We start from the raw sequence: 57,671 nt of genomic DNA, 5'->3' as shown, positions 1-57,671 counted from the left end.
TCAACGAGGCCGCGGCCCGGGAGACGGCGAGCCTGGCCGGCGAGGGCGTGATCGGCCTGGCCTGCGACATCGCCAACGCCGACGCGGTCAAGGCGGTGATGGAGGAGGTCGTCGAGCGCTACGGCCGCCTCGACGCCCTGGTCAACAATGCCGGCATGGGCTCGGTGGACGCCTTTCTGGAGACCCCTGACGAGACCTGGGAGAAGGTCATCGGCGTCAACCTGACCGGCACCTTCCTGTGCTGCCGGGAGGGCGCGCGGCTGATGCAGAAGGGCGGCCGCGGCGGGGCGATCGTCAACGTCTCGAGCTCCGCGGTGCTCTCCGGCGAGGGGCCGAGCCACTACTGCGCCTCCAAGGCCGGCATCATGGGCCTGACCCGCAGCATCGCCCGCGAGCTGGCGCCCGACGGCATCCGCGTCAACACCCTGGTGCCGGGGCCCACCAAGACCCCGATGATGGCCGACATTCCCGAGGAGTGGACACAGGCGATGATCAACGCCATCCCCCTGGGGCGCATGGGCGAGCCCGACGAGGTGGCCCGGGTGGCCTCCTTCCTGGCCAGCGACGACGCCAGCTTCATGACCGGCCAGAACGTCGGCGTCAACGGCGGCATGGTGTTCCTGTAGGGGGGGGTCGAACATGGCGAACGAGACTATCGAGGCTCGCCTGGCGAGGCTCGAGGCGATCGACGAGATCCGCCAGCTGGCGGCCAAGTATGCGCTGTCGCTGGACATGCGCGACCTGGACGCCCACGTCGGGCTGTTCGCGCCCGACATCCGCGTCGGCCGCGAGCGCCAGGGCAGGGCGCACCTCAAGGCCTGGGTCGATGACACCCTGCGCCACCAGTTCACCGGCACCTCGCACCACCTGGGTCAGCACATCATCGAGATGGTCGATGCCGACCACGCGGTGGGGGTCGTCTACTCCAAGAACGAGCACGAGACCGGCGCCGAGTGGGTCACCATGCAGATGCTCTACTGGGACGACTACGAACGCATCGACGGCCGCTGGTGCTTTCGTCGCCGGCTGCCCTGCTACTGGTACGCCAGCGACCTCAATCGGCCGCCGATCGGCGACATGAAGATGCGCTGGCCCGGTCGCGAGCCCTACCCCGGCACCTTCCACGACCTCTTTCCCAGCTGGAAGGAGTTCTGGGCCGAGCGGCCCGACAAGGAGACGCTGCCCGAGGTGGCCAGCCCCGCGCCCCTCGAGCGTTTCCTCATCACCATGCGCCGGGACGCCCCGGCGCCACGGATCCGGGTGCGCTGAGGCGCCGCCCGGGATGGCACGAGCAGGGCAAGGGAGACTGACAGGATGAACAACAATCAAACGGCGGCCCTGGAGCGCCCCCTCGGTCAGCAGGCACCCGCCGCGGTCCCGATGGAGGAGACCCAGGCCAAGATGGACCGACGGGCGCGGGCGGCGCTGATCCGCCCCGATGAGGCCTACACCCTCGCCGACCGGCTGGAGGAGCAGGCGGCGCGCTTCGCCGACCGCCCGCTTCTGATGTATGGAAAGCGGCGACTGAGCTACGCGGAGGTCGATGCCCGGGCCAACCAGGTGGCGAGGGTGCTCGCCGCCCGCGGTCTCACCCGCGGCGACGTCTGCGCCCTGGCGATGGAGAACCGTCCGGAGTTCTTCTGCGTCTGGTTCGGCATGGTCAAGCTCGGCGTGGTGGTCGCCTTCATCAATACCCAGATCAGCGGCGCGCCGCTGGCCCATGCGCTGGCCACCACCGAAGCCAAGGCGGCGGTGGTGGGCCAGGAGTGCCTGGACAACTTCCTGGACCGTGACGGCGGCGGCGGCGACGGCGACGATGAGCGGACCGCGCTGCCGCTGTGGCTGCTCGAGGACCCCGAGCTGGCGCCGCCGGCGAGCCTGCCCGAGGGCGTCGAGGCGATGCTCGGCGACGAGCTCCAGGCCGCTTCCAGCGAGGCCGTGCCCGCCAGCTGGCGAGAGGGCATCACCGCCGAGACGCCGACGCTGCTGATCTTCACTTCCGGCACCACCGGCCTGCCCAAGGCCGCCATCTACAGCCACATGCGCTGGCTGTCGTCGGGGGACGTGATGGTCGAGACCATCGGCGCCGCGCCGGAGGACGTCTTCTACTGCTGCCTGCCGCTCTATCACGGCGCCGCCGCCACCTCGGTGACCTCCACGGCGCTCAAGGCCGGCGCGGCGATCGCCGTGCGCCGCCGCTTCAGCGTGCGCGAATTCTGGCCCGACCTGCGTCGCTACGGGGTCACGGTCTGCCAGTACATCGGCGAGATCTGCCGCTACCTGCTCAACCACCAGGCCGAGGCCGGGGATCATCGCCTGCGCTGCATGATGGGCGCCGGGCTGACCGCCGAGTCCTGGCAGCGCTGGGTGGCCCGCTTCGGCCACATGGACATCTTCGAGGGCTGGGGGTCCACCGAGGCCAACACCAACCTGATCAACCTCGACAACCGCATCGGCGCCTGCGGCCGGGTGCCGGACTGGGACAAGACCAACTTCCGCTTGATCCGCTTCGACATCGAATCGGAGACCCACGTGCTCGACGAGGAGGGCTTCTGCATCCCCTGCGAGGTGGACGAGGTGGGCGAGGGCGTCGGCATGATCCTCGACCAGGCGCGCTTCGAGGGGTATACCTCCCCCGAGGCCACCGAGCAGAAGATCCTGCGCAACGTCTTCCGCGACGGCGATGCCTACTGGCGCTCCGGGGACCTGCTGCGCTACGACGAGGACCGCTACTTCTACTTCGTCGACCGCATCGGCGATACCTTCCGCTGGAAGAGCGAGAACGTCTCGACCCAGGAGGTGGCGGCGGCCCTGGACGACTTCGCCGGCGCCGAGCTGATCAACATCTACGGCGTGCAGGTGCCCGAGCACGAGGGGCGAGCCGGCATGGCCGCCATCGTCATGCAGCCGGGCCAGGCGTTCGACCCCGAGGCGTTCTACGCGCTCACCGAGCGGCGCCTGCCGCGCTACGCCGCGCCGCTGTTCGTGCGGGTGGCCTCGGATGCGGACATGACCACCACCTTCAAGCTGCGCAAGGTGGACCTGCAGCGCCAGGGCTACGACCCCGAGCGCTGCGGCGATCCACTCTACCTGCGCGATGATCGGGAGGGCAGCTATCGGCCCTATTCCCGCGAGCTGCTCGACGCCCTGGGCCTGCCGCCGTTTCGTGGCTGAGGCGAATCCAACAAGAAGGAAGGACACATGACGGGATTGAGAGGCAACGCCGCCATCGTCGGGGCGGCCCAGTACAAGCCGGAGAAGTACCAGACCGCGCCACAGATGTTCCATCTGGAGCAGGTCGCCGACCTGGCCGGCCAGGCGCTTGCGGATGCGGGCCTCGAGGCCTCCGACCTCGACGGCCTGGTGATCAACGGCCCGCACTTTCACGAGGCCTCGGTGTTCGTGCCGGCCATGGCCGCCGAGTACCTGGGCATCAACGTCAACTTCGCCGAGGTCGTCGACCTGGGCGGCTGCACGCCGGTGGGCATGGTGTGGCGCGCCGCCGCCGCCATCGAGATGGGGCTGTGCGAGGCGGTGCTCTGCGTGCTGCCGGCGCGCATGGCGCCGTTCGGGCCCGACGAGGACCCGGCCTGGATGGCTCAGGCGATGCGCTACGGCGGCCACAGCACCGCCTTCGGCGCGCCCGAGGCGGAGTTCGACCTGCCCTACGGCCACATGGGCCAGAACACCGGCTACGCGATGATCGCCCAGCGCTATGCGGCGCGCTACGGCTACGATCCCCGGGCCATGGCCAAGATCGCCGCCGATCAGCGCACCAACGCCCTGGCCAACCCCCAGGCGATCTTCCACGGCCAGCCGCTCAGCATCGACGACGTGCTGGCCAGCAAGCTGGTCGCCGACCCGCTGCGGGTGCTGGAGATCGTCATGCCGGTGGCCGGCGGCGCCGCGGTGATCGTCACCTCCAAGGAGGTGGCGGCGCGCACTCGCCATCGCCCGGCCTTCCTCAAGGGCTTCGGCGAGCACCTGGCCTTCAAGTCGCCCTCCCATGCGCCGGAGATGACCGACACCCCGATCGGCGTGGCGGCGCGCAAGGCCTTCTCGATGGCCGGCGTGAAGTCCTCGGACATGGACGCCGCCCAGATCTACGACTGCTACACCATCACCGTGCTGCTGACCCTGGAGGACGCCGGCTTCTGTCCCAAGGGCGAGGGCATGCCCTTCGTGCGCGAGCACGACCTGACCTGGCGGGGCAATTTCCCGCTCAATACCCACGGCGGCCAGCTCAGCTTCGGCCAGGCCGCGGCGGCCGGCGGCATGTCCCAGGTCATCGAGGCCTTCACCCAGATCGCCGGACGCGCCGAGGATCGCCAGCTCAAGCGCTGCGACCAGGTATTCGTCAGCGGCACCGGTGGAGTGATGAGTGAACAGGGCGCACTGATTCTGCAAGGGAGCTAAGACATGGCGATGCAAAAACCGCTGCCGGTGGCCACCGAGATCAGCCGCCCGTTCTGGGACGGCCTCAAGCAGGGGCAGGTGATGCTGCCGCGCTGCGACGACTGCCAGACCTGGATCTTCTATCCGCGCCGCCATTGCACGAGCTGCTTCTCCCAGCGGCTGAGCTGGCAGGCGGTGAGCGGCCAGGGCCGGCTCTACAGCTACACCCTGGCGCGGATCCCGACCCTGCCGGAGTTCGCCGACGAGTCGCCCCAGGCGCTGGCGGTGGTGGAGCTCGACGAGGGCGTGCGCATGAACGCCACCCTGGTGGGCCTCGCCGAGGACGAGATCGAGATTGGCATGGCGCTGGCGCCGGTGTTCGCCCGGGTCAACGCCCGCGGCGACACCCTGCTGCGCTTCACCGTCCCGGGCCGCGAGGGACACCGCGACGAGACGCCGATCCTGGCGGTGGGCGATGACGGCAAGCGGCAGGTGCCCTTCGACGACGGCGCGGCGCTGGCGAGCCTGGTGACCGGCGAGTTCGGCGGCTGGAGCAACGAGCTCACCGTCGACCAGGCGCTGGTCAACCGCTTCGCCGACCTCTCCGGCGATGACTACTGGCTGCACACCGATCCCGAACGCGCCGAGCGGGAGAGCCCCTATGGCACCACCATCGCCCACGGCGCCCTGGTCCAGGTGCTGCAGTCGCGGCTGAGCATCCCGCTGGACTTCGAGCTCACCGGGTACTCCACCATGGTCAACTACGGCTCGGATCGCCTACGCTTCCCGGCGCCGGTGCCGGTGGGCTCGCGGGTCCACGCTCGCGCCCGGGTCAAGGACGCCGAGCCGACCCGCAAGGGCACCCAGCTGACCCTCGAGGTGCACACCCACGTAGTGGGCGAGGAGCGCCCCTCGGTGATCAACGACCTGGTGATCCTGTATCGCTGACCACAGGCTCCCATGTCTGCCAATCGCTGGGTTCCGGGGAATGGCGTAGCGAAGGTCTTTTGCCATGGATGGCAAAAGTAGCTCCCAGGGGGGGTACAGCGCCTTCGCGGAGATATTTCCCGGAACATGCTTCTCTGTCGATGGGAATCTCGAGCGGGGGTAGAGGTAGGTATGCAAGACATCGCCAGGCGCCTGCAAGGCAAGATCTGCGTGGTCACCGGGGCGAGTCGCGGCGTGGGCCGCGGCATCGCCCTGTCGCTGGGTGCGGCGGGCGCCACCGTCTACGTCACCGGCCGCACTCGCCAGGAGGGCGAGGCGCCGCTGCCCGGCACGGTGGGCGCCACCGCCGCCGAGGTAACCCGGCGTGGCGGCCACGGCATCGCCGTGGCCTGCGATCACGCCGACGATGCCCAGGTCGAGGCGCTGTTCGCTCAGGTCGGCCGCGAACAGGGTCGCCTCGACCTGCTGGTCAACAACGCCCTGACCGTGCCCGAGGCGCTGGTGGCGCCCGGTCCCTTCTGGGACAAGCCGCTGGCCATGAGCGCGCTGCTCGACGTCGGCCTGCGCTCCTCCTACGTCAGCAGCTACTTCGCCGCGCCGCTGATGCTCGCGGGCGGCGGGCTGATCGCCTTCACCTCGGCGCCGGGCGCGCGCTGCTACATGCACGGCCCGGCCTACGGCGCCGGCAAGGCCGGGATCGACAAGATGGCCTTCGATATGGCCCACGACCTGCGCCCCCACGGGGTGGCGACCGTCTCGCTTTGGCTCGGCGTGGTGGCCACCGAGCGCACCGCGGCGGTGCTCGCCGCCGAACCGCGCAAGTACGGCCGCGTGGTGCCCGAGTCCGCCGAGTTCCCCGGCCGGGTGCTGGCCGCGTTCTACGCCGACCCCGAGCGCCAGGCCCGCTCCGGCGGGGTCTACTACGCTGCCGAGCTAGCCCGAGAGCTCGGCGTGGTCGACCTCGACGGCCGCCAGCCGCCGTCCTACCGCGCCGCCCTCGGCGGGCCGTTGCCCTTCAGCGACGCCGTGGTGGAATAGCCGGCGCCGGCAACCGGCGCCTTGACTCAGGGAGGGATGACGATGGCCGCGACCTACGATGTGATCGTGGTGGGGGCCGGTTCGGCGGGCTGTGCGGCCGCCTATCGGCTCGCCGTCCGGGGCGCCCGGGTTCTGCTGCTGGAGGCCGGCGGGCGCGATCGCCACCTCGCCATGCGCGTGCCCATCGGCTTCGCCTCGCTGCTCGGCGAGGGCCCGACCAACTGGGGCTATGTGAGCGAACCGGAACCGCATCTCGACGGCCTGCGCGTGCCGCTGCCCCGGGGCAAGGTGCTCGGCGGCTGCAGCAGCATCAACGGCATGGTCTACGTTCGCGGCCAGCGCGAGGACTACGACGCCTGGGCGGCGGCCGGCAATCCCGGCTGGTCCCATGATGAGCTGCTGCCGCTCTTTCGCCGCTCGGTGCGCCACTGGGCCGGGGCGAGCGAGCATCACGGCGGTGACGGACCGCTCGCCGTCAGCCCGGTGGCACGACGGCTGCCGGTGGGCGAGGCCTTCATCGCCGCCGCCGAGCAGGCCGGCATCCCCCGCAACGCCGACTTCAACGGCGCCACCCAGGAGGGCGTGGGCTACTTCGAGGCCACCATCGAGCGCGGTCGCCGCCACAGCAGCGCCCGCGCCTTTCTCGGGCGACCGAGGCCCGCCGGCCTCGAGGTGGTGAGCGGCTTTCATGTCACCCGGTTGGTGATCGAGGGTGGGCGCGCGGTGGCGGTGGAGGGGCGGCGCCGCGGCAAGGGCGCGATCGAGCGCCTCACTGCCGACGAGATCGTGCTCAGCGCCGGCGCCTTCAACTCGCCCCAGCTGCTCGAGCTCTCCGGTATCGGCCAGGCCCGCCGCCTCGAGGCGCTTGATATCCCGGTGCGGGCGGACCTGCCCGGCGTGGGCGAGCATCTCCAGGATCACGCCAACAGCTATCTCTACTTCGCGACCCGCGACTGCGAGACCTACTACGAGCAGGTCCGCGGCCGGCGCCTGCCGCGGACCCTGTTCGACTACCTGGCCCGCCGCGGCGGAATCTTCGCCAACCCGGCCGCCCAGATCGGCGCCTTCCTGCGCCTCGATCCCGAGGCCTCGCGACCGGACGCCCAGATCCACTTCGCGGCGGCCGCCGCCCGGGCCGACGACACCGGCCGGCTCACGCCGATCCCCGGCGTGTGCGCGAGCATCTGCCAGCTGCGACCGGGCAGCCGCGGCAGCGTGCATCTCCGAAGCGCCCGGCCCACGGACGCCCCGGTGATCCGGCTCAACTACCTGAGTCACGAGGATGATCGGCGCTTCCAGCTGGCCGCCGTGCGACGCCTGCGCGAGATCTTCGCCCAGCCGTCGCTGGCGGGGCTGCTCGACGGCGAGCTGGCTCCACTCGCCGGCCTCGATGACGACGCGGCCCTGCTCGCGGGCATCCGCCGGAACCTGGAATCGGTGCACCATCCCGCCGGCAGCTGCCGCATGGGCACCGGGCCCGACGCGGTGGTCGACTCCGCCCTCAGGGTCCACGGCATCGACGGCTTGCGCGTCGCCGACGCTTCGATCATGCCGCGGTTGATCTCTGGCAACACCCACGCGGCCTCGGTGATGATCGGCGAGAAGGTGGCCGACCTGATTGAGCAATAGGTCGCAGGAGCGTTTTCATGGCGGGATTTCCAGCATGGTCTGAACGGACGATGTGATGTTCCACGCCGTTCTAGACGATGCCATAACAAGAAAAACGACTGGAGAGTGTCTGTGATATCCGAACCAAAGGTCACCTGGCGAACCCATTACGCACTCGGCGTTTTGGCCATCATTTATATTTTCAATTATATCGATCGGCTGGTGGTCTCGATCCTGATTGAACCCATCAAGCTCGAATTCGGCGTGTCCGATACGATGATTGGACTGCTTTCCGGTGTCGCCTTCGCGCTTTTCTATACGGTATTTGGGTTGCCCGTCGGGCGCCTTTCCGATCGAATCGGGCGCAAGCCGGTGATCGTCATCGCATGCATTGCCTGGAGCGGGATGACGATGCTTTGTGGGGTGGCGACGAGTTTCGCCATGCTGCTGCTGTTTCGTATCGGCGTGGCCGTCGGCGAGGCAGGAGGGTCGGCACCGTCTGTGGCCATGGTCTCTCAGCTATATCCTGCCCGGCTACGTTCGCGGGCGCTATCCGTGTTTCTGATGGGTCCTGCGATAGGCGCGGTAGTGGGGCTGGGCTTCGGCGGCTGGGTGGCCGAACTTTACGGGTGGCGATGGGCCTTTATCATCATCGGTGCTCCAGGCGTTCTCCTGGGGGGCATTCTCGCTTTGACGGTCAAGGAGCCGAAAGCTTTAGATGATGTCGAGGATAGTGAAAGTGAAACACATGAACCCTTTTTCAAGACAATACTTATATTGTTGAACACCCCCTCCTATGGCTTGATCGTGGCAGCGGGAAGCATAGCCGCGATCGCGGGCTATGCGATCGGTACCTGGAATCCCAGCTTTCTCATTCGCTCCCATGACCTGAGCCTTCAGGAGGCGGGCTTCTTGATGGGAGTGGGGGGCGGTCTGGTTTCTGCTGTCGGAACGCTATGCTGCGGTGCCATGACCGATCGAATGACGGCGAGCAACAGTGGCTGGCAGCTCGGGACGGCCCTGTTGGGAACAGCTCTCAGTATTCCCTTCGGTCTGCTGTTTTTCCTTTGGCCTGACGGTACGGCCTTTTTTTTGGGCAATATGCCGGTGCCCACGGCCTTTCTGTTTTATTTGGGGTTTGCCTTCTTTGGTATATGGTGGGCCGTCCCCTGTTTTGGTGCAATGAGCTGCTTGATACCGGCCAAGCGACTGGCCCAGGCGACCGCCCTGTTCTTCATGGGGACAACCTTGATAGGCGTCGGCCTTGGCCCCTTGATCGTCGGTGTGCTGAGCGATTACTTCAGGGTCACGATCGGTGACGAGGCGTTGCGCTATGCACTGTCCAGCTGTATCGCCCTGTTACTCCTTCCCTGTCTGTGTCTGGCGATCGCCATACCACGCTATCGTCGTGAAGTGGACGACAAAGCGACGGAGGCTCCGTTTAAACCTGCCACTGCCTGATGCTCGACATGTCACCGCCGCTAACAGAGCTGGTGGGCTGACTGACAAGGGGGGGCATGCGCTTCGTGGTATCAACGCAAGTATCGTATCGCCACGTCTAGTCCGATCAAACGATGCTTCTTGTCTCCAGGCTCTCTAGCTTGGAAGGGCGAGTCAGATGGATTTCATCGGGAGGAAGCGGTGATGGCAACGACAGGTATGGGCATCATTGGAGTGGTGGGTGGCACCGGAAATCTGGGTGCAGCGCTGGCTCGACGCTGGGCCAAGGCGGGACATCGAGTGCTGATCGGGTCTCGCGATGCCGAAAGGGCATTGGAAGCGGCTCAGCGGCTAAGTCAAGAGCTCGATATCGAAGTAGGCGGCAGCGATAATCTCAGTGTTGCCAAACAGGCCGAGCTGATCGTGATGGCCGTGCCGTTTGCCTCGCAGGAGGAAGCGCTCGACCAGATTGCCACGGTCGTCCAGGGCAAGGTTCTCGTCGACACCACGGTTCCTCTGGTACCGCCCAAGGTGATGCGCGTCCAGTTGCCCGAGGAAGGCAGTGCCGCCTTGCGAACCCAGCGCCGACTCGGTGACGGTGTGCGCGTCGTTTCGGCCTTCCATAATGTGGCGGCACATAAGCTTACCACCGATGCCGAAGTCGACTGCGACGTGCTGGTATTCGGTGATGACAAGGAGGCTCGCTCGACGGTGGTAGCCCTGGCCAACGATGCGGGGCTGCGCGGCCTTCATGCAGGTGCCCTGGGCAATTCCGCCGCGGCCGAGGCGATGACCTCGATCTTGATCTTCATGAACCGTCACTACCGCGTCGACGGAGCCGGCATCCGGATTACCGGGACGCTGGATCTGGGCGAAGGTAGCTGAGTGAGCGCCATGCTCAGTGGGGTGCATTTTCAGGCGCTACCAAACATCCCCGAGATCTCTCCCGGAGATGACCTGGCGGCCATCATCAGCCAAGCGTTAGAGGACGCGGATCTGATCCTGGAGGACACGAGTGTGCTGGTGGTGGCACAAAAGGTGGTCTCCAAGGCCGAGGGGCGTCTCGTCGATCTCGCCTGTGTGACGCCGACGCCGCGCGCCACGGAGCTGGCCAGGCTGACGGGCAAGGATTCGCGCCTGGTCGAGCTGGTGCTCGAGGAATCCAGCGATGTCTTGCGCGCTGTCCCCGGCGTCATGATTGTTCGCCACCGTCTGGGCTACGTGATGGCTAATGCCGGTATCGATCAATCCAACCTGCCCGACAACGCCTCGGGGCAGCGCGCGCTGCTGCTACCGCGCGATCCCGCTGCCTCGGCGCAGGCGCTTAGCGCTGGACTGGAGACGCGCCAGGGTACCCATCCGGGGATCATCATCAGTGACAGCTTCGGTCGCCCTTGGCGTAACGGCGTGGTCAACGTTGCCCTCGCCTCCGCCGGCGTTCCGGCGTTGATCGACCAGCGCAGCGGCACCGACCGTCACGGGCGAACCCTCCACAATACGCTGATCGCCCATGCGGATGCTATCGCCGCCGGCGCGGCCCTGGTGATGGGAGAGGCGGGGGAAGGGACGCCAGTAGCAGTGGTGAGCGGGTTGTCATTGAGCGACACAGTGGTCGATGCTTCGGCGTTGATCAGGCCTCTCGAATCGGATCTTTTCCAATGACTCATGAACTGCGGAGACATGAACGGATCGTCGCCCTCAGCGGTGGCGTTGGCGGCGCCAAGCTGGCGGAAGGGCTGATGCGTGCCGTCGTGGAAGGCGAGATGACACTGGTCGTCAATACCGGTGATGACTTCAATCACCTCGGACTGCATGTCTGTCCGGATGTCGATACTGCCCTCTATACCTTATCCGGGCTTGCCAATCCGCAAACGGGATGGGGGCGGCGGGACGAAACCTGGTCCTTCATGCAGGCACTGGAACAGTTCGGCGGCGAATCCTGGTTTCGCCTCGGGGATGCCGATCTGGCCCTACACGTGGAACGCACCCGCCGCTTGGCTGCTGGCGAACCGCTGTCCAGCGTTATCAGTGATCTGGCCGAACGCCTCGCCATCCCCGCTCGGATCCTGCCGATGAGTGATGACCCCGTCCGCACCCGGCTCGATACCGAGATCGGTGCTCTGGATTTTCAGCACTACTTTGTTCGTGAGCAATGCCGACCGCGGGTGAACAGCATCGAATTCAAGGGGGCCGAAAAGGCACGCCTTTCACCCGGCGCCGTTCGAGCGCTTGCCGACGAAGACCTCGGGGCCATCATCCTGTGCCCATCCAATCCCTACCTGAGCATCGCCCCCATGCTTGCGGTGCCGAGGATGCGGGAACTGATCCGAAGCGCCGATGTGCCCGTGGTGGCTGTATCACCCTTAGTGGGGGGAGAGGCCGTCAAGGGACCCACCACCAAGATCATGAACGAGCTGGGTCTGTCCGTCAGCGTTCTGCAGATCGTCCAGGACTATGCTGATCTTATCGATGGACTCGTACTCGACAGTCGTGATGCGGGCCTGCGTGATCGGATCGATCTGCCAGTCACCGTTACCGATACTCTCATGCACACGCCCCAGGACCGTCTGCGCGTGGCCAGGGAAACGCTGGCATTTGCCGCTACCCTACGCGGTTGACGCCATACCACTCCCGGTGGCGTCACTGAGCCACGCTGGGTATGCATGCTTCTACCCTCGGTTTCCTTCCTCTCAACGACTGCCGCGACTACCTGACTCGGGCTCGTCGTGGATCCTCGCTCCCTACCGATTGCTCAATCGTCCAGATGCCTGACGAGCAAGCATGCGTCACGTCTGCTGGTCCCTCTGTCGTTATTTTGGAAAATTCTCCTCCTCGCCAGTTGCTGAAACGATGTCCGTCCCCGGTGCTGAATAAGTGAACCTTTCAGATAAAAACCGAGCATTTTCACCTCACGTGGTTCTCTCGCATTATCGCATGGGTAAGTGTCTGATTGATGGTGATTATTTTCCGGTTTAAGAAAGATGAAAAAGCTCGGAAAGCGAGTGGATCAGGGTTGGGCCGACTGCTTGAATAGGCATTAAGAAGGATCGCGTGAACTGTCAGTCATCGCACGTCATTGGTAGGGGAGGGACCACATGAGTCTCTGGGCACTGGTGCCACTCAAGACCCTGGGTCAAGGGAAAACGCGGTTGATGCCTGAGCTGCCTTTCCTGGGTCGTCAACGGCTGGTGGAGACGATGCTCGACCGGGTCATGGAGGCGTTAGCCGGCAGTGAGCTGGTCGAGCACATTGCCATCGTCGGCAGCGACCCGGACCAGTGTCCTCCAGCCGTGTTCCACCTTCAGGATGCCGGCCATGGGCTGAACCATGCGCTCACCATGGCCACCCAGCAGTTACATACGGCAGGCGCCGATGAGCTCCTGGTGATGCATGCCGATCTCCCGCTGGTTCGCAGCGAGGAGATCGACGCCCTCATCCTCGCCGGGCGTCGCCGTGGCCTGGCCCTGGCAAGTGACCGTCACGGTCAGGGCACCAACGCCATCTTCTTGAGCCAACCGGGGACGTTTCCATTCCGCTTCGGCCGGCACAGCCTGATGCGTCATATGGCAGCGGCAGAAGCATCGGGCCTGAGGCCCGCATTGAGCCAGGCCCCGGGACTGCTATTCGACGTCGATACCGCACAGGACTTGAGCATGCTGGCGAGCATGCAGATGACTGTCGGGGCGAGTATATCCACTGCCTGCCGGAGTATTTCCCATGGTTGAACCGATCAATGCGCTACTGGACAAATCACGCTCGGGCGCCGGACTCTGCGCAGATGATGCATATCGAGTAGGGGCCGAGGCGCCGCTTCACGATCTTATGTCGTGTGCCGAGGCGATGACGCTCGAGGGCCACGGGCGGCGAATTGGTTACTCACCCAAGGTCTTCATTCCACTGACGCGACTGTGTCGAAATCACTGCGGCTACTGCACCTTCGCTACATCGCCGAAGAAGATCGATGGCCCTTATCTCAGTCCCGAGGAAGTGCTGGCCATTGCCCGCGACGGCGCTCGCGCCGGCTGCCATGAAGCCTTGTTCACCCTGGGCGAACGTCCTGAACAACGCTATCCCCAGGCACAGGCGGCGCTCGACGCGATGGGATATCAGGATACCTTCGCCTATGTGGCTGCCATGGCCAGGCTGGTCTTCCGTGAAACCGGCCTGTTGCCGCATATCAATCCGGGCACCATGTCGTCTGAGGAGATGAGACCGCTACGCCAGGTGGCGGCTTCCCTGGGGATCATGCTGGAGTCCACGGCCGACCGCCTGCATGAGCGCGGAGGCCCTCATTGGCGCTGTCCAGACAAGCGCCCCAGGGCGCGTCTGGCTACCTTGCGGCATGCCGGTGAGCTGTCCGTCGCCATTACCTCGGGCATCCTGATCGGTATCGGGGAAACTCGAGTGGAGCGCATTGATGCCCTACTGGCGCTTCGAGAGCTGCATCGCGAATACGGACATATCCAGGAGCTGATCATCCAGAACTTCCGGGCCAAGCCGGGGACGCGAATGGCCGAAGCCCCGGAACCGGATATCGATGATCAGGCCTGGACCATCGCCATGTCACGCCTGATCTTCGGTGCCGAAATGTCCATTCAGGCGCCGCCCAACCTGCGTCCGGCTGAATTGGAACAGCTGGTGCGAGCAGGCATCAACGACTGGGGCGGCATCTCACCGGTAACCCTGGACCATGTCAATCCTGAAGCTGCCTGGCCACAGATCGACACCCTGGCACTGGAAAGCGCTCGCTTTGGCCGCCAGCTGCTGCAGCGCCTGCCGCTGATACCGGCCTACGTTCGTCGGCTCGAGCAGTGGGTGGTGCCCGATATCGCCAAGGCCGTGCGCCGTGCCGCCGATGCCCGTGGGTTTGCGCGTACGGACAACTGGTATGCCGGTAGTCGCGAAGCTACTGAAGCGGACGCCACTCTGCTGCCAGGCGGCACGAGCGAGGACAGGACCCCATCACCGGAAATTGCGCAGCTTCTGGAGCGAGCCTGCGCAGGAGAGGCGTTGAATGAAGGCGAAATCGTCCAGCTGTTTATGGTCGATGGAAGCGATCTGAGGGCGGTCATTCATGCCGCCGATACCCTGAGGCGGGTCACCGTGGGGGAGAACGTCACTTACACCCGTAACTGCAACATCAACTACACCAATATTTGCCAGTATCGCTGCGGTTTCTGTGCCTTTGCCAAGGGCAGTACAGCAGCCAACCTGCGTGGACCAGCCTACCGGCTGGACGCAGCCAGGGTCGCCGAGCGTGCTGGTGAGGCCTGGTCGCGAGGCGCGACCGAAGTCTGTATGCAGGGGGGCATCCATCCACACTATGACGGCAACACCTATCTGGCACTAGCGGCGGCAGTAAAGGAGGCCGTGCCACACATGCACGTGCATGCCTTCTCTCCCCTCGAGGTGTTCCACGGGGCGGAGACACTGGGGCTGGAACTCACGGAATATCTGCAACGGCTGTATCAGGCCGGTTTACGCTCGCTTCCGGGGACTGCGGCGGAAATCCTCGACGATGAAGTCAGGGCCACCCTCTGTCCTGACAAGCTCAATACCGAGCAGTGGCTGGAAGTGATGCGTAGCGCCCATCAAGCCGGCATACGCAGTACTGCCACCATGATGTTTGGACACGTCGAGCGGCCCGAACACTGGGCGCGTCACCTGCTGCGCATCCGTGCTCTTCAGGGGGAAACGGGGGGCTTCACGGAGTTCGTTCCTCTGCCTTACGTCCACATGGAATCTCCTATCTGGCTCAAGGGCCAGGCCCGTTCCGGTCCGACCCTGCGCGAAGCGGTGCTGGTGCATGCCGTCAGCCGCCTGGCACTGCATCCGCTGCTGACCAATATTCAGACATCGTGGGTGAAGATGGGGCGAAAGGGAGCCGCCCTCTGCCTGGAGGCGGGTGCCAACGACCTTGGCGGGACGCTGATGTATGAGTCCATTACTCGCGCCGCTGGAGGCAGTAATGGCCAGTCATTGGATGACTCGGATCTGGTGGCCATTACCCGTGCCGTGAATCGTCCTCTCTTGCAGCGCAATACCTTTTATCAACCGGTCGATGACTCCATGGCGGACGAGGCGTGGGCAGGGCCGGATCGCATTTCCCTGGATGATATCACGCCGAGTTCTCTCTCCTCATCGACCAGCGCCATCCACGACATTTCCATGCTACAACAATAATGAGGTAAGCAATGTCACTCACTCATCTACAACGACTCGAAGCCGAAAGCATCCAGATCATTCGAGAAGTGGTCGCCGAAACGGAGAATCCGGTGATGCTTTATTCGATTGGTAAGGATAGTGCGGTCATGCTGCACCTTGCGAAAAAGGCCTTCTATCCGTCCGTGCCCCCATTTCCGCTGCTACATGTCGATACCCGATGGAAATTTCGGGAGATGTACAAGTTTCGCGAGCGCATGGTGGAAGAATCGGGCATGGAACTGATTGTCCATGTCAACCCGGAGGGCGTCGAGCAGGATATCAACCCCTTTACGCATGGCTCAAGTGTACATACCGACATCATGAAGACAGAGGGGCTCAAGCAGGCACTCGATCAATACGGTTTCGATGCCGCTTTCGGTGGCGCCAGACGCGATGAAGAAAAATCACGAGCAAAGGAGCGCGTGTTCTCGTTCCGCACGGCTCAGCATCGTTGGGATCCGAAGAATCAGCGTCCGGAGCTTTGGAAACTTTACAACACGAGAAAGCACAAGGGGGAATCCATACGAGTGTTCCCCCTGTCCAACTGGACCGAACTGGATATCTGGCAGTACATACATCTGGAAGGTATCCCCATCGTGCCTCTCTACTACGCCGCCGAGCGTCCGGTGGTCGAGCGCGATGGTAGCCTGATCATGGTCGATGACGAGCGTATGCCGCTCGATCCTGGAGAAACGCCGAAGATGACGAAAGTGCGCTTTCGTACCCTGGGGTGCTATCCGCTGACCGGTGCCGTCGAGTCTGAGGCGGAAACCCTGCCCGCGATCATTCAAGAAATGCTGCTGACGCGAACTTCCGAGAGACAGGGGCGAGTCATTGATCATGACGCCGCGGCATCAATGGAAAAGAAAAAACAAGAAGGGTATTTCTGATGGCACACGTTTCCGAGCTCATTTCGTCGAATATCGATCAATATCTCAAGCTCCACGAACAGAAGAGCCTGTTGCGTTTCATTACGTGTGGCAGCGTTGATGACGGCAAGAGCACGCTGATCGGTCGCCTGCTCTTCGAATCCAAGATGCTTTTTGAAGATCAGATAGCGGCCGTCGCCGCCGATTCCAGGAAATACGGCACTCAAGGTGAAGAAATGGACTTCGCCCTGCTGGTCGATGGCCTGGCTGCGGAGCGTGAACAGGGGATTACCATCGATGTGGCTTACCGTTTCTTTTCGACGGAAAGGCGCAAGTTCATTGTTGCTGATACGCCCGGACACGAGCAGTATACCCGAAACATGGTGACCGGCGCCTCTACCGCCGATGCGGCGATCATGATGGTAGACGCTCGCAAGGGTATCCTGACCCAGACACGTCGCCACAGCTATCTCGTATCGCTGCTTGGGATCCAGCATATCGTTGTCGCCATCAACAAGATGGACTTGGTGGATTACGATGAGCAGACCTATCAAAAGATTGTCGATGACTACACGGTACTGGCCGACCATCTTGGTCTGACCGATATCTCCTTTATCCCTATGTCGGCTTTCAAGGGGGATAATATCATCGAGCAGAGTGCCAATATGCCTTGGTATAGGGGGCCGGCGCTGATGCCGTATCTCGAGCAGATCGAGATCGATCAAGACAAGTTGCTGAGCACTCCGTTCCGTATGGCGGTGCAGTGGGTCAATCGCCCTAACCTGGACTTCAGGGGCTTCACCGGAAGCATTGCCAGTGGTCAGGTCCATCCTGGCGATCGCATCCGTGTGCAGCCCTCGGGTCAAGAGAGTACCGTGGAGCGGATTGTCACCATGGATGGTGATCTCTCTAAGGCAGTCGCGGGACAGTCCATCACGCTGACTCTCAACGATGAGATTGATATTTCTCGGGGAGATGTGATCTCGAAGGTTACTGGACCCGCTGAAATTGCCGATCAGTTCGAGTGCACTCTGACCTGGATGCACGAAAACCCGATGTTACCGGGACGTCCCTACCTGATGAAGATAGGGACACGCACTGTTACGGCCACCATCACCGACATAAAATATCAAATAAATGTCAACACTCTGGAGCATCTGCCGGCCAAGACGTTGGATCTGAATGGTATTGCTGTCTGTAATCTTAGCCTGGATCGGCCGATTGCCTTTGATCCTTATGATCAGAATCGTGACACTGGCGGATTCATTCTGATTGACAGGATAAATAACAGCACCATCGGTGCGGGGCTGCTCCACTTCGCACTTCGTCGGGCTCATAATATCCATATGCAACCGGTGGATATTGATAGGGAGGCCCGTTCACGACTCAAAGGACAGAAGAGCTGTGTTCTGTGGTTCACGGGATTATCGGGGGCCGGGAAGTCGACGATTGCCAATGCGGTCGAGAAGCGTCTCCATGCAATGGGCCACCATACCTATCTGTTGGACGGCGACAATGTTCGTCATGGCCTCAACAAGGATCTGGGATTCACGGATGTTGATCGTGTCGAGAACATTCGCCGCATCGCTGAAGTAACAAAATTGATGGCAGATGCCGGCCTGATCGTGATCAGCGCCTTCATTTCACCCTTCCGTGCTGAGCGGGATATGGCACGTTCCTTGGTCAACGACAACGAGTTTCTCGAGATACATATCGATGCTCCGCTGGAAGTTGCCGAGCAGCGTGATGTCAAGGGTCTCTACAGGAAGGCGCGCCAAGGCCAGTTGAAGAACTTCACCGGGATAGACTCCCCCTATGAAGCGCCTGAATCTCCCGAGCTGTGCATCGACACCACCAGCACAAGCGTGGACATCGCGGTCGAGCAGGTCGTTGCCGCTCTCCAGGAACGTGGCGTCCTGCCGCTGTAAGGCCTCCTTCTGGGCTGTTCGGCGAAGACCGCCCAGAAGATTGACAGGAGTTCAAGCATGAGCAACCTAACCCTCGATGCATTGCTGGAGGCGTTGATTCCCATCGTTCGGATTGCGGGGCAGGGAGTCATGGACATCTATGCCGGCCGTATTTCCGTACGAAGCAAGGCCGATGCATCCCCGGTCACCGAAGCGGACGAACGCGCTGAGGCGCTTATTCTGCCGGCCCTCCAGGAACTGGACCCCACGATTCCAATCGTTTCCGAGGAGCAGGCCTCGGCTGGCGTCGTGCCTCACGTTGGGTGCCGATTCTGGCTTGTCGATCCGCTGGATGGCACCAAGGAGTTCATCGGTCGCAACGGCGAGTTCACCATTAACATCGCGCTGATCGAGGGCGGCGAGCCGGTGCTGGGCGTGGTACTGGCCCCGGCCATGAACCGGCTCTTTGCAGGCACTCGAGGGTCCGGTGCCTTCGTTGAAGAGAATGGCGAGCGTCGCTTTATTCACTGTCGTGGCATTCCGGATACCGGGTTGACCGTCGTCTCCAGTCGTTCCCATGGCGATGTGGAGGCGTTACAAGACTTTCTTCGCGGATACAGGGTGGCGCGTCAGACCAGTGCCGGCTCGTCGCTCAAACTGTGCCTGGTCGCTGCGGGAGAGGCTGACGTCTACCCCCGCCTGGGGCGGACCATGGAGTGGGATATTGCCGCCGGTGATGCCGTGCTGCGCGCTGCCGGCGGACGTCTGCTGACCCTCGATGCTCACTCCATGCGCTATGGCAAGGAAGGCTTTGCCAACCCGCATTTCGCGGCCTGGGGCCTGGAAGCCTGATACCAGTGGGCGGCGCCTAGGCCGAATGGTCGATGCGCCATCGGCTGGGGGTGGGCTGCACTACCAGAATGGTGTCACACAACAAGTAACAATGTGAGCTCAATCATGACATTACGTTCTTCCAGCTTGCGCCGACAACCGAGCCAGTCCCGCGCCGAGGCGACGCTCAAGGCGATCAGGCAGGCCTGCCTGCAGATTCTTGACCAGGAGGGGCCCAAGCGCTTGACGACGAACCGTATCGCAGAGGTGGCAGGCGTCAGCATCGGAAGTCTCTATCAGTATTATGCCGACAAGCATGCCATTGCCGCGGATATCTGTAATGAGCTGCTGATGGGGGAGATAGGCGAGGTCAAGCGCCTAGATCAGCAGACGCTGTCAATGGTGCAGGGCTCACTGGAAAATACCATTGCTTTCTTTGTTCGTGAGTATATTGCACGTCATCAACGCCTCTATCGAAAGCTCAAGGGCTTTTATCTTGAGATGCATTGGCACTACAACTTCGAAGATTATGTTCTTCGTAAGTATCCACGGAAGTTGCGGACCGTCGACTGGCTGCCATCCGCCATGGAGCAGCACCGCGGCTCAGTGGGAGTAAGCGATCCCAGGCTCGCCGCAACCATGGTGGTCAATACGCTGGAGGGCACGCTCCACGCAACGCTGGATCATAACCCGGAGTTGATATTCCAGCCTGAGTTCGAGAGAGAAATGGTGGCGTTACTCTTGAGCTACCTGAAGTTTTCTCACTGTGCCACCGCTTCTGAACAATAACACAAGGAACTTGTCGTGATTTTTTACTTTGAGTTCAAGACGTGGTTGACCATGGCCAAGCTGGTGGCGCGAGAGCCCAATAAGCGGCAGCGTCGAAAGCTGTGCAAGCTGGTCATGATTCGCGTGCCACTACGTGCACTGTTTCACAGCATCTGCTTTTTTCTGGATGGAATTTTTTTTCCCAAGCTCTGGTTTGTCAAGGTCAAGGCGCCGGTTTTCATTATTGGTCATGCCCGAAGTGGAACGACATTGGCACATCGGCTCATGAGCGGTGACGAGCGCTTCTCTACCTTCAAATATTATGAGTTGCTACTTCCTTCACTGCTGCAGAAAAAAGTTGTACGTGGTCTCGCCTGGTTGGATGATAACTTGCTGGGACATCGGCTGGAGAGGAGGCTGCAAGCTTGGGGGAAAAGAAGGTTCGGTGCCACTCAGCATATTCATAAGATGGGGCTGAATATTCCGGAAGAAGATGATCTGATGTATTTCAATTCATGCGCATCCGGGTTTTGGGCTACAAAGTTGCCCTATATGGATTCGTTGGACTTTTTTCACATCGACCAGAGGCCAATTGAAAGCCGTCGTCGGTTGATGAACTTTTATCGAAATTGTGTGCGCCGCCAGCTTTATCTTAACGGTCGCGAGAAAATCCATTTAAGTAAGAATCCGACATATTGCGGTCGGGTGGGTGCCCTGATAGAGGCCTTTCCTGATGCACGCTTCGTGCTTCTGTATAGGAATCCATACGAGACCATACCAAGTTTGCTGAAGTTGCTCCATGTCAGTTGGGGGGCGCAAGGGAATCAGGACGCAGATCAAATTAACAAATCCACTAGAGAAATGGTCAATCTTTCATATGAAAGCTACCTGCACCCCCTCGATGTGCTCGGTTCTCATCCGGAAGTCAAGTATTCCATCATCGATTATCGTGAGCTGACAACAACGCCAAAAGCGACCATGGAGCAGGTTTACTACGATCTCTCCCTGCCGATCACCGACGAGTTCGAGACCTTTCTCGACGACGAGGAAAACAGGACGCGCAAACACGAAACCAGCCACACCTATAGCCTGGAGGAGTTCGGGCTGGACGATCACGAGATCCACGACAAGCTGGCCCCCCTGTTCATACGTTTCGAGTGGGCATCCCACACCCCCCGCGAACAAGACAAGGAGTTGACGAATGTCTGAGGAAAGTCATAAGGATCCGGCTACCGCCGCCGCCGCTGCGAGTCTTCGTGGTGCCTGGAACGACCTGCTCACTCAGCTTGGCGAAGCCCGTAATGCCATCGACGACCCGGAGCTGTGGGCGCCGCCGGCCTCTCCGCGCACCCTGGCGGAAGGGTATCGCTACGTGTTGGGCTACCTCTATGGCTCCATCGCCAGAAGTCTGGGGCCGTCTCCCGAGAATCCCTATTTCGTTCGTGCCATCCAGCCGCTTAACCGATCAACCATCGATAACGCAGATGCCATCTATCTGACGGCCCCGATCGATGGCAACCATAGCTACACCATTCGTGGACGCGCCGGTGATGCCCGTCATTGGCGTGGAGAGGTCGCTCCAAAGGGCACGCGTAAGGCTCCACACTATGTCATCTTCGAGGCACCGAGTGGTTTCTCCGGCGATAGCGGAAGTATCAAGGAACTAAAGCGGGGGTCACGGGCCAACTGTGCCCTGCTCGATTCCACTCGGTTGCAGGTCGACGAGGACGGACGCTTCGAGATCCTGTTAGCGCCCGAGAAACCTGAGGGTTATCAGGGGAATTTCATGCACACGCGCGTCACTCGAAAGCGCAAGCAAGACGATGGCAGTGTGATAGAGCGGGAATATGTCGCTCAACAAGTCATGCTTCGGGAGCTTTTCTGCGACTGGGAAAATGAGGATCTACTCGATCTTTTCATCTATCGTAACGATCTTTTGGGCCGGCCGTTGCCGACGTATACGCCGGAGGTGGCTAGTCAGCAGATGCATCGCATCGGCGAGCTGACGCGCAACCAGGTGCATTTCTGGAATGAATTCTACGCGATCGTCTGTGAAGCCTATGGAAAGATAAAGGGGGAGGGCGAACGCTTCATGCCGCGCAACGCGTTCAATAAGCCTAATGCAGCTTCCCTGGCCACCGCGGGTGGCATGGCCACCAATGTCTATTGCGGCGGCATGTTCGAACTTGAGCCTGACGAAGCCTTGATCGTCGAGCTTCATCAACCCGTCGAACCCGTCTATCTGGGCTTTCACCTGGGTAATCTATGGGGAGAGTCACTCGACTTCGCTAGCCACCAGTCGAGCCTGAACGGCCTGCAAGGGCATCGTGATGCGGACAATGTGTACCGATACGTGATTGCCCATAGCGATCCTGGCGTCGCCAACTGGGTGGATACCACGGGGCAGCCCGAGGGGTATATGGCCGTTCGCTGGGCCTATCCTGAAAAGCCTATGGACAATCCTCCCTGGGCGTCCGCAAAGAAAGTAAAGCTATCGGATGTGCTTTCATACCTACCCGCGGATACAAAACGAGTCACACCGGATGAGCGTCGCCATCAGATTTCCATTCGCCAGGAGCATGTTCAGCGGCGATATCGCCACCATTGATCTTCAAGATGTGAGCCTTATGGAAATAGCAAGTGTTCATCGTTGCTGACAATGCCTTTCACTAGGCCGACTTTATACTTTGGAGTTTACGATGTTGGAGATTTTTGCCTCTACCCCCGAAAATATGTCGCTTGGGGACATTGGTGCCTTTGCGCGTCGTGTCGAAGCCATGGGCTATGATGGGGTGTTCGTGTCTGACGCCGTGCATGATGGCTTGCTGCTGGCCGGTCAGGCTCTTGCATCGACCACCAGGCTGAAAGTGGGAACATCCGTTCTGATCGCGTTTCCACGCAGTCCAATGAATGTGGCACTGGCCTGCTGGGACCTGCAGGGGATGTCGGGAGGACGCTTTGAGCTGGGCTTGGGCACCCAGATCAAGCAGAACATCGAAGAGCGCTACTCCTCTCGGTGGCTGCCGCCCGCGGCAGGAATGCGCGAATACCTGGGCGCCCTCAGGGCTATCTTTCACAGCTTTAGAACCGGTGAGCCCTTGAATTACGTGGGGGAGCACTATCAGTTCACTCGCTTACAGCCATTTTTCAACCCCGGTCCCATCGACGCCCCGGACGTTCCCCTGATGCTGGGTGCCGTAGGGCCAATGATGCTCAAGCTGGTGGGGTCTACGGCAGATGGTATTCATACGCATCCGACCAACACATCTGTTCGCTATCTGAAGGAAGTGATTCATCCTCAGATCGAGAAGGGGATAGCTGAGCGCGATCCTGGCCTTGGAAAGCCCCTGATCAGTGCCAGCCAGTTCGTCGCCACCGGGCCTGACGCCAGCAGCGTAGGAGATGAGCGGGAACGTTTCCGCGATATGCTGGCCTTTCTGTTCTCCACCCCAGCTTATCGCCCCAGTCTCGAGCTATTCGGTTGGGGGGACGTCGGCGATGCCCTGCAGCAATTGACTCGGGAGAACCGCTGGAAGGAAATGCCGGAGATCTTCACCGATGAGATTCTCGACACCTTCTTGGTCTCTGCCGACTACGCAGAGCTACCCAGCGCCATGGTCTCCCGCTTCAACGGACTCGTGGATCGCGTCACCCTGACGGTGCCTACGGATTCAGCCAATGACAGTGACTGCGCTCGCGCCATCGAGAAGATTCGTCAAGAAGCCAGGAGCGCTGATAGCTAGCCTGATACCAGCCAAGTCGTTGCAATGGGAACGGTCAGATATCCACTTCATGGCAAGTCCAGCGCTAAGGTCTGCTGGAGGGGGCGTCACGCTACCCTAACCATCCTGACTACCGGTGCAGCACGAGTGCCGGGCGCGACGCGCTAGTCGATCCCAAACAGCGAGTGCTCGGCATCGATGCTTTGGGCGCTACCTGCGCGAGTTCCTCGCCCAGTCGGAGCTGGGGCGGCGAGCTGACGCGGCTCACCGACCTGCTGGCGTAGGGGCGCGGCGTTCACGCGATGCCCCGCCGATCCCGGTGTGAGATCGTAGCCCCGCGGCTAGCTGCCTGGTGGCTCGGTGCCGCGCAGCGTGGCCGAGAAGTGCGTGCGGAACTCACCAATGAAGGCCTGGGCCAAGCACGAGAGCGGCTGTTCCCGGGGCGTGAGCAGGTAGAAGGTGTCATTCAGCTCGGCGGTGAACGGGCGAATCGTCAGCCCCTTGTCGGCGAAAATCCGTGCGCTCAGTGGATCGATCACGGTGATGCCCGCGCCCTGGGCCACCAGGCGGGCCGCCTGCAGTGCCAGGGATACCTGCAGGTGGCGACGCGGACGCACCCCGGCGGCCGCGAGCAGCCGATCCAGCGATTGGCGGGTAGGGTCGCGGGGCTCGTAGCAGATCAGCGGCTGGTCGTGCAGGTCCTCGAGCGTCAGCCGGTCCCGCGCCGCCAGCGGATGATCGCCGGGCAGCAGGCAGACGCTCTCGAGGCAGAAGGCCTCGCTCTCCACCCGCTCGTCGCCGCCGCCGAGCATGGCGAAGCCCAACTCGGCGCGCTGGGTCACCACGTCTTCCAGCACCTGCTCGGAGCGGAAGGTCGCCAGCTCGATGCGCGCCTCCTCGTGCTGCGGCGCGAAGGCCGCCAGCACGTCGGGCAGGAAGGTCATGCCGAGCAGCGGCATGGCGCTGATGCGCAGCCCGCCGACCTCGCGCTCGCGGATGCGCCGCGCCGTGGCCCGCAGCGTTTCCAGCCCGCTCCAGACCCGCAGCTGCTCGCGGTAGAAGAGCCGCGCCTCGGGGGTCGCCACCAGCCGGCCCCGCCGCCGCTCGAACAGCGTGAAGCCCAGGTCGTGCTCGAGCTGCTTGAGCAGGCGAGTGACGCCCGGCTGCGCGATGAACAGGCGGCGGGCGGCGCCGGAGACGCTGCCGCACTCCATCACCTGCTGGAAGGCCTGCAGCTGACGGTCGCTGAGTCGCGGTGAATCCATAACATTGCCGTATGGGTTGACCAAGGATTGGTATTAGATCGTATGGGGTCGCTCGCCTATCGTCGAGGGGTATCGCAACGACGGAGCAGGGTGGATGCCTCGGGACTTCCTCATCATCGGTGGCGGCGTGGTCGGCATGGCGGTCGCCTACGGGCTGGCCCGCCGCGGCCGCCGGGTCACCGTGCTCGACGAGCACGACGGCTCGCTGCGCGCCTCTCGCGGTAACGCCGGCCTGGTGTGGGTGCAGGGCAAGGGGCTCGGCATGCCGCGCTACGCCGAGCTCTCGCTGCAGTCGAGCGAGGCCTGGCCAGCCTTCGCCGAGGAGCTCACCGCGCGCACCGGCGTCGAGCTCGAGTATGAGCGCCGCGGCGGCGTCGACCTGTGTTTTGATGCCGCGGAGGCCGAGGCGCGCCAGGAGGAGTACTGCGCGCTCTACGCCACCACCCCCGCACTCGCGGCCATGCGCTGGGCCTATCTCGACCGCGAGGCGCTGCGCGAGCACTTGCCGGGCCTCGGCGAGGCGGTGCACGGCGGCACCTTCTCGCCCTGGGACGGCCAGTGCAACCCGCTCTACCTGCTGCGTGCCCTCTACGCCGCCTGCCACTCGCTCGGGGTCGACTATCGCCCGGCCAGCCCGGTCGATGGGGTCGAGGCCACGGCCAGCGGCTTCACGGCGCACACGCCCAAGGGAGATGTCGCTGCACCGCGGGTGATCCTCGCCGCCGGCCTGGGGGCGCGCCGCCTGGCACCGCCGCTGGGGCTCTGTGGCGAGGTGCACCCGCTGCGCGGCCAGATACTCGTTACCGAACGGCTGCCTCAAAGCGGGCGATTGCCGAGCCCGCAGATCCGCCAGACCGCCAGCGGCGGCTACCTGATCGGCGACGTGCTGGAGAACGCCGGTTTCGACACCGGGGTGACCCTCGAGACGCTCCATCAGCTGGGCCGGCGGGCGGTAGCGGTCTACCCGGATCTTGCCAAGGCGCGGCTGGTGCGCAGCTGGGGGGCGCTCAGGGTGATGACGCCCGACGGCAGCCCGGTCTACGAGGCCTCCCGCACCTGTCCCGGCGCCTACAACCTGAGCTGTCACAGCGGCATCACCCTGGCCGCCTTCCATGCCGAGGAGCTGGCCGAGGCCATCGACAGTGACTGCCTGGCCAGCCTCTACGGCGACTTCTCGGGAGCACGTTTCGATGTTCAAGCGACTGGATAAGGCCGTCCCCGTCGGGGAGGTCACCATCTGGCTGGAGAATCAGCCACGGCGGGTGCCAGCCACGCTCAGCGCCGCCGCCGCGGTGCTGTGGCTCGACGGTAGCGCGGGCTATCGCGATCACGCCGCCGGCGGTCGCCGGGCGCCGCTGTGCATGATGGGCGTGTGCCACGAGTGCCTGATCACCGTCGATGGCGCGCCCAATCGCCAGGGCTGCCTGGTGCCGGTGGCCGAGGGCATGCGCCTCGAACGCCAGAGGAGGAGTCCATGAGCGACGCAAACCTTCGCCACGCCGAGGTGGCGATCATCGGCGCCGGCCCCGCCGGCATGGCGGCCGCCAGTCGGCTGGCCGAGGCCGGCCAGCGACCGGTGGTATTCGACCTGGCGCCGAGCCCCGGCGGCCAGATCTATCGTCAGCTCTCCGCCCCCCAGGTCGGGGAGGAGGTGATGGGTCGCGACTACCTGCGCGGACGAGCCCTGCTCGAGCGCTTCGAGAACGCCCGGCTCGACTACCGGCCGGGCAGCCGGGCGTGGTGGGCCCAGCGCGAAGGGCAGGGCACCACCCTCGGGGTGCTGGCGGGCGGGCGCAGCGAGCTCTGGCAGGCGAAGCGGCTGATCGTCGCCGGCGGCGCCATGGAGCGAGGCTGGCCATTTCCCGGCTGGCAGCTGCCCGGGGTGATGCAGGCCGGCGCTGGTCAGATCCTGCTCAAGCAGGGCGGCCTGGTGCCCGATGCGCCGCCGGTGCTGGTCGGCACCGGGCCGCTGCTCTACCTGCTGGCCTGGCAGTACCTGCGTGCCGGCTGCCCGCCGCGGTTGATCCTCGATGCCGCGCCGCGCTCGCGCTACGCCGAGTTGCTGCGCCGGCCCCGTGCCACCTGGCACGCCGGCCACTACCTGCTCAAGGGGCTTGGCATGCTGAGCGCGCTGCGCCGGGCCGGGGTGACGGTGAAGCACGGTCTCGAGGCGATCGAGGCCGAGGGCGGGGAGCGGCTCGAGGCGGTGCGCTATCGCCTGGGCGGGCGCTGGCAGCGCGTCGGAGCGTCGCTGCTGCTGACTCACTTCGGGGTGGTGCCGGAGCCCCAGCTGTGTCGCGGCCTGGGCCTGGCTCACGACTGGCACGACGGCCAGCAGGCCTTCGTGCCCCGGCGCGATGCCGGCTCCCTCGCCGCCGAGCCGGGCGTCTGGCTGGCGGGCGACGGCGCCGGGATCGGCGGGGCGCTCAACGCCGAGCGCGAGGGCCATCTCGCGGCCCTGGCGATCCTCGCGGCCGAGGACGAGGTGGTGGCGCACGAAGCCGCGCCGATCCATCGCGCCCGGCGTCGCGATATGCGCGCCCGCGCCTTGCTCGAGGCACTGTTCCGGGTGCCCGAAGGCTGGCTCGCCGCCCAGCCCGAGACGACCCTGGTGTGTCGCTGCGAGGGCGTCTCGCTGGGGGAGATCAACGCCGCCATGGCGCAGGGCGCCGCCGGTCCGGGCCAGCTCAAGGCGTTCACCCGCTGCGGCATGGGCCCCTGCCAGGGGCGGCTCTGCGGCGAGAGCGTTACCCGGCTGCTGGCCGGCCATCTGGGCACCACGCCCGAGGCGGTGGGCACCTACCAGGTTCGCCCGCCGCTGCAGTCGATCACCCTCGGGGAGCTCGCGGTCTCGTCAGTGCCGCCCGAGATCAGCCGGTCGTTGCGGTCCTGACCGGGACCGCTTCACCACACCACCCCTTCACCCACCAACAATCACAATTCGCCAAGCAAAAGAGGTGCCTTGCCATGCGTGTTTCTCTCTATTCCGGCCTGCTGATCGCCGCGGCCCTGTCCTCATCGCCCGCCGTGGCGGACGAGCGTCCGCTGCGCATTGGCGTGGACGTTCCCTACGTGCCGTACCAGTACCAGCTGCCCGACGGCACCATCACCGGCTTCGAGGTCGAGCTGATCGACGCCGTCTGCGCCGAGATGCAGCGCGAGTGCGAATGGGTCAAGCAGGGCTGGGACGGCATCATTCCCGGCCTGCTGGCGCGCAAGTACGACTTCATCGCCTCGGCGATGAACATCACCGAGGATCGCGCCCGCCAGGTGCTGTTCTCGGAGCCTTACTACCAGGTGCCCTCGGTGTGGGTCGGCCAGGCGGACCAGCAGGTCGACGTGGAGGGCGAACTCGCCGATGTCACCATCGGCGTGCAGCAGGGCACCATCCAGGACCGCTACGTCACCCAGTTCCACCCCGAGGCGGAGCTTCGGCGCTACAGCGATTCGGGCGGCGTCATCAACGACATGCGCTCCGGCCGCCTGGATCTGGTGTTCACGGCCTTCCCGCTGGCCCAGGAGGCGCTGCTCGATGACGACGCCTACGCGCGCCGGGGCTCGCTGATCACCGAGCCGGAGTCGATCTACGGCCCGGGCGTGGGCGCGGCCTTCCGCCAGCGCGACGCCGAGCTGGCCAAACGCTTCAACGCCGCCATGGCCGAGGTCAAGGCCAACGGCACCTTCGAGCGCCTGCAGGAGGAATACTTCGGCGAGTAAGCAAGACCTGACCGCCGGGGCTCGCCCCGGCGGTCTCCTTTCAGACGCCCTTGATCGGGCTGGCTCCTATTACCCGTTCTGCAACGTCCTCTCGCGACGCCTTCTTGCATCTCCTCCTCTGTTTCCCCAACGGAATATGTCCTCACTGCGAACGCTGTCGTCGCTTGCGGCTGACGGTGCCGCCCCCTCGGCGCTCGGATACCGGATCGGTCGCCATGGCCGACGTCACAACGGGGCTGTCTCTGATACCGTGGGCAGCGGGGTCGCTGTTGGTATGCCGTGCTCTGCTCTACCTTGGCCGGTGAGCTAGGGGCGGTCCGGCGCTGGCCCTCCCGTCCATAGCTGCTGCTCTCGTGTGCTGCAGCGTGTCTATGCATCCAGAAGTTGAGGGAGTGATGGTGATCAACGCCAATAATGATATCGAGCAGCCGCGGGCGGTCATCGCGCGCAAGGAAAGATGCCGAACACGGACCCGGGCCGGCATCCCCATGGCGCGCCGTGAGGAGGTCGTATGAAGTCACCTTCCAGCACCGGATTTGCGCTGCTTGGCGCGTTGCTGATCGCGATCAGCTACGGCCTCGCGCGTTTCGCCTTCGGTCTGTTCGTGCCCCCCATCCGCGAGGAACTGGGCCTCACGCCATCGGTGATCGGTATCATCGGCGCGCTGCCGCTGATCAGTTTCCTGCTGGCCACGCTGATCGCGCCGCTCGTCACCCACCTGCTGGGTGCCCGTAACGCGGCGGTGCTCTCCGGGGCGTTCGGCGTCGCCGGCCTGGCGATGATCAGCCAGGCGCCCGGTGCCCTGTTGCTCGGAGCAGGGGTGTTCGCCTGCGGCATCTGCACCGGCCTGATGATGCCGGCGCTCACGGCCGCCATGCAGGCATTGGTGAAACGCTCGCTGCACGGGCGCGTCAGCTCGGTCATGAACGCCGGTACCAGCATCGGCGTGATCGTGGCCGTCCCGACGGTGCTGTTCCTGGTCGGCGCCTGGCGTCTTGCATACATCTCCTTTGCCATCCTGGCGGGCGTCGGAGTGATGGCCGCCTGGCTCTTCCTGCCCTCGGTGTCGAGGATCACGCCGGCCAACGCCGCGCCGCCGCCGCCGATCCGCGAGCTGCCCTGGTCGCGTCTCGTCAGGCTCTCGCTGTTCGCCTTCGTGATGGGCTTCGTCTCCGCCGCCTACTGGATCTTCGCCCCCGACCTGGTGGTCACCCTCGGCGGCCTGCCATCCGGCGCCACCGGGTGGCTATGGCTGGCGGTGGGCATCGCCGGCCTGGGCGGTGCCGTGGTGGCCGACCTGGCCGATCGCAACAATCCGCCCATCACGCATTCCCTGATGCTGATGATGCTCTCCGCGAGCCTGGCCTTGCTCGCGGCCAGCCCCGGTCAAACCGTACTGGCGGCCTTTTCCGCGCTGGTCTTCGGTCTGGCCTACATGAGTCTGACGGGGCTCTACCTGATGACCGGCATCCGCCTGCTGCCGGGCCGGCTGGCGGTGGGGCCGGTATTGCCCTTCATGGCGGTCTCGCTGGGGCAGGCGACCGGCTCTCCCGTGGTCGGCTCGCTGGTAAACACCTTCGGCTACGCCAGTGCGTTTGCCATGTTCTCCTCGCTGGGCATCCTCTTTGCCATCCTCTCGCCCTTTTATCCTGGCTACATTGCCCAGGCCGAAGAGGAAGAGGCCGAGGAAGAGTCCGGTCTCCAGGCGGCTTACGATTACCAGCTGCAGGATGAGGAGGGCGAGCCATTCCATCCCGCGGCGGATATCGAGGAAGAAGCCGAGGAGGCCGAAGCCGTGGCAGCCGCCGAGGAAGACGCCAAGGCCGAGGAAGACACCAAGGCCGGGGAAGACGCCAAGGCCGAGGAAGACGCCAAGGCCGAGGAAGCGGCTAGAAGTAGCCAAAGCCGATGAACGGGTCAAGCCAGCCAATAAGGGCGATACCTGAGGGTTTCGGGCACCGGCATAGACCAGGAACATCTGGGCCGGTGCCTGATCTCTTTCTCGATATCGAGAGCCTGCGCGTCGTCGCTGGAGTAATGTTGGGCGAGAAGATAGCTAATCAGGTTGGAAGTGGGATGTTACAGCGATCCGTTTTCTAGGCGGCGTTAGACGATGCTTTCGATCGTTAATTCATGGGTTTTAAATATCTGTAATGCCTAGCCTTTCGGTCAGAGCTTTCTAGAGTCCTGCGGTTGCTTAAAGATGCGAGTTGTCATGTATATTGATATCGTCTTGTGACTTCTTTTTGCGCAACTTTTTGTAGTTTAGATATTTTTTTCCTCGCGTCTTTCACCATTTCCTCAAGCAGGCGATGCTCTTGCTGATTTTTTCTTAAGAGAATAAAGGATTGCACAGCATGCATGGCTTCGAAAGCCGTCACCCTTATAGCGTCGCTAGATATTATCTGTACCTCGTTAAAGATGCGGAGATACCGTTTATAGTCATCAGCCGCTGGCGAGCAACTATCGTAGAGATAGTTTTGAATAAGCTCTTGAGATAAGGATAAAAACTCTACATATTTTGATTTTTTCTCCTCCTGAAGCATGTGAAAATATTTTCGCTGCTCTTTTCGGTCTTCGTGACCCTGTTTTTTTACCAGTACAAAGTAACCAGAAAGTGCAGATATTGTTGCTCCGAAACCAATTTTAACAGCGGTGTCCGCGATACTAATCCAAGTCAAATCCATTCAGAGCTCCACAATCCGACAAAACATAACAGGCACTATATTACGCGCCGAATATAGCCCTGACCGCGCATGCAGAATTTTCGCCACGTCTGACTAGTGTCGAAACCTGCAGCGTCATCAACCAGCCGCAATCTCATCCTTGGCTCATATTAGCTTTTTCTACCATTACCAAAGATAAATTAACACCTTGCCTTGGTCGATAGCCGGGCTTGTCCCTGCTGCGCGGCTTGCCGTTTCGCGTTCGCCTTGGGCTGGCCCACCCCGAAAAGCCTTGTGCGGCGGGAATTTCGCGCCTTTCGCGTGGTTAGTCTCAATGGACGATGATGCCCCGCGCTCCCGTTTCGATAATCGAGCCACGAATCATCAACGGGAGTGCAGTCGATGGAAATTCGCGGGCTTGCCTACGTCGTGGCGCAGACCGACAACCTGGCCGAGTGGCAGGAGTATGCCGAGCAGGTGCTGGGCATGATGGTGGGGCCGGCGCCGGAAGGCGGCCTCTACGTGAAGATGGACGACCGCCCGTATCGGATGCTCGTCGTCGAGGGCAGCGAGCGGCGCTACGTCGCCTCCGGCTGGGAGCTGGCCAGCGAGGCCGCCTTCCAGGCGGCGCTCGAGCGCCTGGACGAGGTCGGCGTGGGCTACGAGCTGGGCGACGAGGCGCGCTGCCAGCAGCGCGGCTTCCAGGCGGTGGCGAGCTGCCAGGACCCCTCCGGCAATCGTCACGAGCTGGTGTGGGGCCATCGCTCCGATCTCACGCCCTTCGTCTCGCCCCAGGGCGTGCCGCGTTTTCTCACCGGCGACATGGGACTCGGTCACACCGTGCTGCCGGCGCCGCGCTTCGAGGAGACCAAGCGCTTCTGTCAGGACGTGCTGGGCTTCGAGCTTTCCGACATCTTCAACTTCCGGCCCGCGCCGGACGCCGAGCCGATCCGCATCCACTTCATGCACTGCCAGAACCGCCGCCATCACAGCCTCGCGCTGTGCGAGTTCGAGTCGCAGAGCGGCTGCGTGCACATCATGGTCGAGGTCGACTCGATCACCGAGGTGGGCCGCGCCTACGACCGCCAGCAGGAGCACGGCGTGCCGCTCTCGGCGACCCTCGGCGAGCACCTCAACGATCGCATGACCTCCTTCTACATGAAGACGCCCTCGGGCTTCGATCTGGAGTACGGCTGCGGCGGCCTGCAGGTCGACTGGGACGAACACAGCGCCTTCGAGTTCACCCGCGTGAGCCTCTGGGGCCACGACTTCTCGGTCGGTCAGCCATAAGGAGCGAAAGATGGACAAGTTGATGACGGCGGCCGACGTGGCCGGCCAACTGCGCGATGGCATGACCATCGGCTTCGGCGGCTGGGGCCCGCGGCGCAAGCCGATGGCCCTGGTGCGCGCCATCCTGCGAAGCGACGTCAAGGATCTCACCGTGGTCGCCTACGGCGGCCCCGAGGTGGGCATGCTGTGCGCCGCCGGCAAGGTGAAGAAGCTCGTCTACGGCTTCGCCACCCTCGATGCCATCCCGCTGGAGCCCTGGTACCGCAAGGCGCGCCAGGCGGGGGAGATCGAGATCATGGAGCTCGACGAGGGCATGTTCCAGTGGGGGCTGCGTGCCGCCGGCATGCGCCTGCCATTCCTGCCTACGCGCTGCGGCCTGGGTACCGACGTTATGACCCATCACCCGGAGCTCAAGACCGTGCGCTCGCCCTACGCCGACGGCGAGGAGCTGCTGGCGATGCCGGCGCTTAACCTCGACATGGCCTTCGTGCACGTCAACGAGGCCGACCGGCTGGGCAACAGCCTGATCACCGGCATCGATCCCTACTTCGATCATCTGGTGGCCCGCGCCGCTGAGCGCTGCTTCGTCTCCGCCGAGCGGGTGGTCGATCGCCTGGCGCTCGGCGCCGACGAGGCCCGCCACAACACCTTCGAGCGCTATCTGGTCGAGGGCGTGGTCAAGGCGCCGCTGGGCGCCCACCCGACCACCTGCGCCCCCGACTACGGCTGGGACATGGCGCATCTCAAGCGCTACGTGGCCAGCGCCAAGGAAGAGGGCGGCTGGCAGGAGTACATGGCGACCTACGTGGCCCCCGGCGAGGCGGCCTACCAGGCCGCCAACGGCGGCGCCGAGACCATGGCCAAGCTGCCGCTGCCGGTGTTCTGAGGAGACGCGAGATGACTGACACACAGGATTACAGCCTGGCCGAACTGATGATCGTCGCCGCCTCCGAGGCCTGGCGCGGCGACGGCGAGCTGATCGCCTCGGGCATCGGGGTGATTCCCCGCCTGGGCGCGGGGCTGGCCAAGCTCACTCACACGCCGGAACTGATGATGACCGACAGCGAGGCGCTGCTGGTCGAGGAACCGATCCCGCTGGGGCCGCGCGGCGACTACGAGCCGCAGTACTCAGGCTACCTGGGCTTCGAGCGCATGTTCGAGTGCGTGGCCGGCGGACGCCGCCACGCCATGATCGGGCCGACCCAGATTGACCGCTTCGGCCAGACCAACCTCTCCTGCATCGGCGACTACCACAAGCCCAAGGTTGCGATGCTCGGGGTGCGCGGACTGCCCGGCAACAGCATCAACCACATCAACTCCTTCCTGGTGCCCGTGCATAACCGCAAGGCGCTGGTGGAAGGCGAGGTGGACATGGTCTCCGGGGTCGGCTTCAACCCGGCGCGCTTCTCCGAGCACATGCGCCGCGACCTGATGGATATCCGCCGCATCGTCACCGATCTCTGCGTGCTGGACTTCGAGGGCGAGGAGCGCGCCGTGCGCGTACGCTCGCTGCACCCCGGGGTGAGCTTCGAGGAGGTCCAGGCCAATACCGGCTTCGCGCTGGTCAAGGCGCCGGAGATGGCCGAGACCCCGGCGCCCAGCGCCGAGCAGCTGGCGATCATCCGTCGCCTCGACCCCCACGACCTGCGCGCCAAGGCGCTCAAGGACAACCCGCCCGGCGTGCGTACCCAGCCGGTGGGCCAGCGCTGAGAAGAGGTGATCCCGATGTCCGATACCCGGCCCGATAGCCCCCACGCAAGCCCTGGCGAGCCCTCGTCCGAGTTCGTGACGCGTCCCGACGACGCCGTCTACGAGACCGAGGAGCCGGTGCGCTATGCCGTCGAGGACGGCATCGCCACCCTCACGCTCAACCGTCCAGAGTTCAACAACGCCCAGAACTCGCAGATGACCTACGCCCTGGATGACGCCTTCCGCCGCGCGGTGGACGACGACGCCGTCAAGGTGATCGTGCTGGCCGGGGCCGGCCGGCACTTCTCCGCCGGCCACGACATCGGCACCCCGGGGCGCGACGTCAACAAGCCCCAGTCTCGCCGGCAGCTGTGGTGGGACCACACCAACAAGCCCGGCGGCGAGTACCTCTATGCCCGCGAGCAGGAGGTCTACCTCAACATGTGCCGTCGCTGGCGCGAGATCCCCAAGCCGGTGATCGCCCAGGTGCAGGGCGCCTGCGTGGCCGGCGGGCTGATGCTGGCCTGGATCTGCGACCTGATCGTGGCAAGCACAGACGCCTTCTTCCAGGACCCCGTGGTGCGCATGGGCATTCCCGGCGTGGAGTACTTCGCCCACCCCTTCGAGATGAATGCGCGCATCGCCAAGGAGTTCCTGTTCCTCGGCGAGCGCATGAGCGCCGAACGCGCCCGTGAGGTCGGCATGATCAATCGCGTGGTGGCCCGCGAGGCGCTGGCCGACGAGGTGCGCGACATCGCCGCGCGCATCGCCCGCCAGCCGCGCATGGGCCTGGCGCTGACCAAGCAGGTGATCAATCACGTCGAGGACCTGCAGGGCAAGCGCACCGGCATGGAGGCGGCCTTCGCCTGGCACCACTTCGCCCACGTGCACAACGAGCAGATCTCCGGCGACCTGCTGGGCGGCTATGACGCCAAGGGCATGGCCCGCGAGAACAAGGCCGACGCCCAGGCCCGGGGAGGGCGCTCATGAACGAAGCGCCGCTGCTGAATACCGCGCTGACCGAGCGGCTGGGCTGTCGCTACCCGATCGTGCAGACCGCCATGGGCTGGGTGGCCGACGCCAAGCTGGTCGCCGCCACCACCCAGGGCGGCGGCTTCGGTTTCCTGGCCGGGGCGACCATCGAACCCGAGCGGCTCGAGGCCGAGATTCAGAAGGTGATCGAGCTCACCGGCGGCAGCCGCTTCGGCCTCAACTTCCACATGTTCCAGGAGAACGCCCAGGAGTGCGTGGAGCTCGCCATCCGCTATCGCCTCAAGGCGGTGAGCTATGGCCGCGGCCCGGACCAGGCGACCATCGCGCGGCTCAAGGCCGCCGGGGTGCTGTGCATTCCCACGGTGGGCGCGCTCAAGCACGCCCTCAAGGCGGAGCAGCTGGGCGCGGACATGATCACCATCCAGGGCGGGGAGGGCGGCGGCCACACCGGCAGCGTGCCCACCACCATCCTGCTGCCCCAGGTGCTCGACGCGGTGAAGATCCCGGTGATCGCCGCCGGGGGCTACTCCACCGGGCGCGGCCTGGCTGCGGCTCTGGCCGCCGGGGCCGCCGGCATCGCCATGGGCACGCGTTTTCTCATGACCACCGATGCCCCGACCCCGGCTAGCACCCTGGAGCGCTACCTGGCGGTCAAGGACGCGGGCCAGGTTCGGGTGACCACCGCGGTGGACGGCATGCGCCACCGCATGATCGACAACGCCTACATCACCCGCCTCGAGCGGGCCGGGCCGCTGCGCCGGCTGATCATCGCGCTGAAGAGCGCCCGCCAGTGGCAGGCCGAGACCGGCATGAGCCACGGCCACATGCTGCGCACCTTCTGGCGTGGCCTGCGCGAGGATCCGGCCGCTGTCTCCCAGGTGGTTATGGCTGCCAACCAGCCGGTGCTGCTGCGCCGTTCCATGGTCGAGGGCCTGGCCGATCAGGGCATCCTGCCGAGCGGCCAGGTGGCGGCGGCCATCGAACACCTGGAGAGTGCCCCGGAACTGATCGCGGGCATCGTCGAGGAGGCCCGGCGCTGCTTCGACGCCCTGCTGGGCCGGCTCGAGCCGGGCACTGGCAACAGCTACGGCAACAACCACGACAACAACCATGGCAATAACAACGGCAACGACCGCGCCTCGGCCACCGCTACCGCTGTTGCCGTCGACGCCGATTCCGCCCCCCAGCCGCCACGGGAGACCACCCGATGAGTCATGCCTTCACCACGCGCCTCGAGGCGCATATCGCTGAGCTGGTGATCGACAAACCGCCGGTCAACGCCCTGGACAGCGCCGAGTGGCAGGCGCTGGCCGACGAGCTCGACCGCCTGGGCGGCGACCCCGAGGTGCGCGTGATCATCGTGCGCGCCGAGGGCCGCGGCTTCTGTGCCGGGGTCGACATCAAGGAGCTCGATCGCCACCCGGAGCGCATCGTCGCGGTCAACGCCGGCAACTACGCCACCTTCCGTGCCATCCACAGAAGCCCGGTGCCGGTGATTGTTGCCGTGCACGGCTACGTGCTGGGCGGCGGCATCGGCATCACCGGCGCCGCCGACATCGTGGTGGCCAGCGAGTGCGCGAGCTTTGCCCTGCCCGAGGTGGATCGCGGCGCCATGGGCGGCGGCGCCCACCTGCAGCGGCTCTTCCCGGTGCAGAAGGTGCGCTACCTGTTCTTCACCGGCGAGGCCATCGGCGCCCGCGAGGCCGAGCGCTACGGCTTCATCGAGCGGGTGGTGGACAAGCCCGACCTCGCCGCCACCGCCTTCGAGATCGCCGTGAAGATCGCCGCCAAGAGCCCGTCGATGATCCGCATTGCCAAAGAGGCCCTGAACGGCATCGAGGACGGCAACCTCGAGGACAAGTACCGCTGGGAGCAGGGCTTCACGCTGCAGGCCTACACCAGCCCCGACTCCGCCGAAACCCGCCGTGCCTTCGTCGAGAAGCGCGGCGCGACCTTCTGAGGACGCTTATGGACCTGACCTATACCCCCCAACAGCGCGAGTTTCGCCGCGAGGTCCGTGCCTGGCTGGCGGAGCACGCCCCCCGAGAGCCGCTTGACAGCTGCGACACCCGGGAGGGCTTCGAGCAGCACCGCGAGTGGGAGCGCAAGCTGTACGACAATCGCCTGTCGATGGTGATGTGGCCCGAGGCCTACGGTGGGCGCGGCTGCGACCTGATCGACTGGCTGATCTTCGAGGAGGAGTACTACGCGGCCGGCGCGCCGATGCGCGTCAACCAGAACGGCCAGCTGCTGCTCGGCTCGACCCTGCTGGACTTCGGCACCGAGGCCCAGAAGCAGCGCTTCCTGCCGCGCATGGCCGCCAGCGTCGACATGTGGGCCCAGGGCTGGTCGGAGCCCAACGCCGGCTCCGACATGGCGGCGATCACCAGCAAAGCGACCCGCGACGGCGATCACTACGTGATCAACGGCCAGAAGACCTGGTCGACCCGGGCGCTGTTCGCCGACTGGGTGTTCGGGCTGTTCAGGAGCGACCCCGAGTCGAGTCGCCACCACGGCCTGAGCTACCTGATGGTGCCGCTGGATGCCCCCGGGGTCACCATCCGCCCGATCAAGGCGCTCAACGGCCAGCCGGCCTTCGCCGAGCTGTTCTTCGACGACGTGCGGGTGCCGGTGGACAACCGCATCGGCGAAGAGCACCAGGGCTGGCGGGTGGCCATGGCCACCGCGGGCTTCGAGCGCGGCCTGCTGCTGCGCTCGCCGGCGCGCTTCCAGGCCGCGGCGAAGCGGCTGGTCGAGCTCTACCACGCGCATCGCGAGCAGGCGGAACGCGACCCGGCGATCCGCGACGCGGTCTGCGAGGCCTGGTCCGGCGCCGAGGCCTATGCGCTGGCCGCCTACCACACGGTGGGCCGGCTCGGGCGCGGCGAGCGCATCGGCGCCGAGGCCAGCATCAACAAGGTGGTGTGGTCGGAGCTCGACCTGCGCCTGCACGAGACCGCCATGCGCATCCTCGGGGCCCGGGCCGAGCTGTGCCCCGAGGCGCCGGCGCTGGGTGACGACGGCGGCTGGCTCGAGGGCTTCCTGTTCGCCCAGGCCGGGCCGATCTACGCCGGCGCCAATGAGATCCAGCGCAACATCATCGCCGAGCGCATGCTCGGCCTGCCGAAGAGCTGAGGGCAAGCCATGGACTTTACCTTTACCGACGACCAGCTGGCGTTTCGCGAGGCCATCAGCCGCTTCCTGATGGTCGAGGCGGCGCCCGAGGTGCTGCGCGAGATCTGGGAGACCGACAGCGGCCGCTCCCCGGACCTGCGCCAGCAGATGGCCGAGCAGGGCATGACGGCGCTCTCGGTGCCCGAGGACGCCGGCGGCATGGGCCTGGATGACGTGGCCTGGTCGCTGATGACCCAGGAGCTCGGCTACTACGCCATCCCCGACTCGCTCGCCGACACCGCCTACGTGGCCTGCGGGCTGCTCGCCGGCCTGCCCGAGGGCACCCCCGATCGCCGCCAGTGGCTGGAGGGCATCGGCGAGGGCAGCCTGCGCATCGCCGTGGGCCACCCGGTCAATCCGCTGGTCGCCGATGCCCACCTGGCCGACCTGCTGCTGCTGCCCCATGGCGATCAGGTGCACGCGGTGCCGCGCTCGCTGGTCGACGTCGAGGTCAACACCAGCATCGACGCCTCGCGCCGGCTGATGCGGGTGATGTGGGAGCCCACCAGCGCCACCCGGATTGCCGACGGCGAGCTCGGCGCGCGGCTATGGGGCGAGACGCTGGAGCGCGGCGCGCTCTCGGTGGCCGGCCAGCTGGTGGGCCTGGCCCAGCGCATGCTGGACCTCTCGGTGGACTACGCGGCCCAGCGCAAGCAGTTCGGCCGGCCGATCGGCAGCTTCCAGGCGGTCAAGCACCACCTGGCCGATGTGGCGAGCAAGATCGAGTTCGCCAAGCCGCTGCTCTACCGGGCGGCGGACTCCCTCGCCCAGGGCGACCCGCTGGCCAGCGTGCACGTCGCCCAGGCCAAGCTCGCCGGCGGCGAGGCCGCCTGGCTGGCGGCCCGTCACGGCGTCCAGGTGCACGGGGCCATGGGCTACACCTGGGAGGTCGACCTGCAGATGTTCATGAAGCGCGCCTGGGCGCTGGACGCCGCCTGGGGCGATCGCGGCTTCCACAAGGCGCGCGTCGCCGATCACGTGCTGGCCGAGGGCGCCGCGCTCGGGCCCGGCCACACCTTCCGGGGGGCATGACCATGGCCGAAGCCTATCTGATCGATGCCCTGCGCACGCCCACCGGGCGGCGCAAGGGCGGACTCGCCGAGGTGCACGCCATCGACCTGGGCGCCCACGTGCTCGAGGCGCTGGTGGCACGCAACGCCGTGCCCGCCGAGGCCTATGACGATGTGATCTTCGGTTGCGTCGACACCATCGGCTCCCAGGCCGGCGACATCGCCCGCACCAGCTGGCTGGCGGCCGGCCTGCCGCTGAACGTGCCGGGCACCACCGTGGATCGCCAGTGCGGTTCCTCTCAGCAGGCGCTGCACTTCGCCGCCCAGGCGGTGATGAGCGGCACCCAGGACGTGGTGGCCGTCGGCGGCGTGCAGACCATGACCCGGATCCCGATCTCCTCGGCGATGCTCGCCGGCCAGCCGCTGGGCTTCCCCGATCCGTTCTCGGGCAGCCTCGGCTGGCAGGCGCGCTTCGGCGATGCGCCGGTCAACCAGTTCTACGCCGCCCAGCGCATCGCCGATCACTGGGGCATCAGCCGCGGCGCCATGGAGGCCTACGCCCTGGAGAGCCACCGCCGCGCGCTGACGGCCATCGAGGCCGGGCACTTCGCCCGCGAGATCGTGCCGCTGGCCGGGGTGGAGCACGACGAGACCCCGCGCCACACCACGCTTGCCAAGATGGCCGAGCTCGAGCCGGTGGATCCGGCCTACCCGTCGATCACCGCGGCCGTGGCGAGCCAGACCGCGGATGCCGCGGCGGCGATGCTGGTGGTCTCCGCGGCGGCCGTGGAGCGCTACGGCCTGACGCCCCGGGCGCGCATCCATCATCTCAGCGTGCTCGGCGACGACCCGATCTGGCACCTGCGCGCGCCGATCCCGGCCACCGAGGCGGCGCTGCAGAAGGCTGGCATGACGCTTGCCGACATCGACCGCGTCGAGATCAACGAGGCCTTCGCCTCGGTGGTGATGGCCTGGCTTGCCGAGACCGGCTATCCCGCGGAGCGCACCAACGTCAACGGCGGCGCCATTGCCCTGGGGCATCCGCTGGGCGCCACCGGCGCGAGGCTGATGACCGGGCTGCTCCACGAACTCGAGCGCAGCGGCGGCCGCTTCGGCCTGCAGACCATGTGCGAGGGTGGCGGCCAGGCCAACGTGACCATCATCGAACGACTGGATTGAGAACGCCCTTCATCGAGGGACAGAGGGGATGGACTCTCCGGCGGCAAGACTGCGCGAGGGCGCTGTGACCCCCTCCCTGGGCGCTACTTTTGTCCTCCATGGCAAAAGACCCTCGCTTCGCCTTGCCCCTGGCGTCCTTCATCCCGGAAAGCGCAGGACTACATCGCAAGGGGAACCGCATGGGCATCTGTGACAACCGTACGATCATCATCACCGGCGCGGGCGCCGGCCTGGGCCGCGGCTACGCCCTGGCCTTCGCCGCCGAGGGCGCCAGGGTCGTCGTCAACGACATCCGCCGCGAGGCCGCCGAGGCAGTCTGCGCCGAGATCGAGGCGGCCGGCGGCCAGGCGCTCGCCAACGACGACGACATCACCTCCGTGACCGGCGCCGAGCGCATCGTCGCCGGTGCCCTGGAGGTGTTCGGCGCGGTGCACGGCGTGGTCAATAACGCCGGCGTCTGCCGCGACAAGATGTTCGCCACCATGACCGAGGAGGACTGGGACCAGGTCATGCAGGTGCACCTGCGCGGCCACTTCTGCCTCGCCAACGTGCTGACTCGCCACTGGCGCAAGCGTCACAAGGCCGGCGAGGCGGTCGACGCGCGCATCATCAACACCAGCTCCGGCGCCGGGCTGCAGGGCTCCATCGGCCAGTCCAACTACTCCACGGCCAAGGCCGGCATCCTCGGCCTGACCCTGGTACAGGCCGCCGAGCTCGGCCGCTACGGCATCACCGCCAACGCCATCGCCCCCCAGGCGCGCACCGGCATGACCGAGGGCGTGTTCGACGAGATGATGAAGCCACCGGCCGACGGCGGCTTCGACAGCTGGGATCCGGCCAACGTTGCCCCGTTGGTGGTGTGGCTGGGAAGTGGCGCCTCGGGCCACGTCAGCGGCCGGGTCTTCGAGGCCAAGGGCGGCTGGATCTCGGTGGCCGACGGCTGGCGGACGGGCCCGGAACGGGACAAGCAGGCGCGCTGGCAGCCAGCGGAGCTCGGCGAGGTGGTCGACGGCCTGCTGGGCGAGGCCGTGCCGTCGCAGAAGGTCTACGGCACCTGAGCCGGCGCGGCCGATCCCGGCCTGCCGACGTTCGACGCGACCCAAGGAGGCAGCGATGGAGCTTGCCCTGAACGAGGAGCAGCGGATGATCCGTGACGCCGCCCTGGAGGTGCTGGCGGCGCTCAGTGACTCCGCGGCGGTGCGTCGCGCCATGGAGAACGACGGCGGCTTCGATGGCGCGCTCTGGGCGCGGCTCGGTGCCGAGCTCGGCTGGTGTGGCATCGGGCTGCCCGAGGCCGAGGGCGGCCTGGGGCTGGGGCGCCTGGAGCAGGCGCTGCTGCTCGAGGCGCTGGGCGAGCACCTGGCCTGCGTGCCGCTCTTCGCAACTGCCGTGCTGGCCGGCGAGGCGCTGGTGCAGGCCGCCGACCCGGCGGCGCGCCGTGAGTGGCTGCCGGCGCTGGCCGCCGGCGAGCAGCGCGCCACCCTAGCCTGGGCAGGCCTTCAGCAGCCCGGCGCCGCCACCGGCGTGGAGGCTCGCCGGGACGGCGCGTCGCTCTCGCTGACTGGCCGGGTCGACTACGTGCTCGACGGCGCCGGCGCCGACTGGCTGCTGGTACCGGCGCGGATCGACGGCGACCTGGCGCTCTGCCGGGTCGCCGCCGACGCGCCCGGGGTGTCTCGCCAGGCCCTGACCACCCTGGACCCGACCCGCACGGTGGCATCCCTTGCCCTCGAGGCCGCTCCGGCGGAGTGCCTCGGCGAGGGCGCGGGGGTGGCCGAAGGCCTCGCGCGCGCCCGCGACCTGGCCCGTCTGGCGCTGGCCGCCGAGCAGCTCGGTGTGGCCCAGCGCTGCCTGGAGCTCAGCGTCGCCTACACCGGCGAGCGGTTACAGTTCGGCCGCCCCATCGCCGCCTTCCAGGCCATCAAGCACCGTTGCGCGGAGATGATGGTGCGCGTGGAGGAGGCGCGCTCGGCGGTTTATGGCGCCGCGGCGACGATCACCGAGGAGCCCGCGGCGGCGCCGCGCGAGGCGGCCATGGCCAAGAGCGTGGCCGACGAGGCGGCCTTCTTCTGTGCCCAGGAGGCGATCCAGCTCCACGGCGGGGTCGGCTTCACCTGGGAGTACGATCCGCACCTCTACTTCAAGCGCGCCCAGGCCAACGGCGCCTGGCTGGGACGCTGCGATGCGCTGCTGGCCGAGCTCGCCGATACGCTGCTCGGCCCCGCCGAGGGAGAGCCGCCATGTCGCTGAGCGTCGAGAGTACTGACACCACCACTGACGCCGAGCAGGCCTTTCGCCGCGAGGTCGCCGACTGGCTGGCGGCCAACCTGACGGGCGAGTTCGCCGTGCTGCGCCACCGCGGCGGGCCCGGCGACGAGGAGGCCTATCCCGCCCTGCGCAAGGCCTGGGAGCGCCACCTGGCGGCGGCCGGCTGGAGCTGCGTGGGCTGGCCCGTCGAGCACGGCGGGCGCGGGCTCGACGTCGCCCGACAGGTGATCTTCCACGAGGAGTATGCCCGGGCCGGCGGGCCGGGGCGGATGGGTCACATCGGCGTGGGTCTGCTCGGCCCGACGTTGATCGCCCACGGTACCGACGAGCAGCGGCGCCGCTTCCTGCCCGGCATACGCGAGGGGCGCGAGTTCTGGGCCCAGGGCTACTCCGAGCCGGGCGCCGGGTCGGACCTGGCCGCCCTGCGCACCCGGGCCGAGCTCGACTCGGCGCGGGGCGAGTGGCGCCTCAGCGGCCAGAAGGTCTGGACCTCGCTGGCCCATGAGGCGCAGTGGATCTTCGTGCTGGCGCGCTGCGAGCCCGGCTCGACCGGGCGCGAGGGGCTGTGCTTCCTGCTGGTGCCCCTCGACCAGCCCGGCGTGACGATTCGCCCGATCCGCCAGATCTCCGGGGGCTGCGAGTTCAACGAGGTGTTCTTCGACGATGCCCGCACCGCGGCCGAGCACATCGTCGGCGCGCCGGGTGAGGGCTGGCGTATCGCCATGGCCCTGCTCGGCTTCGAGCGTGGCCTCTCGACCTTGGGCCAGCAGATGCACTTCACCCAGGAGGTCGAGCTGATCTGCCGGGTCGCCCGCGATAACGGCGCCGCCCGCTCGCCCGCGCTGCGCGAGCGCCTCGCCCGCGCCTGGGCGGGGCTTCGGGTGATGCGCTACAACGCCCTGCGCATGCTGGCCGGCGGCGAGCAGGGCGGGCTCTCCCGGGAGGCGCTGATCTACAAGTACTACTGGTCCAACTGGCACCGCGACCTCGGCAAGCTCGCCATGGACGTGCTGGGCCACACCGGCAACCTGGTCGACGAGCAGGATGAGGCGCACCGGCGCCTGCAGCAGCTGTTCCTGTTCACCCGCGCCGACACCATCTACGCCGGCAGCAACGAGATCCAGCTCAACATCATCGCCGAGCGCGGACTCGGCATGCCGCGTGAGCCGCGGGGTCAGGCGTAGCGCTCCTGTCGGCACCCATCGTGGCCGGTGCGACCGGCGAGCACGTCCGTTTTGACGATGCCGGCAGGGGCCGCCGCCCCCTATAACGGAGGGCGAGACCCTGACCCGATCCTGAACAGAGGTGCAACGCCGTGACCCAAGTGCCCCCCTACGTGCCCGGACACGAGCTGCTGTCCGGAAAGACCGTGCTGATAACCGCCGCCGCTGGCGCCGGCATCGGCTTCGCCGCCGCCCGCCGCGCCGCGGAGGAGGGCTGCCGGGCCCTGATGATCTCCGATATCCATCCGCGCCGCCTGGAGGAGGCGGTCGCCGCGCTCAAGCAGCAGACCGGCCTCGAGGCGGTCTACGGCCAGCTGTGCAACGTCACCGTCGAGGACGAGGTGCAGGCGCTGATCGCCGCCGCCGAGGAGCGGCTCTGCGGCGTCGACGTGCTGATCAACAACGCGGGCCTCGGCGGCCAGGCCGCGGTGGTCGAGATGGGCGACGACGAGTGGCAGCGGGTCTTGGACATCACCCTGACCGGCACCTTCCGCATGACCCGGGCGATGCTGCCGGCGATGCAGGCCCGCGGCCGTGGGGTGATCGTCAACAACGCCTCGGTGCTCGGCTGGCGGGCCCAGAAAGAGCAGGCCCACTACGCCGCGGCCAAGGCCGGCGTGATGGCGCTGACCCGCTGCAGCGCCCTGGAGGCCGCCGACCACGGCGTGCGCATCAACGCCGTGGCGCCCTCCATCGCCCTGCACGACTTTCTCAAGAAGGCCTCCAGCGCGGAGCTGCTCGAGGAGCTGGCCTCCCGCGAGGCCTTCGGCCGCGCCGCCGAGGTCTGGGAGGTGGCCAACGTGATGATGTTTTTGGCCAGCGACTACTCGTCCTACATGACCGGCGAAGTGCTCTCGGTCAGCTCCCAGCGTGCCTGAAGGAGGCCTCATGACCACACGTTTCGAGACCCCGGCGGCGCTGCTTGCCGCCCAGGGCCAGTCGCTGGGCGTCACCGACTGGCTGACGATCACCCAGGAGCGGGTCGACCTGTTCGCCGAGGCCACCGGCGATCACCAGTGGATCCACGTCGACCCCGAGCGCGCCAAGGATGGCCCCTTCGGCGGCTGCATCGCCCACGGCTACCTGACGCTGTCGCTGGTCAACCTGTTTCTGCCGCAGCTGATCGAGGTGGTCAACCTCGCCATGGGCGTCAACGTCGGCTGCGACCGTATCCGCTTTCCCGCGCCGGTGCCGGTGGGCGCCCGGATCCGCGGGCGAGGCGAGATACTCGAGGTGGCCCCGATCAAGGGCAGCTTACAGACCATCGTGCGCGTCACGGTGGAGATCGAGGGCAGCGACCGGCCGGGCTGCGTGGCCGACACCATCAGCCGCTACACCTTCGATACCCGCGTGGCGGAGCCCAGCCAGTAAGCGATTTTTCCCAACGTCCAGCAGGGTGGGCGCCGGGGGCAAGACACAGCGAGGGTCTTTTGACCAGGGGCGAGGCGGAAAGAGAAGAACATCCAATGGATGTTCTTCCCGCCGAGCGGGTTGGCCATGGATGGCCAACCCAGGCCCTGCAAGCGGCGCAGGATGCGAGAGCGCCGCAGGGCAAAAGTAGCGCCCAGGGAGGGGGTCACAGCGCCCTCGCGCCGCCTTGTCGACGGAGACGCCCGCCCGATTGACACCAGGATTTCAGGAGTTCTTCGATGAAAGAAGCAGTGATTGTCTCCACGGCGCGGACCGCGCTGACCAAGTCATTCCGCGGCGCCTTCAACGACACCGAGGCCCCGGTGCTCGGCGGCCACGTGGTGCGTGCCGTACTCGAGCGGGCCGGGGTCGAGGGGAGTGCGGTAGAGGACGTGATCATGGGCGCGGCGGTGCAGCAGGGCACCCAGGCCTACAACATCGGCCGGCTGTGCGCCTACACCGCCGGCCTGCCGGAGAGCGTGCCCGGCATGGCGCTGGATCGCATGTGCGCCTCGGGGCTGATGACCATCGGCGTGGCCGCGCGCAGCATCATGACCGGCGAGATGACCACCGTCGTGGCCGGCGGCGTGGAGTCGCTCTCGCTGACCCAGACCAAGCACAAGAACACCTATCGCGCCCAGTCCGAGGCGGTCAAGGCGGCGGTGCCCGCGGCCTATATCCCGATGATCGAGACCGCCGAGCTCGTCGCCAAGCGCTACGGCATCAGCCGCGAGGCCCAGGATCGCTACGCCCTGCAGAGCCAGCAGCGTACCGCCGCGGCCCAGCAGGCCGGGCGTTTCGACGACGAGATCGTACCGCTCACCGCCCGGCAGCTACTGTTCGATGAGCAGCGCCAGCCGGCGGGCCACCGCGAGGTCACTGCCACCCGCGACGAGTGCAATCGCCCCGAGACCAGCGAAGAGAGCCTGGCGGCCCTCAAGCCGGTGTGGAAGGACGGCCAGTGGGTCGCCCAGGGCGAGCACGTCACCGCCGGCAACGCCTCCCAGCTCTCCGACGGCGCCGCGGCCTGCCTGGTGATGGAGCGCGGCGAGGCCGAGCGCCGCGGCCTGGCGCCGCTGGGCATCTACAAGGGCATCGCGGTGGCCGGCTGCGCTCCCGAGGAGATGGGCATCGGCCCGGTGCACGCCATTCCCAAGCTGCTCGAGCGCTTCGGCCTGGCCGCCTCGGACATCGGCCTGTGGGAGATCAACGAGGCCTTCGCCAGCCAGGTGCTGCACTGCCGCGACGTGCTGGGTATCCCCGACGAGCGGCTGAACGTCAACGGCGGCGCCATCGCCATCGGCCACCCCTTTGGCATGTCCGGCACGCGCATGGTCGGCCACGCCCTGCTCGAGGGGAAACGCCGCGGCGTGCGCTACGTGGTGGTCTCGATGTGCATCGGCGGCGGCATGGGCGCGGCGGGGCTGTTCGAGGTGGTCTGAATCGCGGTACTACCCGCCCTTACGCAAAGGCCCCCATCCTCGGATGGGGGCCTTTTTTCGCCTGGCGTTGAGTGTTTCCGTTCGTTTCGGCCCAGCCCTGTCCCGTGAGGCTCAGCTGGGTTGGGCGCTGGCCTCGCCGATGGCCTTGGCGGCGGAAAAGCGAATCAGCGGCAGCAGCAGGATGACCGCGACCAGCGGTACGGCGAAGCCGAGGAAGGCGGCGTCGTAGCTGCCGGTGAGGTCGTGGAGGTAGCCGGCCAGGGGCGGCGCCACCAGGGTGAACAGCATCAGTACCGGGTTCATCAGCCCCATCACCCGGCCATAGTCGAGCAGGCCGAACACCTTGGCCAGCAGCGCGCCCCACACCGGGATCATGCCGCCGCCGCCCAGGCCGACCAGCAGGCTGCCTACCACCATCATCGCGTAGGGCGGATCGTTCAGCAGGCACAGCAGCCCCACGGCGATCAGGCTCATCAGCATGGCCAGCGCGGCGCGCAGATCGAGATGATCGGCGAGGGCGCCGAAGATCAGCGTGCCGGGCACCGCCAGGACGGCGACCAGCGCGATCAGCAGGGCGGCCCGGTCCTTCTCGATGCCGTGGTCCACGGCGAAGGGCACCAGGTTGCTGGCGGTGGCGGTGAACACCGCGAACAGCACGCCCACCGACAGGGCGATCAGCCAGAAGTTACGGTTGCCGAGCACCGCCTGGGTCGAATCGAAGACCGGGCCGATCACCGGCCTGTCGGGGTCGACGGCGGCGCGCTTGCGGGCGTGGTGGTCCGAGGTCAGCAGCAGCACCACCGGCAGGCCCACGGCGACGATGATCAGGGCGAGCAGGCGGAAGGCCGTGCGCCACTCGTAGGTCTCGACCATCAGCTGGATCAACGGCGGGAAGCAGAAGCCCCCGAAGGAGGTGCCCATGCCGGCGATGCCGAGCGCCAGGCCGCGTCGCTGGCTGAACCAGCGCGACAGCAGGGTGGAGGCGAACAGCGGCCCGAGAGTGGCGTAGCCGAACGACATCAGCAGCGCGTAGATCACCGGCACCTGCCACATCTCGCCGACCCACGAGAGCAGCAGGTAGCCCGCGGCGATGGCCACCACGCCGATGGCCATCAGGCGGCGCAGGGAGCTGTGATCGATGCGCGCCCCCAGCCAGGGGGAGTAGAGGCCGGCGCACAGCGTCATCGCCGCCATGCCCAGCATCAGCAGCATGCGGCTCGGCTGGAAGGCCTCGGCGAGGGGGACGGCGACGACGCCGTAGGCATAGACCAGCGAGCCGATGCCGATGGCCTGGATCCAGAAGGCGACGAAGACCTGGCACCAGGCGGATGCATTGGATTTCATGGGCATTGCCTCATCTTGTTGTTGGATCGCGTTGAGGGATCGTGACCGCGGCGAGCCAGGCTGCAGCGGCCCCATGATCGCATGCTCGAACGCTGCGGGAAGGCAGGCATCGTCCGTTCGGACCAGCGCCCGACACCTAGTCCCCATGGACGACGCGGGGCATGCTGGGCCGACGCATGATTCGCCATGAACAGACGTGTCATTACCACCCCATAAGGATGACGTTATGCCGACCACCGTCGTGACAGGCAGCGCCTCGGGTATCGGGCGCTCGGTGTATGAACTGCTGAAGGAGCGTGGCCATCGGGTCATCGGCGTGGACTTGAAGGACGCCGAGATCGCCGCCGATCTCTCGACCGTGGAGGGCCGCGAGGCGGCGATCCGCGAGATCCGCGCGCTGACCGGCGGCACGCTGGACGGCCTGGTGTGCTGTGCCGGGCTGGGCGTGACGGCCCCCGACAGCGGCCTGATCCTGCGCGTCAACCACTTCGCCGTGACGGCGCTGCTCGATGCGCTCTTCGATGACCTCAAGCGCGGCCACTCCCCCGCGGCCCTGGTGATCGGCTCGGTGGCGGCCAGCCAGCTGGTCGGCCAGGAGGTGCCGCTGGTCGAGACGCTGCTCGCCGGCGACGAGGAGGCCGCCGTCGCCCAGATCCGCGACCTGGACAAGCCCCAGCTCGCCTATGCGGCCTCCAAGTACGCCGTCACGCGCTTCGCGCGCCGCCGCGCGGTGGCGTGGGGCCCAAGCGGCGTGCGCCTGAACGTCGTGGCGCCGGGCGCGGTGGAGACGCCGCTGCACAAGGCCTCGAGCGAAGACCCGCGCTTCGGCGAGGCGGTGAAGAACTTCGTCGCGCCGCTGGGCCGCGCCGCCCAGCCGTCTGAGGTCGCCGAGCTGGTCGGCTTCCTGCAGTCCGACGCGGCCAGCTTCATCCACGGAACCGTGCTCTACGCCGATGGCGGCATGGACGCCATGATGAAGGAAGCGACCTTCTGATCGGCCCTGTTCATCGCGTCATCGCGGCCGGTCGACTCCGGGCGCGCTTCGCTCCGTCCTTGTCGAGGCAGTGCAATGGCCAGGAAGACCAAAGCCAAAGCCGCGGAAACCCGCGAGGCGTTGCTCGATGCGGCGGAGGAGGTGTTCTTCGAGCACGGGGTGCAGCAGGCGTCGCTCGAGCGGGTGGCCTGTCAGGCGGGCATGACCAGGGGCGCCGTCTACTGGCACTTTCGCAACAAGTCCGACCTTTTTCGCGCCGTGCTGGAGCGCGCCCGGGTGCCCGTGCACGAACTGATCGCCTCCAGTGAACGCGATGATCACGGCGAGGACCCCATCGCACGTCTCAAGGCCCTGTTCGAACAGGGGCTCGAGCGGCTCGACACCCCGCGCCATCACCGCGTCCACGCGACGCTGGTCTATCGCTGCGAGGCCCGGCAGGACCTCGACCCCGCGGGCATCCACGACGAGATGGCAGGGGAGTTCCACGCTGCCCTGCTGGCCTTCTTCGTCCGGGTCGAGCGGCGCGGGGGGCTGCGTCCGGACGTCTCGGCCGAGGATGTCACGCGGATCGTCTTCTCGACGGTGAGCGGTATCTATCACAACTGGTTGAACAGGAGCGGCACCTTCTCGCTGCGCCGGGACGGCATGCAGACACTGTCGACGCTGCTGGACCTGGTGGCGGCACAGGGGCCCGACACGACCGGCCTCGGCCTGGCGGGCGAGGGACGCATCTCGATAGCAACATAGGACAAACACGATGAAAGTCTTAGCAACGGTCAAGCGCGTCGTCGATTACAACGTCAAGATCCGGGTCAAGCCGGACAACTCCGACGTCGATCTCACCAACGTCAAGATGGCCATGAACCCCTTCTGCGAGATTGCCGTGGAAGAGGCCGTGCGCCTGAAGGAGAAAGGCGTGGCGACTGAGGTCGTCGTGGCCACCGTCGGTCCCAAGGCCGCCCAGGAGCAGCTGCGCACCGCGCTGGCGCTGGGCGCCGATCGCGCCATCCATGTCGATACGTCGGCCGAGACCGACCCCCGCGTCGAGTCGCTGGGCGCGGCCAAGGCGCTGGCCAAGATCGTCGAGGAAGAGCAGCCAGGACTCGTCATCCTCGGCAAGCAGGCCATCGACACCGACAACAACCAGACCGGCCAGATGCTGGCGGCGCTCAGCGGCCTGCCCCAGGGCACCTTCGCCTCCGAGGTGGTCATCGAGGACGACAAGGCGCAGGTGACCCGTGAGGTCGACGGTGGCCTGCAGACCGTGTCGCTGACCCTGCCGGCCATCGTCACTACCGACCTGCGCCTCAACGAGCCGCGCTACGCCAAGCTGCCCGACATCATGAAGGCCAAGAAGAAGCCGATGGACGTCAAGACGCCGGCGGATCTCGGCATCGAGGTGGCCTCGAAGGTCACGCTGGTCAAGGTCGAGCCGCCGGCCGAGCGCCAGGGTGGCGTCAAGGTGAGCTCCGTGGACGAGCTGGTCGACAAGCTCAAGAACGAAGCCAAGGTTCTTTGAATACAGTTTCTTGAAAACAGTTCTTTGAAAGGAGCGCATCCCATGAGCATTCTGGTCCTGGCCGAACATCACGGCGGCGCCCTGGCCGGCGCCACCGCCCACGTGGTCGCCGCGGCACAGCAGATCGCCGACGCGGGCGGCGGCGACATCGACGTGCTGGTGGCCGGCGAGAACGTCGGTGCCATCGCCGAGGCGGCCGCCAAGCTCGACGGCGTCAGCCGCGTGCGCGTGGCCGATCACGCCGCCTACGCCCACCAGCTCGCCGAGCCCCTGGGCGCGCTGCTGGCGGAACTGGCCGACGACTACAGCCACCTGCTGGCGGTGGGCTCCACCACCGGCAAGAACGTGTTGCCGCGCGTCGCCGCGCTGAAGGACGTGGCGCAGCTCTCCGAGATCATCGCGGTGGAGAGCGCCGACACCTTCAAGCGGCCGATCTACGCTGGCAACGCCACCGCCACCGTGCAGAGCGACGACGCCCTGAAGGTGATCACCGTGCGCGCCACCGCCTTCGACGCGGTCGCCTCACTTGAAGAGCAGGGCGGTAGCGCCGCCATCGAGGCGGTGGACCCGTCCTTCACAAGGGCGGCCGACAACGCCCAGTCCACCTTCGTCGGGGAGGAGCTGGCGCAGAGCGACCGGCCGGAGCTGGGTGCCGCCAAGGTGGTCATCTCCGGCGGGCGCGGCATGGGCAACGGCGAGAACTTCACGCTGCTCGACGGCATCGCCGACAAGCTCGGCGCGGCCATCGGCGCATCAAGAGCCGCGGTCGACGCCGGCTTCGTGCCCAACGACATGCAGGTCGGCCAGACCGGCAAGATCGTCGCCCCGGAGCTCTATATCGCCGTGGGCATCAGCGGCGCCATCCAGCACCTGGCCGGCATGAAGGACTCCAAGGTGATCGTCGCCATCAACAAGGACGAGGAGGCGCCGATCTTCCAGGTCGCGGACTATGGTTTGGTGGGCGATCTGTTCGACGTGTTGCCGGAGTTCGAGCAGAAGTTATAGAGCTAGATCGGATTCTTCCAGGTCGCCCTCTCGACGGTCTCTGGCCTGGTGGGCGACCCGTTCGAGGTCGTGCCCGAGCGCGAAGGCAAACTTCAAGACAAGTTCCAAGACACGATCTAAGAGAAGTTCCGAGTCATCCCGCCCCCGGTCGCGCTCGCTCCGTGACGCCCGGGTGGCGGATGGCCGCCAGCGATGATCGCCGTGGTGAGAGCGTTTACCGCTCGATACGTCCGTTAATGCTTACCCCGATTCTTCCCCTCACACTCTTCGCCATTCATGGTAGGTTCGGCGTATCAATATGCCGTTAATGCCCCACCGTGAGCCCCTCCATGCAGCCACCCGTTCCCGAGAATGACACCGACCGCCTGGCCGCCCTGGCGGCGCTGGACGTGCTGGATTCAGCGCCCGATGCGGGCTTCGATCAGCTGGTCGAGCTGGCGCAGGAGCTCTTCGAGGTCCCCATCGCGCTGGTCTCGCTGGTGGCCGAGGATAGACAGTGGTTCAAGGCCTGTGTCGGCCTGGAGGTCCGTGAAACGTCGCGGGAGGTCTCCTTCTGTGGCCATGCGGTCGCCGACCAGCAGCCGCTGGTGGTGCCGGATGCCTGCGAGGATGTTCGCTTCCAGGACAATCCCCTGGTCACCGGCGAGCCTGGCATCCGCTTCTATGCGGGGCATCCGCTGTTTCCCGATGGGGAGCATGCCGTGGGGACCCTCTGCCTGATCGATACTCGCCCGCGGAAGTTTTCCGCGCGCGAGCGGCGGCTACTGGGACGGTTGGCCAGCCAGGTCGAAGCGCTGCTGAGAAAGCATCAGCTGCGGGTGAAGCAGGAGGCTCAGCAGCGCGAGCTGGTGACGCTGAACCTGCGCCTCTCCGAGGCCGGCGATCGGCTGGCCAAGGAGCGGCAGCTGCTGCGCGCCGTTCTGGACGGCAGCCGCGATCCCATTTACGCCCGCAGCCGCAGCGGGCGCTACCTGGCGGCCAATACCGCGTGCCTGTTGCTGCTGGAGGGCACCTCCGACACGGCGGTGGGCGAGGGGGCGCCGCGGTTGCCCGCCGAGGTTCAGGCCCGCCTGGACGCGGCGGAGGCCGAGGTGATCGCCAGCGGGGCGCCGCAGCAGGTGTCGCTGCCGCCTCTACAGGGTCGCCATCATGACCTGCAGCTCGGCCCGTTGAGTGACGAGGACGGCAATATCGGGGGCGTGGTGGGCGTGGCGCGGGACACCACCGAGGCGGTGCGCCAGGCGCGCCTGATCCGCGTGTTGCACCGCGGAATCACCGACTACCAGGCGCTGATGTCGGGGCACCAGCTGTGGGACTTCCTGATGGAGGCGCTTCGCGAGCTCACCGACAGCGAGTACGCGCTGATCGGTGAGGTGATCGAGGACGCGGGCCGGCCGGCGCTGAAGATCCACGCCATCACCGACCTCTCCTGGAACGAGGAGTCGCGCCAGCTGATGGAGCGGCTGCGCAGCGGCGACATGACGCTCTCGAACCCCGATTCGCTGCTGGGGCGGGTGTTTGCCCACGGCGAGGTGGTGATGACCGACAACCTCGACGAGCACCCGCATCGCAGCGGCTTTCCCCCGGGGCATCCGCCGCTGCACAACTACCTGGGGGTGCCGATCTTCGATGGCCAGCGCTCGATCGGGATGTTCGCCATCGCCAATGGTCGCCGTCGCTATGATCAGGCCCTGCTGGACTGGCTGGAGCCCTTCACGGCGACCTGCGCGCTGCTGATCAACCTCTATCGGCAGATGGCGGAGCGCGAAGGTTATATCGAGGCCCTCTCCGAGGCACGGGACAGCGCCGATCACGCCAATCGCGCCAAGAGCGAGTTCCTCTCCTCGATGAGCCATGAGCTGCGCACCCCCTTGAACGCGATCCTCGGCTTTGCCCAGCTGCTGGCCGGTGGCAAGCGCCACCCGCTGGAGGCTCGCCAGCAGCGCCAGGTCGCCCAGATCGCGCGCAGCGGGCAGCATCTGCTGGAGCTGATCAACCAGATCCTGGATCTGGCGCGGGTCGAGGCCGGTCAGCTGAACCTCTCCATGGAGGCGATCTCGCTGGCTGAGGTGGCAGACGATGCCGCCCACGCCCTGGAGGCGATGGCCCAGGCCCATGACATCTCGATCCATCAGCAGATCGGCGGCCCGCTGCCGGCGGTCCATGCCGACTACACGCGACTCAAGCAGGTGCTGCTGAACCTGCTCAGCAACGCCATCAAGTACAACCGCCCGGGCGGCTGGGTTTGCCTGGAGGCCACCCTGGAGGAGGATTGTCTTCGCTTCACTGTGCGCGACAACGGCCAGGGGGTCCGCGATGAGGATCTGGCGCTGCTCTTTCAGCCCTTCCAGCGGCTGGGAGCGGAGCGTCGGGGGATCGAGGGCACCGGCATCGGCCTTGCCATCACGCGGCAGCTGCTCGAGGCGATGCGCGCCACGATCGAGGTCGAAAGCGTCGAGGGACAGGGCAGTGCCTTCCACTGCCGTCTTGCGCTGGCCGAGACGGGTCAGCCCGCCTTGAGCCGGGCCGGGGAGGCCAGTGCCGGCGCACCGGAGGAGGTCACGGCACGCATCGTCTACATCGAGGACAACCCCGCCAACCAGCGCCTGATGGAGGATATCTTCGCGGACTGGCCGAGCTGCGAGCTGCGGATCTATCCCAGCGCCGAGCTCGCCCTGGCACAGATCGAGGCCGAGCCGCCGGATCTGGTGCTGATGGACCTCAATCTGTCGGGCATGAGCGGCTACGCCGCCCTGGAGCGACTGCGACGGCTGCCGCTTACGCGGGGGCTGCCGGTGATCGCGCTCTCCGCTAACGCCATGCCGGCCGACATCAAGCGCGGCCTGGCGGCGGGGTTCGACGACTACCTGACCAAGCCCCTCGATTTCGCATCGTTCTTCGCCACCCTCACTCGCCACCTGTCGTCGCTGGAAGGAAACCCGGATGCCTTCTGATCCCACCCTGTACCAGAAGCGGCTGCTGGTCGTGGATGATCATGCCGTCAACGTCGAGCTGCTCCAGGACCTGCTGGAGGATCATGGCTATCAGCAGGTCGCCGGCCTCACCGATCCACGCGAGGTGCTCGCGCACTGTCAGGCGCAGGCGCCGGATCTGCTGCTGCTGGATATCCGCATGCCCCACATGGATGGCTACGCGGTGCTCGAGGCGTTGCAGCAGGCCTTCGCCGTGGAGGCGCCGCCGACCATCGTGCTGACCGCCCAGGTCGATGACGACACCCGCCGGCGGGCGCTGGCCATGGGCGTGCGCGACTTCCTGACCAAGCCGTTCGACCACGAGGAGGTGCTGGCGCGCATTCACAACGCCCTGCGCGACCAGAGCCGCTATCAGTGGCGGCGTGATCAGGCCGCTACGCTGGAGCGCCTGGTGGCCCAGCGCACCCGGGAGCTGGAGCGGCTCTCATGCACCGATCCGGTGACCAACCTGCCGAACCGTCGCGGGCTCACGGCGACCCTCGGCGAGTGGCAGCGAGACGGCATGGAGGCAGGCGTGCTGTTCATCGTGCTGGAAGGGATCGACGCCATCATGCGCTATCAGGGGCACCGGGTGACCGAGGCCTTCCTGCACGAGCTGGCCCATCGCCTGAAGGACGCCCTGCCCGAGCAGGGCGTGGTCGGGGTCTGGGGCAGTCATGAGCTGTTGCTGATTCAGCCCCGCGCCTCGACCGCCGAACTCGAGCAGCTGGCGGTCCGCGTGCTCGGGGAGCTGAAACGGCCCCTGGCCACGAGCGGCGTGCGGCTGCGGGTCGACGGCCGGATCGGCGTCGCCGGTGGAGTCGGCCTGGAGCCGGAACGGCTGGTACACATGGCGGCGCTGGCGGTGCCCCATGCGCGCGAGGTAGGCGCCATTCAGGCCTACAGCCCGGCGCTGGAAGCCGGTGAACAGCGACGCATGCAGCTGCGCCAGGCGTTGCCGCAGGCCTTCGCGCGCGGCGAGACCTCGCTTCACTACCAGTCCAAGGTGGCGCTCGCTGCGGGGCACATCTGTGGCGCCGAGGTGCTGGTGCGCTGGTCGCACCCTACGTTGGGAATGGTCTCGCCGGCCGAGTTCATCCCGATGGCCGAGGCGAGTGGCGATATCCTGGCGCTGGGGGCCTGGGTGCTGGAATCCGCCCTCGCCACGCTGAGCCACTGGCGGCGGGCGGGTCGGGTCGATGAGGCGTTCAGCCTCGCCGTGAACGTCTCCGCCCACCAGCTCTGTCAGCCGGGCTTCGTCGCCGAGGTGCAAGAGGCTCTGGCGCGATACGACGTGCCCCCCGCGGCGCTCGAGGTGGAGGTCACCGAGTCCGCCGTGATGACCGACCTGGAGGTCGCCACCCTGCAGCTCCAGCAGCTGGCCGACCTGGGGGTCAGCATCGCCATCGACGATTTTGGTACCGGTCACTCGTCACTGGCGTACCTGCGGCGGATGCCGGTCGAAACCATCAAGATCGATCGCAGCTTCCTGACGCACCTGCTGGAAGATGCCGAGAGCCATCGGCTGGTCGAGTCGATCGTCGCCATGGCCCATGGGCTGGGCTGCCGGGTGGTCGCCGAGGGTATCGAGGCACCGGCCCAGGCCGTCAGCCTGGCGGCCATGGGCTGCGAGATGGGCCAGGGCTTCTGGTTCGCACGCCCGCAGCCCGCCGAGTCGTTCCTGCCCGTGCTCGAAGCATACCGCTGAGGGGAGGGGCCGTCAGAGTTCCCGGATGGCCTCCGAGACGCTCTGTGCGCCGGTGAGTATTTCCCGGATGACGTCCTGGGTGGTGTGGATCCGCTGCTGGTTGACCTGGCTGTGCTCGACGACGTCGAGGATCTTGCGATTGGCCAGGCCGATGCGCTCGTTGTTGTCGTTCAGCACGCGGGTGATCTGCTCGGCGGCCTGGGTCGAGCCCTGGGAGAGCTCGCGCACCTCCTTGGCCACGACGGCAAACCCGCGACCGTGCTCGCCCGCCCTGGCGGCCTCGACGGCCGCGTTGAGCGCCAGCAGGTTGGTCTGCTGGGCGATCCGTGAGATCGCATCGGTGATGCCGTTGATAGTGCGGACCTGCTCCTGCAGCGCCGAGATGATCTCCTGTGCCGCCTGGATCTCCTCGCCGGCCCGCTGTGTCGAGTCGACCGCCTCCTCGAGCTGGGTCAGGCCGTCGGCCGCAATGGTCTCGGTCTGCTGGGCGCTCACCCGGGCAGACTCCACGGTGCGCCGCGCCGCGGCCTCCGACTCGATAGCGGGGGTGATGTCCGTGGCGAACTTGACGATGCGCGTGACCCGACCGTCGCCGTCGGTCACCGGGTTGTAGGTCGCCTCGAGCCACACGGACCTGCCGTCGGCGGCGAAGCGCTCGTATCGCCCCTGCTTGAAGACATTGTCGGCAAGCTGGGCCCAGAAGTCGGGGTGCTCGGCGTAGAAGGCCTCGCTGCAGAACATTCGGTGGTGCCGACCCGCGATGTCCCCGTGGCGATAGCCCATGGTGGCGAGGAAGTTGTCGTTGGCCCGCAGGATCTCGCCATCCGGCGTGAATTCGATCACGGCCATGGACGCATTCAGGGCGCCGAGCACCGCCTGCTGGTCGTCGGCGGTGTGGCGCTGCCGGGTCACGTCGCTGGCGATCTTGATGATGTAGGCGACGCGCCCGCGGGCGCCCTTCACCGGCACGTAGGTGGCCTCGAGCCAGAGGGGCGCGCCGTGGGCGTCGAGGCGCTGGAAGGTGCCTTCCTGACTCTTGCCGCTGGCAAGCTCTTCCCAGAACCTTCGATAGG

At 66.0% G+C, this 57,671-nt stretch carries 50 protein-coding genes (2 of these 50 cut by a window edge); 46 read left to right on the top strand and 4 right to left on the bottom strand.

Features of this window, described 5'->3' with window-relative positions:
• From ABE957_RS10665 to ABE957_RS10570, 20 genes are all read left to right on the top strand, one after another.
• Positions 1-626, top strand: the 3' portion of a protein-coding gene (locus ABE957_RS10665) for an SDR family NAD(P)-dependent oxidoreductase (protein WP_349758668.1). Its footprint begins 109 nt before the window's first position; only the last 626 of its 735 coding nucleotides appear in the window; its start codon lies off the left edge, out of view; its stop codon occupies positions 624-626.
• Between the two features lie 13 nt (positions 627-639).
• Positions 640-1,269 (top strand): nuclear transport factor 2 family protein, encoded by a 630-nt coding sequence (locus ABE957_RS10660; protein WP_349758667.1) that lies wholly within the window; start codon positions 640-642, stop codon positions 1,267-1,269.
• A gap of 45 nt (positions 1,270-1,314) precedes the next feature.
• Positions 1,315-3,174 (top strand): long-chain-acyl-CoA synthetase, encoded by a 1,860-nt coding sequence (locus ABE957_RS10655; RefSeq protein ID WP_349758666.1) that lies wholly within the window; start codon positions 1,315-1,317, stop codon positions 3,172-3,174.
• A 27-nt stretch (positions 3,175-3,201) separates the two neighbouring features.
• The gene (locus ABE957_RS10650) at positions 3,202-4,416 is read left to right on the top strand and encodes a thiolase family protein (RefSeq protein ID WP_349758664.1); all 1,215 of its coding nucleotides are present in this window, start codon (positions 3,202-3,204) and stop codon (positions 4,414-4,416) included.
• 3 nt (positions 4,417-4,419) lie between these two features.
• Positions 4,420-5,343 (top strand): bifunctional OB-fold nucleic acid binding domain-containing protein/MaoC family dehydratase, encoded by a 924-nt coding sequence (locus ABE957_RS10645; protein WP_349758663.1) that lies wholly within the window; start codon positions 4,420-4,422, stop codon positions 5,341-5,343.
• A gap of 171 nt (positions 5,344-5,514) precedes the next feature.
• Positions 5,515-6,381 (top strand): SDR family NAD(P)-dependent oxidoreductase, encoded by an 867-nt coding sequence (locus ABE957_RS10640; RefSeq protein ID WP_349758662.1) that lies wholly within the window; start codon positions 5,515-5,517, stop codon positions 6,379-6,381.
• Positions 6,382-6,423: 42 nt separating this feature from the next.
• Positions 6,424-8,010: a GMC family oxidoreductase gene (locus ABE957_RS10635; protein WP_349758661.1), complete on the top strand. Its 1,587-nt coding sequence runs from the start codon at positions 6,424-6,426 to the stop codon at positions 8,008-8,010.
• A 111-nt stretch (positions 8,011-8,121) separates the two neighbouring features.
• Entirely contained in the window at positions 8,122-9,450 is a 1,329-nt protein-coding gene (locus ABE957_RS10630; protein WP_349758660.1) for a spinster family MFS transporter, read from the top strand.
• A 183-nt stretch (positions 9,451-9,633) separates the two neighbouring features.
• Positions 9,634-10,314 (top strand): NADPH-dependent F420 reductase, encoded by a 681-nt coding sequence (npdG, locus tag ABE957_RS10625; RefSeq protein WP_349758659.1) that lies wholly within the window; start codon positions 9,634-9,636, stop codon positions 10,312-10,314.
• Between the two features lie 9 nt (positions 10,315-10,323).
• Positions 10,324-11,091: a coenzyme F420-0:L-glutamate ligase gene (gene cofE / locus ABE957_RS10620; RefSeq protein ID WP_349758750.1), complete on the top strand. Its 768-nt coding sequence runs from the start codon at positions 10,324-10,326 to the stop codon at positions 11,089-11,091.
• Positions 11,088-12,047, top strand: coding sequence for a 2-phospho-L-lactate transferase (gene cofD / locus ABE957_RS10615; protein ID WP_349758658.1), 960 nt, complete (start codon positions 11,088-11,090; stop codon positions 12,045-12,047). The genes cofE and cofD overlap by 4 nt, the downstream gene beginning before the upstream one ends.
• 477 nt (positions 12,048-12,524) lie before the next feature.
• On the top strand, positions 12,525-13,154 hold the full coding sequence (gene cofC, locus ABE957_RS10610; RefSeq protein WP_349758657.1) for a 2-phospho-L-lactate guanylyltransferase: 630 nt from the start codon (positions 12,525-12,527) through the stop codon (positions 13,152-13,154).
• Positions 13,147-15,612: a 5-amino-6-(D-ribitylamino)uracil--L-tyrosine 4-hydroxyphenyl transferase CofH gene (cofH, locus tag ABE957_RS10605; RefSeq protein ID WP_349758656.1), complete on the top strand. Its 2,466-nt coding sequence runs from the start codon at positions 13,147-13,149 to the stop codon at positions 15,610-15,612. Before cofC ends, cofH begins: the two co-directional genes overlap by 8 nt.
• Positions 15,613-15,623: 11 nt before the next feature.
• Positions 15,624-16,523 (top strand): sulfate adenylyltransferase subunit CysD, encoded by a 900-nt coding sequence (gene cysD / locus ABE957_RS10600; protein WP_349758655.1) that lies wholly within the window; start codon positions 15,624-15,626, stop codon positions 16,521-16,523.
• Positions 16,523-18,430, top strand: coding sequence for a sulfate adenylyltransferase subunit CysN (gene cysN, locus ABE957_RS10595; RefSeq protein WP_349758654.1), 1,908 nt, complete (start codon positions 16,523-16,525; stop codon positions 18,428-18,430). Before cysD ends, cysN begins: the two co-directional genes overlap by 1 nt.
• A gap of 57 nt (positions 18,431-18,487) precedes the next feature.
• A complete protein-coding gene (gene cysQ / locus ABE957_RS10590; protein ID WP_349758653.1) occupies positions 18,488-19,261 on the top strand; it encodes a 3'(2'),5'-bisphosphate nucleotidase CysQ in 774 nt (257 codons plus the stop codon).
• 105 nt (positions 19,262-19,366) lie between these two features.
• The gene (locus tag ABE957_RS10585; protein WP_349758652.1) at positions 19,367-20,029 is read left to right on the top strand and encodes a TetR/AcrR family transcriptional regulator; all 663 of its coding nucleotides are present in this window, start codon (positions 19,367-19,369) and stop codon (positions 20,027-20,029) included.
• 51 nt (positions 20,030-20,080) lie between these two features.
• Positions 20,081-21,217: a sulfotransferase family protein gene (locus ABE957_RS10580; protein ID WP_349758651.1), complete on the top strand. Its 1,137-nt coding sequence runs from the start codon at positions 20,081-20,083 to the stop codon at positions 21,215-21,217.
• Entirely contained in the window at positions 21,210-22,616 is a 1,407-nt protein-coding gene (locus tag ABE957_RS10575; RefSeq protein WP_349758649.1) for a hypothetical protein, read from the top strand. The genes ABE957_RS10580 and ABE957_RS10575 overlap by 8 nt, the downstream gene beginning before the upstream one ends.
• 91 nt (positions 22,617-22,707) lie before the next feature.
• Positions 22,708-23,751 (top strand): TIGR03617 family F420-dependent LLM class oxidoreductase, encoded by a 1,044-nt coding sequence (locus ABE957_RS10570; protein WP_349758648.1) that lies wholly within the window; start codon positions 22,708-22,710, stop codon positions 23,749-23,751.
• 320 nt (positions 23,752-24,071) lie between these two features.
• On the opposite strand, the gene ABE957_RS10565 is transcribed toward ABE957_RS10570, so the two are convergent.
• On the bottom strand, positions 24,072-24,995 hold the full coding sequence (locus tag ABE957_RS10565) for a LysR substrate-binding domain-containing protein (protein WP_349758647.1): 924 nt from the start codon (positions 24,993-24,995) through the stop codon (positions 24,072-24,074).
• Between the two features lie 94 nt (positions 24,996-25,089).
• Here ABE957_RS10565 and ABE957_RS10560 point away from each other — a divergent pair, with 94 nt between their 5' ends.
• The 5 genes from ABE957_RS10560 (at position 25,090) to ABE957_RS10540 (ending at position 30,624) form a co-directional block, all read left to right on the top strand.
• A complete protein-coding gene (locus ABE957_RS10560) occupies positions 25,090-26,205 on the top strand; it encodes an NAD(P)/FAD-dependent oxidoreductase (protein WP_349758646.1) in 1,116 nt (371 codons plus the stop codon).
• Complete coding sequence (locus ABE957_RS10555) at positions 26,186-26,473, top strand: (2Fe-2S)-binding protein (RefSeq protein WP_349758645.1); 288 nt, start codon at positions 26,186-26,188, stop codon at positions 26,471-26,473. The genes ABE957_RS10560 and ABE957_RS10555 overlap by 20 nt, the downstream gene beginning before the upstream one ends.
• Positions 26,470-27,888 (top strand): FAD-dependent oxidoreductase, encoded by a 1,419-nt coding sequence (locus ABE957_RS10550; protein ID WP_349758644.1) that lies wholly within the window; start codon positions 26,470-26,472, stop codon positions 27,886-27,888. The genes ABE957_RS10555 and ABE957_RS10550 overlap by 4 nt, the downstream gene beginning before the upstream one ends.
• A gap of 74 nt (positions 27,889-27,962) precedes the next feature.
• Positions 27,963-28,712, top strand: a complete 750-nt coding sequence (locus tag ABE957_RS10545; RefSeq protein WP_349758643.1) for a transporter substrate-binding domain-containing protein — start codon at positions 27,963-27,965, stop codon at positions 28,710-28,712.
• 511 nt (positions 28,713-29,223) lie between these two features.
• Positions 29,224-30,624, top strand: coding sequence for an MFS transporter (locus ABE957_RS10540; protein ID WP_349758642.1), 1,401 nt, complete (start codon positions 29,224-29,226; stop codon positions 30,622-30,624).
• Positions 30,625-30,925: 301 nt separating this feature from the next.
• Here the strand turns inward: ABE957_RS10540 and ABE957_RS10535 are convergent, their stop codons facing one another.
• Entirely contained in the window at positions 30,926-31,399 is a 474-nt protein-coding gene (locus ABE957_RS10535) for a hypothetical protein (protein WP_349758641.1), read from the bottom strand.
• A gap of 381 nt (positions 31,400-31,780) precedes the next feature.
• On the opposite strand from ABE957_RS10535, the gene ABE957_RS10530 reads away from it, so the two are divergent.
• The 15 genes from ABE957_RS10530 to ABE957_RS10460 all read left to right on the top strand — a co-directional run bounded on the left by ABE957_RS10530 (position 31,781) and on the right by ABE957_RS10460 (position 47,056).
• The gene (locus tag ABE957_RS10530) at positions 31,781-32,668 is read left to right on the top strand and encodes a VOC family protein (protein WP_349758640.1); all 888 of its coding nucleotides are present in this window, start codon (positions 31,781-31,783) and stop codon (positions 32,666-32,668) included.
• Positions 32,669-32,678: 10 nt separating this feature from the next.
• A complete protein-coding gene (locus ABE957_RS10525) occupies positions 32,679-33,554 on the top strand; it encodes a CoA transferase subunit A (protein WP_349758639.1) in 876 nt (291 codons plus the stop codon).
• 11 nt (positions 33,555-33,565) lie between these two features.
• Complete coding sequence (locus ABE957_RS10520; RefSeq protein ID WP_349758638.1) at positions 33,566-34,378, top strand: CoA-transferase subunit beta; 813 nt, start codon at positions 33,566-33,568, stop codon at positions 34,376-34,378.
• Positions 34,379-34,393: 15 nt separating this feature from the next.
• The gene (locus tag ABE957_RS10515; protein WP_349758637.1) at positions 34,394-35,347 is read left to right on the top strand and encodes an enoyl-CoA hydratase; all 954 of its coding nucleotides are present in this window, start codon (positions 34,394-34,396) and stop codon (positions 35,345-35,347) included.
• Positions 35,344-36,561: an NAD(P)H-dependent flavin oxidoreductase gene (locus tag ABE957_RS10510; RefSeq protein WP_349758636.1), complete on the top strand. Its 1,218-nt coding sequence runs from the start codon at positions 35,344-35,346 to the stop codon at positions 36,559-36,561. Before ABE957_RS10515 ends, ABE957_RS10510 begins: the two co-directional genes overlap by 4 nt.
• A complete protein-coding gene (locus ABE957_RS10505; RefSeq protein ID WP_349758635.1) occupies positions 36,558-37,310 on the top strand; it encodes an enoyl-CoA hydratase family protein in 753 nt (250 codons plus the stop codon). Before ABE957_RS10510 ends, ABE957_RS10505 begins: the two co-directional genes overlap by 4 nt.
• An 8-nt stretch (positions 37,311-37,318) precedes the next feature.
• Positions 37,319-38,485, top strand: coding sequence for an acyl-CoA dehydrogenase family protein (locus ABE957_RS10500; RefSeq protein ID WP_349758634.1), 1,167 nt, complete (start codon positions 37,319-37,321; stop codon positions 38,483-38,485).
• A 9-nt stretch (positions 38,486-38,494) separates the two neighbouring features.
• Positions 38,495-39,556, top strand: coding sequence for an acyl-CoA dehydrogenase family protein (locus ABE957_RS10495; RefSeq protein ID WP_349758633.1), 1,062 nt, complete (start codon positions 38,495-38,497; stop codon positions 39,554-39,556).
• A 2-nt stretch (positions 39,557-39,558) separates the two neighbouring features.
• Positions 39,559-40,713 carry an acetyl-CoA C-acetyltransferase gene (locus ABE957_RS10490; protein WP_349758632.1) on the top strand — a complete coding sequence of 385 codons (1,155 nt, stop codon included), beginning with the start codon at positions 39,559-39,561 and terminating at the stop codon, positions 40,711-40,713.
• Between the two features lie 179 nt (positions 40,714-40,892).
• On the top strand, positions 40,893-41,771 hold the full coding sequence (locus ABE957_RS10485; RefSeq protein ID WP_349758631.1) for an SDR family oxidoreductase: 879 nt from the start codon (positions 40,893-40,895) through the stop codon (positions 41,769-41,771).
• 55 nt (positions 41,772-41,826) lie between these two features.
• Positions 41,827-42,963 (top strand): acyl-CoA dehydrogenase family protein, encoded by a 1,137-nt coding sequence (locus ABE957_RS10480; RefSeq protein WP_349758630.1) that lies wholly within the window; start codon positions 41,827-41,829, stop codon positions 42,961-42,963.
• Positions 42,954-44,165, top strand: a complete 1,212-nt coding sequence (locus tag ABE957_RS10475) for an acyl-CoA dehydrogenase family protein (RefSeq protein WP_349758629.1) — start codon at positions 42,954-42,956, stop codon at positions 44,163-44,165. Before ABE957_RS10480 ends, ABE957_RS10475 begins: the two co-directional genes overlap by 10 nt.
• A 131-nt stretch (positions 44,166-44,296) precedes the next feature.
• A complete protein-coding gene (locus ABE957_RS10470; protein ID WP_349758628.1) occupies positions 44,297-45,082 on the top strand; it encodes an SDR family oxidoreductase in 786 nt (261 codons plus the stop codon).
• A gap of 10 nt (positions 45,083-45,092) precedes the next feature.
• Positions 45,093-45,575 (top strand): MaoC family dehydratase, encoded by a 483-nt coding sequence (locus ABE957_RS10465; protein WP_349758627.1) that lies wholly within the window; start codon positions 45,093-45,095, stop codon positions 45,573-45,575.
• A 278-nt stretch (positions 45,576-45,853) separates the two neighbouring features.
• On the top strand, positions 45,854-47,056 hold the full coding sequence (locus ABE957_RS10460; RefSeq protein WP_349758626.1) for an acetyl-CoA C-acyltransferase: 1,203 nt from the start codon (positions 45,854-45,856) through the stop codon (positions 47,054-47,056).
• A 111-nt stretch (positions 47,057-47,167) separates the two neighbouring features.
• On the opposite strand, the gene ABE957_RS10455 is transcribed toward ABE957_RS10460, so the two are convergent.
• Positions 47,168-48,400, bottom strand: a complete 1,233-nt coding sequence (locus ABE957_RS10455) for an MFS transporter (protein ID WP_349758625.1) — start codon at positions 48,398-48,400, stop codon at positions 47,168-47,170.
• Between the two features lie 226 nt (positions 48,401-48,626).
• On the opposite strand from ABE957_RS10455, the gene ABE957_RS10450 reads away from it, so the two are divergent.
• The 6 genes from ABE957_RS10450 (at position 48,627) to ABE957_RS10425 (ending at position 56,598) form a co-directional block, all read left to right on the top strand.
• A complete protein-coding gene (locus ABE957_RS10450) occupies positions 48,627-49,394 on the top strand; it encodes an SDR family oxidoreductase (RefSeq protein WP_349758623.1) in 768 nt (255 codons plus the stop codon).
• 75 nt (positions 49,395-49,469) lie between these two features.
• Positions 49,470-50,141, top strand: a complete 672-nt coding sequence (locus ABE957_RS10445; RefSeq protein ID WP_349758622.1) for a TetR family transcriptional regulator — start codon at positions 49,470-49,472, stop codon at positions 50,139-50,141.
• 10 nt (positions 50,142-50,151) lie between these two features.
• Entirely contained in the window at positions 50,152-50,913 is a 762-nt protein-coding gene (locus tag ABE957_RS10440; RefSeq protein WP_349758621.1) for an electron transfer flavoprotein subunit beta/FixA family protein, read from the top strand.
• A 42-nt stretch (positions 50,914-50,955) separates the two neighbouring features.
• Positions 50,956-51,918 (top strand): electron transfer flavoprotein subunit alpha/FixB family protein, encoded by a 963-nt coding sequence (locus ABE957_RS10435; protein WP_349758620.1) that lies wholly within the window; start codon positions 50,956-50,958, stop codon positions 51,916-51,918.
• Between the two features lie 329 nt (positions 51,919-52,247).
• The gene (locus ABE957_RS10430) at positions 52,248-54,872 is read left to right on the top strand and encodes a GAF domain-containing protein (RefSeq protein ID WP_349758618.1); all 2,625 of its coding nucleotides are present in this window, start codon (positions 52,248-52,250) and stop codon (positions 54,870-54,872) included.
• Complete coding sequence (locus ABE957_RS10425; protein ID WP_349758617.1) at positions 54,862-56,598, top strand: putative bifunctional diguanylate cyclase/phosphodiesterase; 1,737 nt, start codon at positions 54,862-54,864, stop codon at positions 56,596-56,598. Before ABE957_RS10430 ends, ABE957_RS10425 begins: the two co-directional genes overlap by 11 nt.
• A 12-nt stretch (positions 56,599-56,610) precedes the next feature.
• Here ABE957_RS10425 and ABE957_RS10420 read toward each other — a convergent pair whose 3' ends face one another.
• Positions 56,611-57,671: the 3' portion of a methyl-accepting chemotaxis protein gene (locus tag ABE957_RS10420; RefSeq protein ID WP_349758616.1), read on the bottom strand. It continues 193 nt past the right edge of the window; the window shows 1,061 of its 1,254 coding nt (coding positions 194-1,254); the start codon falls outside the window, past its right edge; it ends in the stop codon at positions 56,611-56,613.

It is taken from the genome of Halomonas pelophila, from assembly GCF_040196315.1.
In the GTDB taxonomy this organism is placed as follows: domain Bacteria; phylum Pseudomonadota; class Gammaproteobacteria; order Pseudomonadales; family Halomonadaceae; genus Halomonas; species Halomonas pelophila.
This window is presented reverse-complemented; position numbering and strand designations above follow the sequence as displayed.

Coding starts and splice junctions, on each gene's coding strand:
- ABE957_RS10425 (WP_349758617.1), top strand. CDS start 54,862: ATGCCTTCTGATCCCACCCTGTACCAGAAGCGGCTGCTGGTCGTGGAT.
- ABE957_RS10485 (WP_349758631.1), top strand. CDS start 40,893: ATGGGCATCTGTGACAACCGTACGATCATCATCACCGGCGCGGGCGCC.
- cofC (WP_349758657.1), top strand. CDS start 12,525: ATGAGTCTCTGGGCACTGGTGCCACTCAAGACCCTGGGTCAAGGGAAA.
- ABE957_RS10655 (WP_349758666.1), top strand. CDS start 1,315: ATGAACAACAATCAAACGGCGGCCCTGGAGCGCCCCCTCGGTCAGCAG.
- ABE957_RS10540 (WP_349758642.1), top strand. CDS start 29,224: ATGAAGTCACCTTCCAGCACCGGATTTGCGCTGCTTGGCGCGTTGCTG.
- ABE957_RS10505 (WP_349758635.1), top strand. CDS start 36,558: ATGAGTCATGCCTTCACCACGCGCCTCGAGGCGCATATCGCTGAGCTG.
- ABE957_RS10490 (WP_349758632.1), top strand. CDS start 39,559: ATGGCCGAAGCCTATCTGATCGATGCCCTGCGCACGCCCACCGGGCGG.
- npdG (WP_349758659.1), top strand. CDS start 9,634: ATGGCAACGACAGGTATGGGCATCATTGGAGTGGTGGGTGGCACCGGA.
- ABE957_RS10450 (WP_349758623.1), top strand. CDS start 48,627: ATGCCGACCACCGTCGTGACAGGCAGCGCCTCGGGTATCGGGCGCTCG.
- ABE957_RS10445 (WP_349758622.1), top strand. CDS start 49,470: ATGGCCAGGAAGACCAAAGCCAAAGCCGCGGAAACCCGCGAGGCGTTG.
- cofH (WP_349758656.1), top strand. CDS start 13,147: ATGGTTGAACCGATCAATGCGCTACTGGACAAATCACGCTCGGGCGCC.
- ABE957_RS10465 (WP_349758627.1), top strand. CDS start 45,093: ATGACCACACGTTTCGAGACCCCGGCGGCGCTGCTTGCCGCCCAGGGC.
- ABE957_RS10480 (WP_349758630.1), top strand. CDS start 41,827: ATGGAGCTTGCCCTGAACGAGGAGCAGCGGATGATCCGTGACGCCGCC.
- ABE957_RS10650 (WP_349758664.1), top strand. CDS start 3,202: ATGACGGGATTGAGAGGCAACGCCGCCATCGTCGGGGCGGCCCAGTAC.
- cysQ (WP_349758653.1), top strand. CDS start 18,488: ATGAGCAACCTAACCCTCGATGCATTGCTGGAGGCGTTGATTCCCATC.
- ABE957_RS10500 (WP_349758634.1), top strand. CDS start 37,319: ATGGACCTGACCTATACCCCCCAACAGCGCGAGTTTCGCCGCGAGGTC.
- ABE957_RS10660 (WP_349758667.1), top strand. CDS start 640: ATGGCGAACGAGACTATCGAGGCTCGCCTGGCGAGGCTCGAGGCGATC.
- ABE957_RS10440 (WP_349758621.1), top strand. CDS start 50,152: ATGAAAGTCTTAGCAACGGTCAAGCGCGTCGTCGATTACAACGTCAAG.
- cysD (WP_349758655.1), top strand. CDS start 15,624: ATGTCACTCACTCATCTACAACGACTCGAAGCCGAAAGCATCCAGATC.
- ABE957_RS10535 (WP_349758641.1), bottom strand. CDS start 31,399: ATGGATTTGACTTGGATTAGTATCGCGGACACCGCTGTTAAAATTGGT.
- ABE957_RS10580 (WP_349758651.1), top strand. CDS start 20,081: ATGGCCAAGCTGGTGGCGCGAGAGCCCAATAAGCGGCAGCGTCGAAAG.
- cofD (WP_349758658.1), top strand. CDS start 11,088: ATGACTCATGAACTGCGGAGACATGAACGGATCGTCGCCCTCAGCGGT.
- ABE957_RS10475 (WP_349758629.1), top strand. CDS start 42,954: ATGTCGCTGAGCGTCGAGAGTACTGACACCACCACTGACGCCGAGCAG.
- ABE957_RS10550 (WP_349758644.1), top strand. CDS start 26,470: ATGAGCGACGCAAACCTTCGCCACGCCGAGGTGGCGATCATCGGCGCC.
- ABE957_RS10495 (WP_349758633.1), top strand. CDS start 38,495: ATGGACTTTACCTTTACCGACGACCAGCTGGCGTTTCGCGAGGCCATC.
- cysN (WP_349758654.1), top strand. CDS start 16,523: ATGGCACACGTTTCCGAGCTCATTTCGTCGAATATCGATCAATATCTC.
- ABE957_RS10570 (WP_349758648.1), top strand. CDS start 22,708: ATGTTGGAGATTTTTGCCTCTACCCCCGAAAATATGTCGCTTGGGGAC.
- ABE957_RS10545 (WP_349758643.1), top strand. CDS start 27,963: ATGCGTGTTTCTCTCTATTCCGGCCTGCTGATCGCCGCGGCCCTGTCC.
- ABE957_RS10430 (WP_349758618.1), top strand. CDS start 52,248: ATGCAGCCACCCGTTCCCGAGAATGACACCGACCGCCTGGCCGCCCTG.
- ABE957_RS10460 (WP_349758626.1), top strand. CDS start 45,854: ATGAAAGAAGCAGTGATTGTCTCCACGGCGCGGACCGCGCTGACCAAG.
- ABE957_RS10455 (WP_349758625.1), bottom strand. CDS start 48,400: ATGAAATCCAATGCATCCGCCTGGTGCCAGGTCTTCGTCGCCTTCTGG.
- ABE957_RS10635 (WP_349758661.1), top strand. CDS start 6,424: ATGGCCGCGACCTACGATGTGATCGTGGTGGGGGCCGGTTCGGCGGGC.
- ABE957_RS10515 (WP_349758637.1), top strand. CDS start 34,394: ATGTCCGATACCCGGCCCGATAGCCCCCACGCAAGCCCTGGCGAGCCC.
- ABE957_RS10530 (WP_349758640.1), top strand. CDS start 31,781: ATGGAAATTCGCGGGCTTGCCTACGTCGTGGCGCAGACCGACAACCTG.
- ABE957_RS10645 (WP_349758663.1), top strand. CDS start 4,420: ATGGCGATGCAAAAACCGCTGCCGGTGGCCACCGAGATCAGCCGCCCG.
- cofE (WP_349758750.1), top strand. CDS start 10,324: ATGCTCAGTGGGGTGCATTTTCAGGCGCTACCAAACATCCCCGAGATC.
- ABE957_RS10525 (WP_349758639.1), top strand. CDS start 32,679: ATGGACAAGTTGATGACGGCGGCCGACGTGGCCGGCCAACTGCGCGAT.
- ABE957_RS10435 (WP_349758620.1), top strand. CDS start 50,956: ATGAGCATTCTGGTCCTGGCCGAACATCACGGCGGCGCCCTGGCCGGC.
- ABE957_RS10560 (WP_349758646.1), top strand. CDS start 25,090: ATGCCTCGGGACTTCCTCATCATCGGTGGCGGCGTGGTCGGCATGGCG.
- ABE957_RS10585 (WP_349758652.1), top strand. CDS start 19,367: ATGACATTACGTTCTTCCAGCTTGCGCCGACAACCGAGCCAGTCCCGC.
- ABE957_RS10555 (WP_349758645.1), top strand. CDS start 26,186: ATGTTCAAGCGACTGGATAAGGCCGTCCCCGTCGGGGAGGTCACCATC.
- ABE957_RS10520 (WP_349758638.1), top strand. CDS start 33,566: ATGACTGACACACAGGATTACAGCCTGGCCGAACTGATGATCGTCGCC.
- ABE957_RS10510 (WP_349758636.1), top strand. CDS start 35,344: ATGAACGAAGCGCCGCTGCTGAATACCGCGCTGACCGAGCGGCTGGGC.
- ABE957_RS10575 (WP_349758649.1), top strand. CDS start 21,210: ATGTCTGAGGAAAGTCATAAGGATCCGGCTACCGCCGCCGCCGCTGCG.
- ABE957_RS10565 (WP_349758647.1), bottom strand. CDS start 24,995: ATGGATTCACCGCGACTCAGCGACCGTCAGCTGCAGGCCTTCCAGCAG.
- ABE957_RS10640 (WP_349758662.1), top strand. CDS start 5,515: ATGCAAGACATCGCCAGGCGCCTGCAAGGCAAGATCTGCGTGGTCACC.